Here is a 57,542-nt window from a genome sequence, read left to right as displayed (position 1 = left end):
GTGTCGCTGTCATCGAAGATGAAGCGTTGTGTGAAGTCGTTATCCGCGTGATCGGTCATAGGTCTGGGTATCTGAAGTAGTGAAAATGGTTACAGGAAACAAGAAATTTACCTTGCGCGACCACTCGGGTGCGCAATGTTCAGCCATGAAAGGCATTTTATGAACAATCCGGGCCTGATCCAAGCAGGTGGAACAAGCGCTGATGGGTTCCGGGTCGTTTCCCGCTCTGCACTGCTGGCAATGTGGTTATGGCCTACAGATCAGAGACTGTGTGTGATTTTCGACGAGCGGCGATATCGTCCATGCGATGCACTGCTGGCCAGGCACAGATATGGATGCGCACCGGGTCAATTGCAAGTCTGAGCCTGAAGGCGCGGTGAAACCTGGCGAGTGCGCGGCACTCGCCCGAGCAATATCTGTATTAGTCGTCGTTACTGCTGCCACGAAACTTGAACAAATCCCGCCGCTGTTTCTTGCTTGGCTTACCGTCGGTGCTCACGCCCAGGGCTCCGGCCTTTCTTTGCGCTGCGGCCTCTTCGCGCTTGGCGATGCTGGCCAGGGTTTCGGCATACAAGGTTTGCGCCTCCGGTGCGCCGCGACGAACGATCGACAGTGCCAGGACTACCACCGTGCGCTCCTCGAAACCGGTGCGAATCACGAACTCATCGCCGATTCGTGGCTCTTTACCCGGCTTGCAGCGCTCGCCCCGGCAATGCACCTTGCCGCTTTCAATCGCCGCTTTGGCCAGGGCGCGGGTTTTGTAGAATCGTGCAGCCCACAACCATTTATCGAGGCGGACTTTGTCGTCCTCTTCGTTTTTTTGTGCCATGGAATTTCCTCATTCTGAAATATTGGTGAACTGTACTACCGTTTCTGACGTACCAAGAATTTCACCGTCTCGGATTACAATGCTGACATTCCATAACCTCCTTGCGAGGCTGGAAATCCGGGCCGTAGATATCTGTCGCCTTTTAATCATTATTCTGCGTGAATACCGCGAATCCGGCCGCGTGCGGCCCGAGCGGTTTCTACCGGTTGAGCACTATTGAAGACATTTGACCATTTGACCGTTGTCGGTCTGCGCGAGTGGGTGGCGCTCCCGGATTTGGGAGTCGCCGGCCTTCGGGCAAAAATCGACACCGGTGCCAGCACCTCAAGCCTCCACGCCACCGAAATCGAGCTGTTCGAGCGCGATGGTGAGCAGTGGGTGCGTTTTACCGCCCACCTGGGTTCCGTCGTACAACTGCGCCACCGACGCTGCGAAGCACCGCTGGTGACGATGAAAACCATTAAAAGCTCAAACGGTCACGCGCAGGTGCGATACGTGATCAGCACTACCCTGGCCCTTGGTGATCGGGTCTGGCGGGTCGAGTTCACGCTCGCCTGCCGCAAGTCCATGCGTTATCGCCTGCTGCTCGGCTCCAAAGCCCTGATTCACGGCCAGTTGGTGGTCAATCCGGGCATCAAGTACGTACAAGACAAGCCGGTGTTCCCGGTATCTACCTCCTCCACAGGTGTTGCATGAAGATCGCTGTGCTGTCGCGGAATCCGCGTCTGTATTCCACCCGTCGTCTGGTCGAAGCCGGTACCGAGCGTGGCCATGAAATGGTGGTGGTCGACACTTTGCGCGCCTACATGAACATCGCCAGCCACAAGCCACAGATCCACTACCGCGGCAAACCGCTGGAGGGTTTCGATGCGGTGATTCCACGGATCGGTGCATCCGTGACCTTTTATGGCTGCGCAGTGCTGCGCCAGTTCGAAATGATGGGGGTATTTCCGCTCAACGAATCGGTGGCCATTGCCCGTTCGCGGGACAAGCTGCGTTCACTGCAATTGTTGTCCCGTCGCGGGATCGGCTTGCCGGTGACCGGGTTTGCCCACTCCCCCGATGACATTCCCGACCTGATCGAAATGGTCAACGGTGCGCCGTTGGTGATCAAGGTGCTGGAAGGCACCCAGGGCATCGGCGTGGTGCTGTGCGAAACCGCCACGGCCGCGGAATCGGTGATCGAGGCGTTCATGGGCCTCAAGCAGAACATCATGGTTCAGGAGTACATCAAGGAAGCCGGTGGTGCGGACATTCGCTGCTTCGTCGTCGGCGACAAGGTGATTGCAGCGATGAAGCGCCAGGCCAAACCCGGCGAATTTCGCTCCAACCTGCATCGCGGCGGCAGCGCGAGCCTGATCAAGATCACCCCGGAAGAGCGCATGACGGCGTTACGTGCGGCGAAGGTCATGGGGCTGGCGGTGGCAGGTGTCGACATCCTGCGCTCCAATCACGGGCCGTTGGTGATGGAAGTTAACTCGTCGCCGGGTCTGGAGGGAATTGAGACCACCACCGGGAAGAATGTGGCGGGGATCATCATTGAGCATCTGGAGAAGAATGGCGGGCCGAATATGACTCGGACCAAAGGGAAGGGTTAAACCTCAAGCCTTGTGGCGGCAGGGATGCCGCCATCGCGAGCAAGCTCGCTCCCACAGGGTTTTAGCCAAAATCACTGTGGGAGCGGGCTTGCCCGCGAAGGGGCCGTCAGCCCCACTGAAAAAATCAGGCCTTAAACGGCATCCCGCGGCAGCAGCAACCCCAACGGCAACCGCACCCGAGCTTCCAGCCCACCGCCCGAGCGGTTACGCAGCTCAACGTTGCCGCCATGCATCGAAGCAATCCGCTTCACGATCGCCAATCCCAACCCGGTGCCCTTGCCACCCCGGGCACGGTCACCGCGGGTGAACGGATTGAAAATCGCCTCCAGCTCCGAAGGATCGATTCCGGCACCACGGTCCATGACACTCAGCACTACATACGGTGCGCTGGTGTCCCCGGACACATACGCCGCCACCTCCACACCGCTGCCGGCATGATGCAGCGCGTTGCCGATCAGGTTGTTCAGCAGTCGCTTCATCGATACCCGACGCAGCGGAAACGGCTGGATAGGCTCCAGCCGGAGCCGCACTTTTTCTTCGGTCTGGTTATACGGTGCGGCAACTTCACGGACCAGGTCGCTCAGGTCGACCTCTTCCACCGACTCGTCGCGCCCGTCACGAATGAACGCCAGGAACTGATCGAGAATCGCATCCATGTCTTCGATGTCACGCACCATGTCGTCGGTCAGGTCCGTGTGATCGCCCATCAGCTCCAGGGACAGACGCAATCGCGTCAACGGCGTGCGCAAATCATGGGAAACCCCGGCCAGCATCAGTTCACGCTCGCGACCGGCCTGTTCGACGTCTTCAGCCATCTGGTTGAAGGCGCGGTACACCTCGGTCATCTCGCTCGGCGTATCGCTGATTGGCAAGCGCACACTGCGGCCCTGGCCAAGTTGCCGCGCGGCATACACCAGACGCTTCAAAGGTTGATTGAGCTGGCTGACGAAGATCCAGGCCGAAGCGGTGGACAGCAGGCCAATAGCGAGGAACCAGCCCAGCACGTTCCAGATTTTCTGGCCGCGCAACGGATGGGGATAAAGCGGTACTTTCAGCCAGCCATCACCCAGGCTTGGCGCCCGGACCCACAGCGCCGGTGGCGAATGCATGCGCAGCCGGACCTCAGTGTCGGCACCCAGCTCCGCCTGCATCTGCCGCTGGTAGATCTCGCTGTAAGGCCAGTGCTGTTCGCCTTCCGGCACGCCGGCACCCACCACCCGGATCAAGGTCGCGGCCTCGGCGATCTTGCCGCGGTTTTCTTCATCGGCAGCCCAATAGGCGCGCAGCGTCAGGGCGACACCGTGGCTGTACTGGCGGTCCACCAGCACGTCTTCGTTCATCAGCAGATAAACCAGGGTCAGCGCCTTGGAGAAGAGTACGACGATGAGCACCAGCCAAAGGGTGCGGGAGAAGAAGCTCTGGGGAAACCAAACGGGGGTTTTCATGGATAACCGTTAAACACTTGCAGGAGCGAGCGATGCTCGCATATTGCGGATCGCGAGTCTGCGGACAGGATCGATTGATCCGATGTCCGCGTGACCCGCTCCTACAAATCGCCAATCACTTGGTGGCGGTACCATCCGGTACAAACACGTAACCCACGCCCCAGACAGTCTGGATGTAACGCGGTTTGGACGGATCGGGCTCGATCATCCGGCGCAGACGGGAAATCTGCACATCGATGGAACGCTCCAGGGCATCCCACTCGCGGCCACGGGCCAGGTTCATCAATTTGTCGCGGGTCAGCGGTTGACGCGCGTTCATCACCAGGGCCTTGAGTACAGCGAACTCACCGGTGGTGAGCATGTGCACTTCTTCGCCGCGCTTGAGCTCGCGGGTAGCCAGGGACAATTCATAGTCACCGAAGGTCACGCTTTCGTCTTCGCTGCCTGGTGCGCCCGGCACTGGAGCCGACTGGCGACGCAGGACCGCTTTGACGCGAGCCATCAGCTCATCGGGGTTGAACGGCTTGGCCAGGTAATCGTCGGCACCCAGCTCCAGGCCCTTGATGCGGCTCAGCTCGTCGCCCTTGGCGGTCAGCATGATGATCGGAATCTGGTTGTTCGCGCCGCGCAGACGGCGGCAGGCGGTCAAGCCGTCTTCACCGGGCAGCATCAGGTCGAGTACGACCAGGTTGAACACTTCGCGGGCCAGCAGGCGATCCATTTGCTCAGTGTTCGGTACGGCGCGGGCGCGGTAGCCCTTGCTGACGAAAAAACGCTCCAGCAGGCTGCTGAGCCCAGGATCGTCGTCAACAATAAGAATTTTTTCGCCTTCAGCAGTTTGTGCAGTGCTGCTCATTGGATGCTCCTTTGATCTCGGCGCGCATTATGGCGTAGCTGCCGTTATACGCACCGTGTGCATTGTTAGCAGATTTTTCCTTTAGTGCCAGAAAACCGGCCATTTCACCTGCAACCCGCGATGTCCCCGAATGCCGGAACGCTGGTTATAATGCGCGGCCTTTTGTGTCAGGCAACATCAGACAGGTACTACAGACGGACACCATTTTTTTCATGGCGCCGGCAGTAATTGTTCGATTTCACGGGTCAACGGGATACCTTTTGATCCAGGTAGCGGCGCAGGCCAGGCCGCTCAACCAGACTCGCCCAGGCCCTATCTCTGCGCCTGCGAGCCTGCTTTCACAATTTGTCAGGTGGTTTTATGGACAGCATCAACAGCCGCATCGCCGAGGAACTCGGTGTACGCCCACAACAGGTCGAAGCGGCCGTCGCGCTACTCGATGAAGGCTCTACCGTTCCCTTCATCGCCCGTTACCGGAAAGAAGTGACCGGCAGCCTCGACGATACGCAATTGCGTCATCTGGAAGAGCGCCTGCGCTACCTGCGAGAACTCGACGAACGGCGTATCAGCATCCTCGCCAGCATCCAGGAGCAGGGCAAGCTGACCCCGCAACTTGAACGCGACATCAAGCTCGCCGACACCAAGACCCGTCTCGAAGACTTGTACCTGCCGTACAAGCAGAAGCGCCGCACCAAGGGCCAGATCGCCCTGGAAGCAGGCCTGGGCGAGCTGGCCGACGGCCTGTTCAACGACCCGTCCCTGAGCCCGGAAACCGAAGCCGCACGCTTCATCGACGCGGAAAAAGGCGTGGCCGATGTGAAGGCTGCCCTCGAAGGCGCCAAGTACATCCTGATGGAACGCTTCGCCGAAGACGCCGGCCTGCTGGACAAGCTGCGCAGCTACCTCAAGCAGGAAGCTACCCTCAGTGCCCGCGTGATTGCCGGTAAGGAAGAGGAAGGCGCCAAGTTCCGCGATTACTTCGAACACGACGAACCGCTCAAAAGCATGCCGTCGCACCGCGCGCTGGCGATTTTCCGTGGCCGTAACGAAGGCATCCTCAGCTCCGCGCTGAAAGTCGGCGACGAACTGCCGGGCACCATGCACCCGTGCGAAGGCATGATCGGCCAGCAATTCGGCATCCAGAACCAGAACCGCGCCGCCGACAAATGGCTGGGTGAAGTGGTGCGCTGGACCTGGAAGGTCAAGCTCTACACCCACCTGGAGACCGATCTGCTGGGTGAGCTGCGCGATGGCGCGGAAACCGAAGCGATCAACGTCTTCGCCCACAACCTGCACGACCTGCTGCTGTCGGCCCCGGCCGGCCCGCGCGCCACCCTGGGCCTCGACCCGGGCCTGCGCACCGGTTGCAAGGTGGCCGTGGTCGACTCCACCGGCAAGCTGCTGGATCACGCCACGGTTTACCCGCACGTGCCGCACAACAAGTGGGACCAGACCCTCGCCGTGCTCGCCGCCCTGTGCGCCAAGCACTCGGTGGACCTGATCGCCATCGGCAACGGTACCGCCAGTCGCGAAACCGACAAGCTGGCCGCTGAACTGATCAAAAAATACCCGGCCATGAAAATGACCAAGGTCATGGTTTCCGAGGCCGGCGCATCGGTTTACTCGGCGTCGGAACTGGCTTCCAAGGAATTCCCGGACCTGGACGTGTCGATCCGTGGCGCCGTGTCGATTGCCCGTCGCCTGCAAGACCCGTTGGCCGAGCTGGTGAAGATCGATCCGAAATCCATCGGTGTCGGCCAGTACCAGCACGACGTGTCGCAGCTGAAACTGGCCCGTGGCCTGGATGCGGTGGTCGAGGACTGCGTGAACGCCGTCGGCGTCGACGTGAACACGGCTTCCGTGGCACTGCTGGCGCGGATCTCCGGCCTCAACGCGACCCTGGCGCAGAACATCGTCAGCCACCGCGATGAGCACGGCGCATTCAAGACTCGCGCAGCCTTGAAGAAAGTCGCGCGCCTGGGTGAAAAAACCTTCGAACAGGCCGCCGGATTCCTGCGCGTCATGAACGGCGAAAACCCGTTGGACTCGTCGGCGGTTCACCCGGAAGCCTATCCGCTGGTTCAGCGCATCGCCGCCGAAACCGACCGTGACATTCGCTCGCTGATTGGCGATGCCGCGTTCCTCAAGCGTCTCGATCCGAAGAAGTACACCGATGAAACCTTCGGTTTGCCGACAGTCACCGACATTCTGCAAGAGCTGGAAAAGCCCGGTCGCGACCCGCGTCCAGAGTTCAAGACCGCCGAGTTCCAGGAAGGCGTCGAAGACCTCAAGGACCTGCAACTGGGCATGATCCTCGAAGGCGTGGTGACCAACGTGACCAACTTCGGTGCTTTCGTCGATATCGGTGTGCATCAGGACGGTTTGGTGCACATCTCCGCGCTTTCGGAGAAGTTCATCAAGGATCCACGAGAAGCGGTGAAGGCCGGTGACGTGGTGAAAGTGAAGGTCATGGAAGTCGACATCCCGCGCAAACGCGTGGGCCTGTCGATGCGCATGAGCGATACCCCGGGCGAGAAAATCGACGGTGCCCGCGGCGCACGTCCGGGTTCGGCGCCACGCCAATCCCAGAACACCGCACCGCGCAAGGAAACCACGGCAGCGACCCCGAGCAACAACGCCATGGCTTCGCTGTTCGCCAATGCCAAGCAGCTGAAGAAACGTTGATGGACATTCCCGCCGGGCTGACCGAAAGCGCGTTTTTCAAGCTACTGGGCTGCCGCTTGCACAGCCTGGAAACCGGGGTGGCGCAAGTCGCCCTGGCGCTGGAACCGGAGCTGCGCAATCGCGGCGGCAAGCTGCACGGCGGGGCCTTGTTCAGCCTGGTGGACATTGCCATGGGGCTGGCCTGTTCCAGCACCCACGGCTTTGACCAGCAGAGCGCGACCATCGAGTGCAAGATCAACTACATTCGCGCCGTCTCTGACGGCGAGGTGATGTGCACGGCACGGGTGATTCATCCAGGCCGCCGCACGTTGGTGGTCGAGGCTGATGTGACGCAGGGCGACAAACTGGTCGCAAAAGCACAAGGCACGTTCGCTGTCCTGTAGCTAGTCGTCATCAAATTGAGTTAATTTCGGCGCTGTGACCACAGTGTCGGAATTTCCTGTGGGAGCGGGCTTGTGGCGAGGGGGCTTGCCCCCGTTTGAGTGCGTAGCACTCACAATATCTTGGAACATCAGAGGTTTTGGGGCTGCTTCGCAGCCCAACGGGGGCAAGCCCCCTCGCCACAGGTCCACTCCCACATCGATTGCGGCGAGATCCAAAACCAGGCGAAAACGCCAGTTTTAACTTCACCCTTGTAGACCGTCTTGCCCACCCCCATATTGGGGCGACTGACGCGTGAAGGAATCCAACTTGAGCGAACTTCTCAACCGCCGCCTGGCCCTGCTCGGCGAGCGCGCTAACCACTCTCTGCTCGAACAGTGCCTTCACGGCATCGAACGTGAATGCCTGCGCGTGACCGATGAAGGTCGCCTGGCGCAAACGCCGCACCCGGAAGAATTGGGTTCCGCGCTGACCAATGAACAGATCACCACCGACTATTCCGAGTCGCTGCTGGAGTTCATCACCCCGGCCCTGCCCGATCCTGCCGATACGCTGGCGAGCCTGGACAGCATTCACCGCTTTGCCTACAGCAAGCTTGGCAACGAGTATCTGTGGAGCCCATCGATGCCCTGCCCGTTGCCGGCCGAGGAAGATATCCCGATCGCCTATTACGGCACGTCCAATATCGGGCAGCTCAAGTACGTCTACCGCAAGGGTCTGGCCCTGCGTTACGGCAAGACCATGCAATGCATTGCCGGCATCCACTACAACTTTTCCCTGCCGGAAAAACTCTGGCCTTTGCTCAAGCAGGCCGAAGGCTTTGTCGGCACCGACCGCGACTTCCAGTCGGCGTCCTATATCGCGCTGATCCGTAACTTCCGCCGCTACAGCTGGCTGCTGATGTACCTGTTCGGCGCCTCGCCGGCACTGGACGCCGGCTTCTTGCGCGGTCGTTCGCACCAGTTGGAACAACTGGACCCGCAGACCTTGTACCTGCCGTACGCCACCAGCCTGCGCATGAGCGACCTGGGTTACCAGAGCAACGCCCAGGCCGGCCTGACGCCGTGCTACAACGATCTGAACAGCTACACCGACAGCCTGCGCAAAGCGGTGGCCACGCCGTATGCGCCATACGTCGAAGTCGGCACCCACCAGGATGGCGAGTGGGTGCAGCTCAACACCAACATCCTGCAGATCGAAAACGAGTACTACTCCAACATCCGCCCCAAACGCGTGACCTACACCGGCGAGCGCCCTATCCAGGCACTGATGGCCCGTGGCATCCAGTACGTCGAAGTACGCTGCCTGGACATCAACCCGTTCCTGCCGATGGGCATCGACCTTACCGAGTCACGCTTCCTCGATGCGTTCCTGCTGTACTGCGCGCTCAATGACAGCCCGCTGCTCACCAGCACCAGTTGTGGCAACGCGACTTCGAACTTCCTCAGCGTGGTCAAGGAAGGTCGTCGTCCGGGCCTGCAACTGCAACGGGATGGCCAGCCGGTCGACCTGAAGGAATGGGCCGGCGAGCTGCTGGAAAAAATCGCCCCTCTGGCGGCGATGCTCGACCAGAGCCATGGCGGCGATGCCCACAGCAAGTCGCTGGACGCCCAGATGGCCAAGGTCCAGGACCCGTCCCTGACACCGTCGGCCCAGGTATTGGCGGCGATGGCCGAACACAAGGAAAGCTTTGCCCAGTTCTCCCTGCGCCAGAGCCAGGCCCATGCCGAGTTCTTCCGCAGCGAGCCGTTGCCGGCTGAGGAACAGGCGAAGTTTGAAGAGCGGGCGCGTTCTTCGCTGGCTCAGCAGGCTGAGCTGGAGCAGAACGAAGTCGGTGATTTCGATGTGTTTGTCGGAGCGTACCAAGCGAGCATTCTGGCGATCAGTAACTGAAGGTCCTGCGGACCTTATCGTCGGAGCGCCGCCCGGAGCAAGCTCGCTCCCACAAGGTTCAATGGTGTTTGCACGATTGTGCTCACACCGAAGATCCACTGTGGGAGCGAGCTTGCTCGCGATGACCGCGTAGCGGTCGCTCCTCAAGTTGTCCTCTCATAAGCTAATTCGAAAAAGTTATTTATTTTCGAATTCTTAGATCATTTAGTCTCTTTCTCACGCCGACACTCGGTCGCCTGACAAGGAGCTTTCTGATGAAACTGACTTTCCCTCTACGCTTGCTGGCGGCCGCGTCCTTGGCTACCGCGAGTTTTTTTGCCCAGGCGGCCGACTTCACCGTCGCCTATCAGACCACCGTTGACCCGGCGAAAGTCGCCCAGGCTGACGGCGCCTACGAAAAGGCCACCAAGGCCGATATCAGCTGGCGAAAATTCGACAACGGTGCCGATATCATCGCCGCCATCGCCTCTGGTGACGTGCAGATCGGCTACCTCGGTTCCAGCCCTCTGACCGCGGCCATCACCCGCAAAGTCCCGGTGCAAACCTTCCTCATCGCCACCCAGATCGGCGCCGCCGAAGCCTTGGTCGCCCGCGACGGTTCCGGGATCAAGACCCCGCAAGACCTGATCGGCAAGAAAATCGCCGTGCCGTTTGTATCCACCGGCCACTACAGCCTGCTCGCCGCGCTGAAGCACTGGAACATCGACCCGTCGAAAGTCACCATTCTCAACCTCGCACCACCCGCGATCATTGCCGCCTGGAAACGCGGTGACATCGACGCCACGTACGTTTGGGATCCGGCCCTCGGTGTCGCCAAGGAAAACGGCAAAGTGCTGATCACCTCCGGCGAGCTGGCCAAGTTCGGCGCACCGACTTTCGATGCCTGGATCGTGCGCAAGGATTTCGCCGAGAAGCACCCGGAGATCGTCACCGCGTTCGCCAAAGTGACTCTGGACGCCTACGCCGATTACCGCAAAGACCCGCACACCTGGCTCGCCAATCAGGGCAACGTCGACAAGCTGGTAAAACTGTCTGGTGCCAAGGCCAGTGACATTCCATTGCTGCTGCAAGGCAACGTCTACCCGCTGGCGGCTGACCAGGTGCTCACCCTCGGCGCACCGACCACCAAAGCCATCACCGACACCGCGGCGTTCCTCAAGGAACAAGGCAAGGTCGAGGCCGTGCTGCCGGACTACGCGCCGTACGTCAGCGCCAAGTTCATCACCAACTGATCGGGAGTCAACGCGATGGCCTTGCTACAGCTGGAGCGCATCAGCGCACAGTACCCCGGCAACCCGGAACCGGTGTTGGCGGATATCTCTCTGAGCCTGGGGCCCCGGCAATTGCTGGTCGCCCTCGGCCCGTCCGGCAGTGGCAAGACTTCGCTGTTGAACCTGATTGCCGGTTTCGTCGAACCCAGCGCCGGGCGCATCACCCTCGACGGCGTGCCCGTCAAAGGCCCGAGTGCCGAGCGCGGCGTGGTGTTTCAGGACGACGCGCTGCTGCCATGGCAAGACGTGCTGGCCAACGTCGGGTTCGGCCTGGAGCTGGCCGGTATCGCCCGGGAAAAACGCGAAGCTCGCGCCAGGGAAATGCTCGCCCTGGTCGATCTGTCCGGTTTTGAACAGCGCCGCATCTGGCAGCTTTCGGGCGGCCAGAAGCAGCGTGTCGGTCTGGCTCGCGCCCTCGCCGCCGACCCGCGCGTGTTGCTGATGGACGAACCTTTCGGCGCTCTCGACGCCTTTACCCGCGAGCAGATGCAGGAGCTGTTGCTGCAGGTCTGGCAACGCACCGCCAAGCCGGTGTTCCTGATCACCCACGACATCGAAGAAGCCGTGTTCCTCGCCACCGACCTGATTCTGTTGGCGCCCAACCCGGGGCAAATCGTCGAACGCCTGAGCCTCGATTTCGGTCAGCGTTATGCCGCCGGTGAGTCGGCCCGCTCGATCAAGTCCGACCCGCGTTTTATCGAAACCCGCGAACACGTACTCGCCAAAGTGTTCTCCCAACGCAGCGCCGCCCAGCGGCAGGAGCGCGCATGAGCAGTTACGAAATTCCCGTCGCGGCGATAACGCCAGGCTCAGCCGTAATTCCGGCAAGTCGCCGTTTGAGCACTCGCTGGATCAGTGTGCTGACGCTGGTCGTTCTCGTTGCCATTTGGTGGGCCGTGACGGCGACCGGCTTGATCGAGCCGCTGTTCCTGCCACCACCTTCCGCCGTGCTGCAAAAAGGCTGGCTACTGGCGACCTCGGGTTATATGGATTCAACCCTGTGGCAGCACCTGGGCGCGAGTCTGAGCCGCATCGGACTGGGCCTCGGGTTTGCGATTCTCACCGCCGTGCCGGTGGGAATCGCCATCGGCGCCAACCGTATCGCCCGCGGTGTGCTCGACCCGCTGATCGAGTTCTACCGGCCGATTCCACCACTGGCCTACCTGCCACTGATCGTGATCTGGTGCGGTATCGGTGAATTGTCGAAAGTGCTGCTGATCTACCTGGCAATCTTCGCCCCGATTGCCATTGCCACCGCCACCGGTGTGCGTACGGTCGACCCGGCCAAACTGCGTGCCGCGCAGTCGCTGGGTGCAACGCGCGTGCAATTGATTCGCCACGTCATTTTGCCGAGTGCCTTGCCGGATATCCTGACCGGTGTGCGTATCGGTCTCGGCGTAGGCTGGTCGACGCTGGTCGCCGCCGAATTGATCGCCGCCACCAGCGGACTGGGCTTCATGGTGCAATCGGCCGCACAGTTTTTGGTCACCGATGTGGTGGTACTGGGGATTCTGGTGATCGCACTGATCGCCTTCGCAATGGAGCTTGGCCTGCGTGCCCTGCAACGCAAACTGGTGCCGTGGCATGGTCAGGCCCACTGATTACTGAATAAACCTGTGGGAGCGGGCTTGCTCGCGAAAGCGGTGTATCACGTGACATAAATGTTGAATGACACGCCCTCTTCGCGAGCAAGCCCGCTCCCACAAAAAGCACGGCCCCCCGGATTTAAGAGAACCACCATGAGCCACCTGACCATCGTCCCCCTAAGCTCCGCCCTCGGTGCGCAAATCAGCGGCATCGACATCAGCCAGCCGCTGAACCTGGAGCAGCGCGATGCCATCGAACAGGCCCTGCTCAAGCATCAGGTGCTGTTCTTCCGTGACCAACCGATCACGCCACAGCAACAGGCGCGATTCGCCGCGAATTTCGGCGACCTGCACATTCACCCAATCTACCCCAATGTGCCGGAACAACCGGAAGTGCTGATCCTCGACACCGCCGTCACCGACGTGCGCGACAACGCGATCTGGCACACCGACATCACCTTCCTGCCGACCCCGGCCATGGGTGCGGTGCTCAGTGCCAAGCTGCTGCCGGAGTTTGGTGGCGACACGTTATGGGCCAGCGGGATTGCCGCCTATGAAGCCCTGTCGACGCCGCTGAAAACCTTGCTCGAAGGTCTGACCGCCACCCATGACTTCACTCGTTCATTTCCGCTGGAGCGCTATGGCAACACGCCCGAGGCGCTGGCCCAGTGGGAAGAAGCACGGCGCAAGAATCCGCCGCTGTCGCACCCGGTGATCCGCACGCACCCGGTAAGCGGGCGCCGCTCGCTGTTCGTCAACGAAGGTTTCACTTCGAAGATCAACGAGCTGTCGGAAACCGAGAGTGAGGCGATTCTGAAGTTCCTGTTCGCCCATTCAACGCGGCCGGAATTCACCATTCGCTGGCGCTGGCAGAAAGACGACATCGCATTCTGGGATAACCGCGTGACCCAGCATTACGCGGTGGATGACTACCGGCCGGCGCGGCGGGTGATGCAGCGGGCGACGGTGTTGGGGGATGTGCCGTTTTTTCGCTGAACCCCAGGTTCTTCATTGTTGGCTCTGGCCTCTTCGCGAGCAAGCCCGCTCCCACATTTGGAATGCGTTTCCCTGTGGGAGCGGGCTTGCTCGCGAAAGCAATCTGAAGGCCGCCGCCTGAAACTTATTCAGCAATAGAAGGCTTCTCCCAAAGATTGATCCCGCCCTCCTGGGCAAACCGGTCAATCTCCGCCAGTTCCTCTGCACTAAAGCTCAGGTTCTTCAACGCCCCGACGTTCTCGATGATCTGCTCCGGCCGGCTTGCGCCAATCAAGGCCGAAGTGACCCGAGGATCGCGCAGGGTCCAGGCCAGCGCCAGTTGCGCCAGGCTCTGGCCACGACGCTGGGCGATTTCGTTGAGTGCCCGCACCTGGGCGATGTTGGCCTCGGACAAGTGCGACGCCTGCAACGAACCACCCCCCGGACGATTGACCCGTGCATCCGTCGGCACGCCGTTGAGGTATTTGTCGGTCAGCAATCCCTGCGCCAGCGGCGTGAAGGCAATCACGCCAGTGCCGAGTTCGTCGGTGGTATCCAGCAAGTCTTTTTCCACCCAGCGATTGAGCAGGTTGTAGGCTGGTTGGTGAATCAGCAGCGGCACTTTCCACTCTTTGAGCAACGCCGCCATTTCGCGGGTTTTCACCCCGGAATAGGACGAAATGCCGATGTATAGCGCCTTGCCCTGCTGCACCGCAGTGGCCAGTGCGCTGGCGGTTTCGTCCAGCGGGGTGTCCGGATCGAAGCGGTGGGAATAAAAGATGTCGACGTAGTCCACGCCCAGGCGTTGCAGGCTCTGGTCGAGGCTGGCCAGCACGTACTTGCGCGAACCGCCGCCCTGACCGTAAGGGCCGGGCCACATGTCCCAACCGGCCTTGCTGGAAATGATCAGCTCGTCGCGGTACTGCTTGAAGTCTTCGCGCAGTAAACGGCCGAAGTTGATCTCGGCGCTGCCATACGGCGGGCCGTAGTTGTTGGCCAGGTCGAAATGGTTGATGCCCAGATCGAATGCCGTGCGCAACAACGCGCGCTGGGTATCGATCGGCGTGCTGTCGCCGAAGTTGTGCCACAGGCCCAACGACAGCGCCGGCAGCACCAGGCCGCTGCGGCCCACGCGGCGGTAAGGGATGGAGTCGTAGCGGTTTTCGGCAGCGGTGTAAGTCATCGAATCCTCTCTTGTCTGTCTTGAATCTGGTATCGACTGCTTTGCCAGTCGCCCAGCATACGCCCGGACAAACCCCGGATTCGACTAATGGCTGAAACGTTTCATTTGTTTCATCTTCACGTGGCCCCCGCAAACACCTCCCCCAACCAGTCCACAAACACCCGAACCCTGGGCGACATGTGTCGGTTGTGCGGGTACAACACCGATACCGGCATCGATGGCGGTGGTGTGTCGACGAGGACTTCCTGCACCAGGCCTTGGGAAATCTGCGTTTGCATTCGATAGTGCGGGCACTGGATCAGGCCCAGTCCGGCAATCGCCGAGGCGGCGTAGATTTCCGCGCCGAACACCGAGACCACACCGTCGATGGCCACTTCCTTGAGTTCACCGTCCACCATGAATTCAAACGGGAACAACTTGGCCGTCGTGCGCGAAACGTAGTTCACCGCACGGTGCAGGCTCAGGTCGGCAAGGCTTTTCGGTTCGCCGTACTTGCGCAGATAGGCGGGACTGGCGCAGGTGATTTGACGCAGGTTGGCGACACGTTTTCCGATCAGTGCGGAGTCGCTCAAAGTGCCGGCGCGCAGCACGCAGTCGACGCCTTCGGCGATCAGGTCGACAAAGCGGTCAGCCTCGCTGATGGACAGCTCGATGTCGGGATAACGCGCCATGAATTGTGGCAAAGCCGGGATCACGAAGTGCTTGGCCAATGTCCCGTGCAAGTCCACCCGCAACCGCCCTTCGGTGCCACACCGCGAAACGCCAATTCCGCTTCTTCCAGCTCTGCCAGCAGTTGCACGCAACGCAGGTAGTACGCCTCGCCATCCAGCGTCGGACGCACTTTACGCGTGCTGCGCTCCAACAAACGCGTCCCCAGCCAGGCCTCGAACTGATTCAAGGTGTGGGTCAGCGTCGCGCGTGGCAGGTTCAGGTCATCGGCAGCCTGCGTGAAGCTGCTGCGCTCGTAGATCCGCACAAAAACCTTCATCGCTTTGACTTGGTCCACAGCTCACTCCAGGCACTCGATTGTTGGCGATCATTGAACAGTCAAGGCAACTCTCGTGCATTTATCGCCCTGAGTAAACATGTGAAATTGGCTTCACACCCCATCAACAGGAACACCAACATGGCTCATCAGACTCCGAAAGTTGCCATCGTGACCGGCGCCTCCCGCGGCATTGGCGCGGTCATCGCCAAACAACTGGCCAGCGAAGGTTTCGCCGTTGCCATCAACTACGCCAGCAGCGCCACCGAAGCCTCGAAACGGGTGGTGGAGCTGCGTCAGGCCGGTTACCAGGCCCTGGCGATCAAGGCCGATGTAGCCAACGCCGACGACGTACGCCGGATGTTCGACGAGGTTGAAACCCAGTTCGGCAAGGTCGATGTGTTGGTGAACAACGCCGGCATCCTCAAAGTGCTGCCGCTGGCGCAACACAGCGACGAACTGTTCGAGCAGAACTTCAACATCCACGCTCGCGGTACCTTCAATACCCTGCGTGAAGCGGCAACCCGCCTGAACAGCGGTGGCCGGATCATCAACTTCTCCAGCAGCACCGTCGGCATGAACCTGCCGGGCTACGCGGTGTACATCGCCAGCAAAGCGGCAGTGGAATCCCTGACCCAGGTATTCGCCAAGGAAATGCGCGGGCGCAACATCACCGTCAACGCGGTGGCTCCCGGGCCCGTGGCCACCGACTTGTTCCTGCATGGCAAGAGCGAAGAACAGATCCAGACCTTCGCCAAAATGGCGCCGCTGGAGCGTTTGGGTCAGCCAGAAGATATTGCCCGTGTGGTGTCGCTTTTGGTCGGGCCGGATTCGGCGTGGGTCAACGGGCAGATTCTGCGGGTGAATGGTGGGTTGGTTTAACTATGCTCAAACCAATACCGAGGTGACCCCTTCGCGAGCAAGCCCGCTCCCACAAGAGATCTCCTTTGAACACAAATTTTGTGAGCAATCAGGATCAATGTGGGAGCGGGCTTGCTCGCGAAGGCGGTCGCCCCGTCAATACATATCCGGCAGGCAGAACCCACCATGCACACCACCATCATCATCACCTTCGGCCTGATTCTCCTGGCGCTGATGCTCTACATCGGCGAGAAAGTCGGCTTCACCCGCCAGACCCTGGCCTACAGTTTTATCCTGCTGTGGCTGGCGCTGACGCTAATCAATGGCGCAGTCGGCATAGTGCATGCCGGCCAGCCATTGAGCAGCGAACTGGTGGTCGGTAGCGCCGTGTTCGGTGTCCCGGTGGCGGCGCTGGTGTTGTTCATGGTGTTGACCACCGAAACGTGAAAGCCTTGATCAACGCACCAGATGCAGGAACTGCATGTGCCGTTCGTACTGGTCGAGGATGTCGTTGATGATCTGTTCCTTGGAGTAGCCCACCAGATCGTAATCCTGACTGCCCTCGCTCAAATGCACTTCGGCCCGGTAGTAACGACGATTGTTGAGTTGCTTGGAACCCATCCCGCCACGGGCAAACAATGGCGTGAAATAGCCGCGCATCTGCACCTGATAAACGAACGGATGCTGGTCGCCATGGCCGATTTCCAGGCTGACGCTGTCATTGGCCGGGTCCGGGTGTGTCGCTACGTGCAAACCCTTTTCGGTGAACACGGCAGACACTTCTTCAATCGCCGGACGCACCGTCGTATCGAGGAAACGGTAGACCTCATCCCGCGACGGGAAATGCACCGCCTGACTCAGGCGCTGGCGCCAACCGCCCCGCCGTGAACCGGACACCGGTGCCAAGGAATGCATCTGCGCAATCTGCTTCTGCGATTCCAGATAAAACGCCTTGTGCAGCCCCCACATCATCAACAGCAAGATCAGCGAGAACGGCAACGAGGTCAGGACCACCGCCGACTTCAACGCATCGATACTGCCGGAAAACAGCAGCGCGCTGGTCACCAATGCGGTCATCGCGCCCCAGAAAACCCGCAGCCATTTCGGCCCGTCTTCATCAGGATTGCCGCCCTTGGCGGACAGCGTCGACAGCACCACGGTGCCGGAGTCGGCGGAGGTGACGAAGAACACGAAGCTGATGAACACCGTGACCGCAATGACGGTTTTGCTCCACGGGTAGGTTTCCAGCAACAGGTAGAGCGTCATCGACGGATTGTCGATGGCCGACATGCCGAGAGCGCTCATGCCGTGGTTGAGCACTTGATCGATGGCGCTGTTGCCGAAGATCGACATCCACGCCAGGGTGAAGCCGAGCGGAATCAACAGCACGCCGAAGACGAACTCGCGGATGGTGCGACCACGGGAAATCCGAGCAATGAACAGACCCACGAACGGTGACCATGCTATCCACCAGGCCCAGTAGAACACTGTCCAGCCGCCCAGCCAGTCGCTGGGTTTGTCGTAGGCGTAGAGGTCGAAACTCTTCATCGGCAAGGCGCCGAGGTAATCGCCAAGGTTCTGGATCAGGGTGTTGAGCAGGTGCTGCGTGGGGCCGGCGAACAGCACGAACAGCAGCAGCGCACAGGCCAGCAGCATGTTGATGTCGGACATGACTCGCACACCCTTGTCGACGCCGGATACGGCAACGATGATCGCAGCGCCCATCATCAAGGTGATCAGGCCGACCTGAACCCATTGGGTATGGGCGATGCCGAACAGGTAGTCCAGGCCCGAGTTGAGGTGCAACACACCGAAGCCCATATCGGCACCGAGGCCGAACACCGTGGCGATGATGCCGAAACCATCCACCGCGTAGCCGATGGGGCCATTGATGCGCTTGCCGATCAGCGGATACAGCGCCGAGCGCAGGGCCAGTGGCAGGTTATGCCGGTAGGCAAAGTAGGCCAGCGCCATGCCGACAAAGGCGAACACGCCCCAGCCATGCAGGCCCCAGTGCAGAAACAGAATCTGCATCGCCTGGCGCGCAGCATCTGCCGTACCGGCCTCGCCCTGGGGCGGTTGCAGCATGTGGGTCAGCGGCTCGGACACACAGAAGAAAAACAGGGTGATGCTGATCCCGGCGGCGAACAGCATGCCGGCCCAGGACAAATAACTGAATTCGGGTTCGTCGTGGTCGGCACCGAGCTTGATCTTGCCGTAGCCGGACAAGGCGGTGACCACCACGAAGACCAGATACAGGGTCATCGCCAGCAGGTAATACCAGCCGACCGTATTGGCCGCCCAGTTTTGCGCCGCCAGCAACCAGGCACCGGCCTGCTCGGGCATGGCGATGACAACGACACCAAACAACAGAATGAAGCTTGCCGAGAACCAGAACACCGGCGGATTCATGCGGATCAGGCCGCTTGGAGGGATGGACGATGCACTCATGTTCGGTGCACCTCGAAGGGGTAAAACGTGGCTGTAGAAATCGGACTCAGCAAAGGCAAGCCTCCTGTTGTGAGCGGGCAGCGAACCGCCGGTTTAACTTGAATGAACGTTCAAGTTAAACATGGATAGGGGGCTAAGGACTAATCGCAGGGCTCGGCGGTACTGGTATTACGCTAGCTCAAGGGAGGGTTCGGCGCAGGATCAGATCAGGGCCACTGGCTCGATTCGGCTTGAAATCCAATCGCGAGCAAGCTCGCTCCCACAGTTGACCGCGTTCCCCTGTGGGAGCGAGCCTGCTCGCGATGAGGCCAGAAAAATCAGTGGAGATTTAGAGGCCTACTTCTGCGCCCCATCATCATGCTGCAGATTCGCCTGGGTCAGGTTGCTGCCCGCCGGCACGCTGCGGGTCAGCCAGACATTGCCGCCGATGGTCGAGCCCTGACCGATGGTGATCCGCCCGAGAATCGTCGCCCCGGCATAAATCACCACGTCATCCTCGACTATCGGGTGTCGTGGCTGGCCTTTCTGCAACTGACCGTCTTCGTCCGCCGGGAAGCGCTTGGCGCCCAAAGTCACCGCCTGATAGATCCGCACGCGCTCGCCGATGATCGCGGTTTCGCCAATCACCACACCCGTCCCGTGGTCGATGAAGAAACTGCGGCCGATCTGCGCTCCAGGGTGAATGTCGATGCCGGTGGCCGAGTGAGCGATTTCCGCGCTGATCCGCGCCAGCAGCGGCAACCCGGCGCGATACAAATGGTGGGCCAGACGATGGTGAATCACCGCCAGAATCCCCGGGTAGCACAACAGCACTTCATCGACACTGCGCGCCGCCGGGTCACCGTGATAGGCAGCCAACACGTCAGTGTCCAACAGGCTGCGCAACCCTGGCAACGCGAGGGCGAAGTCCTGAATGATCTGGATGGTTTTGGCTTCGACTTCAGTCTCGGCCTGGGCACTGTGGCGAGCGGCGTAGCGCAATTCGAGCCGCGCTTGGGCCAACAGCGCATTCAGCGCCACATCGAGGGTGTGGCCGACGTAGAAATCTTCGCTCTCTTCGCGCAGGTCAACCGGCCCCAGGCGCATCGGGAACAACGCACCGCACAGTGCTTCGAGAATCTCCGCCATGGCTGCGCGGGACGGCAATTCGCGACCGCCCTGCTCGCCGCTGGCCCGGCCGTTTTGTGCACGCCACTGTTCACGTGCCGTGCGCAGCTGGCTGACGATGGTCTGCAATTGCCAATGGCTGGAACGCTCACTCACGGTAAAAACTCCTCACGGGCGGCCGGACTGTCTGGCCGCACTGACGGCGATTACTTTACGGCAAGGGTCGCGAGGCAAATTAAGAACCAATAGTGCTGTGCTCAGTTCGATTGGCTATAAGCGATTGACGGTTGCCCCGGCTTTTGGGCGTGCCTATAGTCCTGAGATCTTCAACCGCCAGTACGGACTCATGATCAAACAACAGCTCGCCCGCTTTAACCGCCTCGACCTGCTCGGTCAGCCCACCGCCCTGGAAAAACTCGAACGCCTGTCGACCTGGCTGGGCCGCGACCTGTACGTCAAGCGCGATGACCTGACGCCGCTGGCGATGGGCGGCAACAAGCTGCGCAAACTCGAATACCTGGCCGCCGATGCCTTGGCCCAGGGTGCCGACACCTTGATCACGGCGGGGGCGCTGCAATCGAACCACGTGCGCCAGACAGCCGCCATTGCCGCAAAGTTGGGTCTGGGCTGCGTAGCCCTTCTGGAAAATCCTCTCGGCACTGACGACAGCAATTACACCGGCAACGGCAACCGCCTGCTGCTCGACCTGTTCGATGCCAAGGTCGAATTGGTGGAAAACCTCGATAACGCCGACGAGCAACTGCAAGCCCTGGCCAACCGACTGTGCAGCAACGGCAAGAAGCCGTACCTGGTGCCGATCGGTGGTTCCAATGCCTTGGGCGCCCTGGGTTACGTACGCGCCGGGCTGGAACTGGCCGAGCAGATCAAGGACACCGGCCTGAAGTTCGCCGCTGTGGTCCTGGCCTCGGGCAGCGCCGGTACCCACAGCGGCCTGGCACTGGCCTTGAGTGAAGCGCTGCCGGATCTGCCAGTGATTGGCGTGACGGTTTCGCGCAGCGATGAAGATCAGCGACCAAAGGTTCAAGGCCTGGCCGAACGCACCGCCGAGTTGCTGGGCGTCAGCCTGCCGGAGGCTTTCAAGGTCGAGCTGTGGGATGAGTATTTCGCCCCGCGTTATGGCGAGCCGAATGCCGGCACACTGGCGGCGGTGAAACTGCTGGCGAGCCAGGAAGGCTTGCTGCTGGACCCGGTCTACACTGGCAAGGCCATGGCGGGCTTGCTGGACGGTATCGGCCGTCAGCGTTTCAACGAGGGGCCGATTATCTTCCTGCACACCGGCGGGGCACCGGCGCTGTTTGCCTACAAGGATTTTCTGTAGGAGCGAGCTTGCTCGCGATGGACGACAGGGCACCGCGGGGTGTCAGGTTGCCAGCGTTATCGTTGACGTCCATCGCGTGCAAGCACGCTCCTACAGTAAAAACGCAAGCTATTCCAAAGTGGAATAACCAGAAGATTAATTATTATTTTCCAATCTAAAAACGCCATCATATAGTCATGCTACAGGCGAATTTCTCGAGAGACGCATACGCTGCTTTAAGGCAGGATAGCGCTGTCGCTTAATTCCCGATTTCGCCAAATTTTCACAAAAGCGTCTTCCATAAGAAAACACAGGGGCTTGTCATGAATTTTTCCGCACTACGTCGCAATCTGCTGGTGGGTTCGCTGGGCCTGGCACTGAGCGCCGGCCTGATTGGCCAGGCGGTTGCCGGTGAGCAACTGCAACAAATCAAGGACAAAGGCGTGATCAACGTCGGCCTGGAAGGCACCTACCCACCGTTCAGTTTCGTCGACGCCGACGGCAAACTGGCCGGCTTCGAAGTCGAGTTCTCCGAAGCCCTGGCCAAAGAGCTGGGCGTGAAGGTCAAGCTGCAACCGACCAAATGGGACGGCATCCTCGCGGCCCTGGAATCCAAGCGCCTGGACGCAGTGATCAACCAGGTGACCATCTCCGAAGAGCGCAAGAAGAAGTATGACTTCTCCGAGCCGTACACCGTTTCCGGTATTCAGGCGCTGGTGCTGACGAAGAAGGCCGCCGAGTTGAACATCAAGTCCGCCGCTGACCTGTCTGGCAAGAAAGTCGGCGTAGGCCTGGGCACCAACTACGAGCAGTGGGTGAAAGAAAATGTGCCCAAGGCTGACGTCCGCACCTACGAAGATGATCCAACCAAGTTCCAGGACCTGCGTGTCGGCCGCATCGACGCCATTCTGATCGACCGCCTGGCCGCGCTCGAATACGCCAAGAAAGCCAAGGACACCACCGCCGCCGGTGATGCGTTCTCCCGTCAGGAAGCCGGTATTGCCCTGCGCAAAGGCGAGCCTGAGCTGCTGGCAGCTGTGAACAAAGCCATCGACAAGCTGCGCGCCGACGGTACGCTGAAAAAGCTTTCGGAAAAATACTTCAGCGCTGACGTCACTCAATAATGGAAGAAGCTTTTCAACTCGCACTGGACTCCGCGCCCTTTCTGCTCAAGGGCGCGTATTACACGGTCATCCTCAGCCTGGGCGGGATGTTTTTCGGCCTGGTGATGGGGTTCGGTCTGGCGCTGATGCGCCTGTCGCGCTTCAAACTGGTGAGCTGGATCGCCCGCATCTACGTGTCGTTCTTTCGCGGCACGCCGTTGCTGGTGCAACTGTTCGTGATCTATTACGGCTTGCCGCAATTGGGTCTGGAACTGGATCCGCTGCCAGCGGCCCTGATCGGCTTCTCGCTGAACATGGCCGCCTACGCCTGTGAAATCCTGCGTGCCGCGATCAGCTCCATCGAGCGCGGCCAGTGGGAAGCGGCTGCCAGTATCGGCATGACCCGCGCGCAGACCCTGCGCCGGGCCATCCTGCCGCAGGCGATGCGCACCGCATTGCCGCCGCTGGGCAACAGCTTCATTTCGCTGGTAAAAGACACCGCGCTGGCCGCTACCATCCAGGTGCCGGAACTGTTCCGTCAGGCGCAGCTGATCACCGCCCGCACCTTCGAAATCTTCACCATGTATCTTGCCGCCGCACTGATCTACTGGGTCCTGGCCACGGTGCTGTCGCACCTGCAGAACCAGTTGGAAGCGCGGGTCAATCGGCACGACCAGGAGTCCTGACCCGATGATTGTCGTGGAAAAACTGACAAAGCAGTTCAAGGGTCAAGTCGTGCTCAACGGCATCGATCTTGAGGTCAAGGAAGGCGAGGTGGTCGCGATCATCGGCCCTAGCGGTTCGGGCAAGACCACCTTCCTGCGCTGCCTGAATTTTCTGGAAGAACCCACCAGCGGCCGGATCAAGGTCGGCGATATCGAGGTCGATACCAGCCGTCCCCTGAACCAACAGCAGAGCCTGGTGCGGCGTTTGCGCCAGCACGTAGGTTTCGTGTTCCAGAACTTCAACCTGTTCCCCCATCGCACCGCCCTGGAAAACGTCATCGAAGGCCCGATCGTGGTCAAGAAGACCCCACATGCCGACGCCGTTGCCCTGGGTAAGAAGCTCTTGGCCAAGGTCGGCCTGGCGGGCAAGGAGGACGCTTACCCGCGTCGCCTCTCCGGTGGCCAGCAACAGCGCGTGGCGATTGCCAGGGCGCTGGCGATGGAGCCCGAAGTGATCCTGTTCGATGAGCCGACATCGGCCCTCGACCCGGAGCTGGTGGGCGAGGTATTGGCGACCATCCGCGGCCTGGCCGAAGAGAAGCGCACCATGGTGATCGTTACCCACGAAATGGGCTTTGCCCGGGACGTGGCCAACCGGGTGGTGTTTTTCGACAAGGGTGTGATCGTCGAGCAAGGCGAAGCGAAGGCATTGTTTGCCAACCCGAAAGAGGAGCGGACAAAACAGTTTCTCAGCAAGTTTCTGAATAACGCCCACAACTAACAACCCTGCTCAACAATGGTCATCTTCCATGGACGGAAGTGACACCCCCGAAAAAAAACACCTCATCAATACCAAACTAAATCCATCTATTCTATATACATATTTTGTACGCGCGCGCGGTACATATATATGCATCGCAACAATTCCCCCCCTACCTCCACCATGTTCCTTTCGCAGCACCTGGCCAACAACGCCAGCCGATCCGCCCGGCTTCAGCCACTTTCAGCGGACAAATTCGACGCAGCGGCATGGTTTACTTACTTTGCGCCGTAGGAACTTTCTGAATAACATCACGCATCACCCACAACTAATAAATCTCATTGACACTTGCTCCCCCTGACTCTTATCTAGTCTCCGACCAACATCACTCTTCACGCCAAAACTCATTATTTCAATTAAAAGTAATGAATGGTTTTGCTGTTCGATATTTAGTTTTTGAATTCCCAGAAACGGACTTCGCTGCAAGACTTCAAGGAGACTTCATGAAAAGCACCTCGAACAAATCCGGGCTTGTGGCCCCGACCCTGGCGCAATCCAACAAGACCGGCATCAACGTCACTTGCGCGGCGCACCTGCTGATCGATGTGGCGCCCTACCCCGCCATGGACGAAGGCGACCTGATCGAACTGTTCTGGGACAGCTGCTACGTGGCCTCCCGCGTGCTGACGGCCAGCGATGTCGGCCAACCGGTGCAGCTGCGGGTGCCTGAAAGTTTTGTCGCCAACGGGACCTCGCGCATTCACTACCGGGTCATGCAGGTGGGTCGAGACCCGGTGATTTCGGCCAGCCGAAACGTGCAGATCAAACTCGACTGCCCAGGTGGCCAACCCTCCGCACTGTGCGGCGATGAAAACCAGTGCCTGGCACCGGTGAGCATTCCCGAGGCGATTCGCCGTCAGGGGGTCAATCCGAGCCAGGTCAAGCGCGGTGTTCCCTTGACCATCGAGCCGTATCTGAACATGGCCGTCGACGACGAAATCACCCTGCGCTGGGGCGATGTGCGCATGGATCTGCCACGGCTCAAGGCCGTCGATGTGGGTCAGCCGATTCAGGTCTGGATACCGCCGGCCATCATCCTCGAAGCCGGTGAAGACCTGCGGCTGGAAGTGACGTACTGCATTCTCGACCGGGTGGGAAACAACTCCCGCTGGGCGCCAGCCCGTACGCTGAAAATCGGTTGCGCCAATCCTTATCTGAAAGTCCCCCCGAAAAAAGTGCTCAAGGCCGCCGAACCCCGCAGGCAATGAACACCGCTTCTGTGGCGAGGGGGCTTGCCCCCGTTGGGGTGCGAAGCGCCCCCAAAACCCTGCAATTGAGTCCATTCAAATAAATCGTGGAGAAAGGTTTTGCGACTGCTGCGCAGTCGAACGGGACGGTGCGGCGATCCGACAAGCCCCCTCGCCACAGGGATTGCGCTCTCCCTCGAGAACACCCTTCTATCTATATTCCTAAAAGTTAGTTCATAAAATATTTATACACGTTTAGGGTATATACACCGGACCACCGGACATCCTTGTTTTCATGCGCTGCCACAAGCGGCGCTTCCATAAGATGTGAGGTAGGTATGGTCCGGAACACAATCACCCCAGTGCAGATCGCCAGGGCATTGCGTGCAGCCAAGGAGCGGCACTGATGTCCAGTCTGACAGATGCAATCGTCCAGAGTGACCTGGACATCGCCCCGTTATTGTTGCCCGCACAAATCTTGCGCAACGACGCTCAAGCCATCAAGGCGGCCCACGAACTGGCGCAAGTCGCCCGCCTGCAAGCAGCCAAACGAGACCAGCAGCGCAAGCTCCCATGGTCGGAAATCGAGCAGTTCACCCGCAGCGGCCTGGGCAGCATTTCCATCCCCCGCGAGTACGGTGGCCCGCAGGTTTCGTTCGTCACCCTGGCCGAGGTCTTCGCGATCATTTCCGCCGCCGACCCGGCGCTTGGGCAGATCCCGCAAAACCAGTTCGGCATTCTTAACCTGGTGCTCGGCAGCGCCACCGAAGCGCAGAAACAACAACTGTTCAAAAGCGTCCTGGAAGGCTGGCGCATCGGCAATGCCGGGCCGGAACGCGGCACCAAAAACACCCTGGAACTGAAGGCGCGCATCACCGCTGACGGCGTCGTCAATGGCCAGAAGTTCTATTCCACCGGCGCACTGTTCGCTCATTGGGTTGCGGTCAAAGCGTTGAACGACGATGGCAAGCAGGTGCTGGCGTTCATCCGTCGTGGCACACCGGGATTGCGCATTGTCGATGACTGGTCCGGTTTTGGTCAGCGCACCACCGCCAGCGGCACGATTTTGCTCAACAACGTGCAGGCCGATCCCGAACTGGTGGTGGATAACTGGCGGATCAACGACACGCCGAACATCCAGGGTGCCGTCTCGCAGCTGATTCAAGCGGCCATCGACGCCGGCATCGCCCGAGGCGCCATCGACGACGCCATCGACTTCGTGAAAACCCGCGCCCGGCCATGGATCGACGCCAAGGTCGAGCGGGCCAGTGATGACCTGTACGTGATCGCCGATATCGGCAGGTTGAAAATCGAACTGCACGCCGCCGAAGCACTGCTGCGCAAGGCCGGGCAAGTGCTCGATGACGTCAGCGCCGCACCACTCACCGCCGAGTCCGCCGCCCGCGCCTCGATTGCCGTGGCCGAAGCCAAAGTGCTGACCACCGAGATTTCGTTGCTGGCCAGCGAAAAGCTGCTCGAACTGGCCGGCAGCCGCGCGACCCTCGCCGAATTCAACCTCGACCGCCACTGGCGCAACGCCCGGGTGCACACCCTGCACGACCCGGTGCGCTGGAAGTATCACGCGGTCGGCGCCTATCGCCTCAACGGCACGCTGCCTAATCGCCATTCCTGGATCTGACGACCAGACATCTGGAGAAACACATGACAAGTTCTCACCACGTCGCGGTCATCGCCAGCGATGAACAAGCGCTGATCGTCGCCAGCGACCTTGCCGAAGACTTCAAACGCGACAGCGCCACACGCGACCGTTTACGCCGCTTGCCACACCCGGAACTGGAAGTGTTTTCCCGATCGGGCCTGTGGGGCATCAGCGTGCCAAAAGAGTATGGCGGCGCCGGTGTTTCCAACGTCACCCTGGCCAAGGTCATCGCCTTGATCGCCCGGGCCGACGGCTCTCTGGGGCAGATCCCGCAGAACCATTTCTATGCCCTCGAAGTACTGCGGGTGAACGGCAGCCACGAGCAGAAGCAACGCCTGTACGCCGAGGTTTTGGCCGGGCAACGCTTCGGCAATGCGTTGGCCGAACTCGGCACCAAAACCGCACACGATCGCGTCACCAGCCTGACTCGCGACGGTAGCGGCTATCGCATCAACGGTCGCAAGTTCTACGCCACGGGCGCGATCTACGCCCAGCGCATTCCCACCTCGGTGGTGGATGAAAACGGCGTGCAGCAACTGGCGTTCGTCCCGCGCAACAGCAAGGGCCTGAGCGTGATCGACGACTGGAGCGGCTTCGGCCAGCGCACCACCGGCAGCGGTTCGGTGGTGTTCGAAGATGTCTACGTCGCAGCCGAAGATGTGATCCCCTTTCAAAGCGCTTTCGAGCGCCCGACTCCGGTCGGCCCGCTGGCGCAGATTCTCCATGCCGCCATCGACACCGGCATCGCCCGCGCCGCGTATGAAGATGCGCTGCATTTCGTGCGCACGAAAACCCGGCCCTGGATCGACGCCACCCACGAAAACGCCACGGACGATCCGCTGACCCTCAAGAGCTTCGGCCACCTGAGCATTCGCCTGCACGCCGCCGAGGCGCTGCTGGAACGTGCCGGTGAACTCCTCGACAAGGCCCAGGCCGACACGAATGCCGAGACCGTCGCGGCCGCCTCGATTGCCGTCGCCGAAGCACGCGCCCTCAGCACCGAAATCTCCCTGGCCGCCGGCAGCACACTGTTCGAACTGGCCGGCAGCCAGGCGACCCTGATTGAGCACAGCTTGGATCGCCACTGGCGCAACGCCCGGGTGCATACCCTGCACGACCCGGTGCGCTGGAAGTACCACGCTGTCGGCAATTACTACCTCAACGATGAAAACCCGCCACTGCGGGGGACCATTTGATGACCGCCGCGAAAAAGAAGATCTTGCTCAACGCGTTCAACATGAACTGCATCGGGCACATCAATCACGGCTTGTGGACGCACCCGCGCGACACATCAACCCTCTACAACACCCTCGAGTACTGGACCGAACTGGCGCAGCTGCTGGAGCGCGGGCTGTTCGACGGCCTGTTCATCGCCGACATCGTCGGGGTCTACGACGTCTACCAGAGCTCGGTGGACGTGCCGTTGAAAGAGTCGATCCAGTTGCCGGTCAACGACCCGCTGCTGCTGGTCTCGGCCATGGCGGCGGTGACGAAAAACCTCGGTTTCGGCCTGACCGCCAACCTCACCTACGAAGCGCCGTATCTGTTCGCCCGCCGCCTGTCGACCCTGGATCACCTGAGCCGTGGGCGGGTCGGCTGGAACATCGTCACCGGCTATCTCGACAGCGCCGCCAAGGCCATGGGTCTGAGCGAACAGGTCGAGCATGACCGCCGCTATGACCAGGCCGATGAGTACCTGGAGGTGCTTTACAAACTCCTGGAAGGCAGTTGGGAAAACGGCGCGGTGCTCAACGATCCACGGCAACGGATCTACGCGCAGCCGGACAAAGTGCACAAGGTCGAGCACAAGGGCGAGTTCTATCAGGTCGAGGGTTATCACCTGTGTGAACCCTCACCCCAGCGCACGCCGGTGCTGTTCCAGGCCGGCAGCTCGGATCGCGGTTTGCTGTTCGCCGGGCGACATGCCGAGTGCGTGTTCATCAGTGGCCAGACCAAGGCATCGACCAAGGCGCAGGTGGACAAGGTGCGCGCCAGCGCCGTCGAAGCCGGGCGCAATCCCGAGGACATCAAGGTGTTCATGGGCCTGAACGTGATCGTTGGCGCCACCGAGGAGCTGGCCTGGGCCAAGCACGCCGAGTACCTGAGCTACGCCAGTGCCGAGGCCGGCGTGGCGCACTTCTCGGCGTCCACCGGGATCGATTTTTCTCAGTACGAAATCGACGAGCCGATCCAGTACGTGAAGAGCAACGCCATCCAGTCCGCCACCAAACACCTGCAAAACAACGACTGGACCCGACGCAAATTACTCGAACAACACGCCCTGGGCGGTCGCTACATCACCGTGGTCGGTTCACCGCAGCAAGTGGCGGATGAACTGGAATCGTGGATCGCCGAAACCGGGCTGGATGGCTTCAACCTGACCCGCATCGTCACGCCGGAAAGCTATGAGGACTTCATCGAACTGGTGATCCCCGAGTTGCAACGGCGGGGCTCTTACAAGACCGCGTACGACGACGGGACCTTGCGCGAAAAGCTGTTTCAGCGGGAGGCGTTTTTGCCTGAGCAACATACCGGTTCGGCTTACCGCCGCTAAAAGCTTCGCGAGCAAGCCCGCTCCCACATTTGGAATGCATTCCCCTGTGGGAGCGGGCTTGCTCGCGAAGAGGCCCGAACAGACACCACAAATTTAATGCACTGACTGGATAACTCATCATGAAAAAGAACTACCTCTCCCACCCAGTCAAAGCACTGGCCCTGGCCCTCGGCCTGTTCAGCTCGGTGACCTTCGCCGCCGACGCCCCGCTGAAAATCGGCACCACCGCCGCCTTCGCCATCCCCCTGGAAGCAGCGGTCGAAGAAGCCGGCAAACAAGGCCTGAAGGTCGAACTGGTGGAGTTCACCGACTGGATCGCGCCGAACGTCAGCCTCGCCGCCGGCGACATCGACGTGAACTACTTCCAGCACATCCCGTTCCTGGAAAACGCCAAGGCAGCATCAGGTTTCGATCTGGTGCCGTTCGCGCCGGGGATCATCAACAACGTCGGCCTCTACTCGAAGAAATACAAAAGCTTCGACGAACTGCCCCAAGGCGCCAGCGTGGCCATCGCCAACGATCCGATCAACAGCGGTCGTGGCTTGCAGCTGCTGGCCAAGGCCGGTCTGATCACCCTCAAGCCCGGCGTCGGCTACAAGGCCACCGAAGAAGACATCATCGCCAACCCGAAGCACATCAAGATCCTCCAGGTCGAAGCCGTGCAACTGGTACGTGCCTATGACGATGCCGATCTGGTGCAGGGCTACCCGGCCTACATTCGCTTGTCGAAAACCTTCGACGCGGGCTCCGCGCTGCTGTTCGACGGCCTCGATCACAAGGAGTACGTGATTCAGTTCGTGATCCAGCCCAAGAGCAAAACCGACCCGCGCCTGATCAAGTTCGTCGACATCTACCAGCACTCACCGGCTGTGCGCGCCGCACTGGATAAAGCCCACGGCAAGCTCTATCAAGCCGGCTGGGAAAGCTGAGCATGACCGCCGCCATCCAACGGCGACTGGAGATTCCAGAGCCGCAAAGCGCAGAGCGCACTGAGCTGCATCCCGAACTCAACCATGCCCACGTACGCTTCATCGGCCTGGGTAAAACCTACAACGGCCAGCAAGGACCGGTGGCCGCGTTGCACGGCATCGACCTGGCGATCCAGCGCGGCGAAGTGTTCGGCATCATCGGCCGCAGCGGCGCCGGCAAGTCGTCGCTGATCCGCACCATCAATCGCCTGGAACAGCCAAGCAGCGGTCGGGTGCTGATCGATCAAGTGGACATCGGCGAGTTCGACGAAGACCGACTGGTGGCGCTGCGGCGGCGCATCGGCATGATCTTCCAGCACTTCAACCTGATGTCGGCCAAGACCGTTTGGCAGAACGTCGAACTGCCGTTGAAAGTCGCTGGCGTGCCCAAGGAACAACGCGAGCGCAAAGTCCGTGAACTGCTGGAACTGGTGGGTTTGCAGGCCAAACACAAGGCTTACCCGGCGCAGTTGTCCGGCGGGCAGAAACAGCGCGTGGGCATTGCCCGGGCGCTGGTGCATGACCCGCAAATCCTGCTGTGTGACGAAGCCACCTCGGCACTGGACCCGGAGACTACGCAGTCGATTCTCGGCCTGCTGCGCGAGATCAATCAACGCCTGGGCCTGACCATTGTGCTGATCACCCACGAGATGGCGGTGATCCGTGAAATCTGTGACCGGGTGGTGGTGCTGGAGCACGGGAGAATCGTCGAGCAAGGCCCGGTCTGGGAAGTGTTCGGCAATCCACAGCATGAGGTCAGCAAGACATTGCTGGCGCCGTTGCAACACGCTTTGCCGCAAGAACTGCAAAGCCGTCTGTTGGCGCAATCGAATGCCTGCGACGCCGCTGTGGTCCTGCGCTTGCAGTTCACCGGCAGCCAACGCGACGAACCGGATCTGGCGGCACTGTTCAGCGCCCTCGGAGGCCGCGTGCGCTTGTTGCAAGGCGGCGTGGAACGGATTCAGGGCCATGCGCTTGGGCAACTGCTGCTGGCGGTGACCGGCTCGTCCCTCGATGCCGAGGAGTTGTGTCAGCGCGCCTCTCATTGGGCGCAACAGGTGGAGGTACTGGGTTATGTGGTTTGATCGCTTGCTGCAGGGCTTTATCGACACCTTCCTGATGGTCGGCGTGTCGTCGTTGATCGCGCTGTTGGCGGGCATTCCGCTGGCAGTGATCCTGGTCACCAGTTCCAAGGGCGGCATCTACGAAGCGCCAGCGCTGAACCGCGCTTTGGGCGCATTCGTGAACTTGTTCCGCTCGGTGCCTTTCCTGATCCTGATGGTCGCTTTGATTCCGTTCACCCGGCTCATCGTCGGCACCACTTACGGCGTGTGGGCCGCCGTGGTGCCGCTGACCATCGCCGCTACGCCTTTCTTTGCGCGCATTGCCGAAGTCAGCTTGCGCGAGGTCGACCACGGCTTGGTCGAAGCGGCGCAAGCCATGGGCTGCCGGCGCTGGCACATCGTCTGGCATGTGTTGTTGCCGGAAGCGCTGCCGGGGATTGTTGGAGGGTTCACCATCACCCTGGTGACGATGATCAACTCCTCGGCCATGGCCGGGGCGATTGGCGCCGGTGGACTGGGGGACATTGCCTATCGGTATGGGTATCAGCGGTTTGATAGCCAGATCATGTTGACGGTGATTGTGTTGCTGGTGGCGTTGGTGGCGGTGATTCAGCTCGGTGGGGATCGGTTGGCGCGGGGCCTCAACAAGCGGTAGCTCTGTAGGAGCGAGCCTGCTCGCGATGGAGGTCAACGATAACGCGGGAAGCCAGATTCCCCGTGGCGCCCTCAGGTTTTTCGCGAGCAAGCTCGCTCCTACACGAGTGGCGATCCTGGCGATATTTCGTACAAAGAAATCAGCGTTTCCGAAGGTCCGTTCCCTTTCCTTTGCAGGACATTTCCTAGATCATTTCGCTCGCTTGCGCCTGCCAAAACCGGTGGCTAGTCTCGGTCCGTCACTGCTCATCAGTGATCGGGTTTAGTAGCCCGGAACAATAGGCGCATAGCGATTCCATGCTCATGTCCGGCAAATTTTGCCGCATGCAGAATATGGTGGCTGTGCGTGGGGCACCTTCGGGTGCACCGGTTTTCCTATTGACCGGCCTACTAACCTGCGTACAGCCGCCACCCAATCGTTTAGTAGGCGATAAGTGATGGCTCCCATGCAGCAATAGGAGCAACACTCATGGAAAAATCCGTACCCGATCCGCCTCCCGAAAATCCCGACAACGAAACCATCACCGAAGACCCGCTCAGAGATCGCTCCGTGCTTTATCGGGCCATCGATTTCTACCTCACCGGCAAGCAACCCGCACCGCCCGATGAAATGCGCTTCTACAACGTCAGCAAAGACGTGAGTTTTGAAGACACCCAGTTGTATGTGGCCGATCTGCTGCGCTGTGCTTCGGTCACGGCGTATCAGTGTGGCGATCAACTCAAGGGCGCCGACCGTGCGATGGTGTACTCGATCTGGCATTTGCTGGAGATTGCCAAGGCGATGGTGGATCACTCCATTGAATGTCTGGGGATGAAAAAAAGTTGAGTCAGGCTCTAGTCATCCGTTATCAGTGATGCAGCTTTCGCGAGCAAGCCCGCTCCCACATCTGATCTCTGGCGAACACAAACCATTTGTTCGACTCGGTTAAATGTGGGAGCGGGCTTGCTCGCGAATGGCTGCGAAGCAGCCCCCAACCTGATGGCGTATATTGGCCAAATCTCTATTGCCCGCGCAGCCCGACAATGAAACAGACGCCCGACGACCTCGAACAGATCACCGCCACCACCCTGGGCCATTACAACGCAGTGGCCGAAGACTTCCGTGAAGGCACCCGCGATCACGACGTCAGCCAGAACATCGATGCCCTGCTGCGGCACATTCAGGGCGATGCGCCTTTCGACATTCTCGATTTCGGCTGCGGGCCGGGTCGGGATTTGCAAACCTTCACCCGCATGGGCCACAGGGCTGTCGGCCTCGACGGTTCGGAAAAACTCGCGCAGATGGCCCGTGAGGACAGTGGTTGCGAGGTCTGGCAGCAGGATTTCCTGAAGCTCGATCTGCCGGCCGAACGCTTCGACGGGATCTTTGCCAACGCGGTGCTGTTTCATGTTCCGCGTCAGGAGTTGCCACGGGTGTTGAAGCAGTTGTGGGGAGCGTTGAAACCGGGTGGCGTGTTGTTCAGTTCCAATCCTCGTGGGGACAATCAGGAAGGCTGGAACGGGCCGCGTTATGGGTCGTATCACGACCTGGCGGCCTGGCAGCATTTGTTGATCGAGGCGGGGTTTGTGGAGCTGGAGCATTACTACCGGCCGACAGGGCTACCGCGGGAGCAGCAGCCTTGGTTGGCGAGTGTCTGGCGCAAGGTGTAAAGCCCGCAGATTTGCGGTGGTTGTGCTGACGTCTTCGCGGGCAAGCCCGCTCCCACAGGGGAATGCATTCCAAATGTGGGAGCGGGCTTGCTCGCGAATAGAGCGCGAAGCGCTCGCCTTTACTGCACCTCTTTCTTCGGCTCGCGAATCTTGTACCAGGCCACATACAGCGCCGGCAAAAACAGCAGCGTCAGCAAGGTGGCGATAACGATCCCGCCGATCATCGCGTAGGCCATCGGCCCCCAGAACACTTCCCGGGCAATCGGGATCATCCCCATGCTCGCCGCCGCCGCGGTCAGCAGGATCGGCCGGCGCCGATGTTCGGTGGCCTGCACGACTGCATCCCACGGTGCATAGCCCTTCAGCTCGTATTCCTCGATCTGGGTCACCAGGATCACCGAGTTGCGAATGATGATACCGATCAGCGCCAGGATCCCGAGGATCGCCACGAAGCCCATCGGCGTACCGGTAGGCACCAGCGCGATCACCACGCCGATCAGCCCCAGCGGCGCAACGCTGGCCACCAGGAACAGCTTCTGCACGCTGTGCAGCTGGATCATCAGGAAGGTCGCCATCAAGAACAGCATCAGCGGCACAACCTTGGCAATCGGTCCCTGGGCCTTACCGCTTTCCTCCACCGTACCACCGGTGGCGACCTTGTAGCCCGCCGGCAATTTGGCAGCGAAATCGTCGATGGACGGCTTGAGGATTTTCACCAGGTCCGTCGGCTGGATCTCGTCGCGTATCGCTGCCTTGATGGTGATGGTCGGCAGGCGATCGCGACGCCACACCAGCGGCTGCTCCAGTTCGTAGCGCACCGTGGCGAACGCCAGCAGCGGAATCGACGTGCCGCTCGGCGTGACGATTTGCAGGTTCTGCAGGGTTTCCGGCGTACCGCGTTCGGAATCCACCGCGCGACCGACCACGTTGATCAGGTAAATGTCGTCATCGACCTGGGTCACCGACTGGCCGCTGACGATGCCGTTCATCAGGTTGGCCACATCCTCCGAAGACAACCCCAACTGCCGCGCTTTGTCCTGAGCGATGTCGATCCGCAGCACTTTGCCCGGTTCGTTCCAGTCGTAGATGATCTCGCCAATGTGCGGGTTCTTGTCCAGCTCAGTGGCCAGGTCGATGGCATGTCGGCGCACCTGGTCGACGTCCTTGCCGCTGACCCGGTACTGGATCGGACGCCCTACCGGCGGGCCCATTTCCAGTGCCTGGACATAACTGCCGATGCCAACGAAGTCGTTGCGCAAGCGCTCGCGAAGCTTCTGCATCATGGCCTCACGGGTATGGCCTTTGCTGACGATCACCAACTGCGCGTAGAACGGGTTTTGCAGTTGTTGGTCCAGTGGCAGATAGAAACGAATGGCACCCTGGCCGACGTAGGTGCTCCAGCGCACGATGTCCGGATCGTCCTTGAGCGTGGCTTCAAGGCGATCGACGGCCCGGCGGGTTTCGTCGATCGAGGCGTTTTGCGGCAGGTTCAGGTCCACCAGGATTTCCGGCCGATCCGAAGACGGGAAGAACTGGTTCTGCACGTAGCGCATGCTGAACACCGCCAGTACAAAGCACAGTACGGTGATGCCAATGGCCCACCAGCGATTGCGCATGCACCACAGCAGCCCGCCGTTGAACGCCTTGCCGATACGCCCGGGTTCGCCTTCATGGGGTTTCACGTTGGTACTGAGAATGTGCACGCCGATCACCGGCGCAAACAATACCGCCACCACCCACGACACCAACATCGCGCAGGCAATCACCGCAAACAGGGTGTAGGTGTATTCACCGGCCGAGCTGGCGTTCAAGCCGATCGGCACGAAGCCCGCCACCGTCACCAGCGTACCGGTGAGCATCGGGAACGCCGTGGAGGTGTAGGCGAAGGTCGCCGCCTGCTCCTTGGTCTCACCCAACTCCAGACGCGTAACCATCATTTCCACGGTGATCATCGCATCGTCCACCAGCAGACCGAGGGCGATGATCAGTGCACCGAGGGAAATCCGCTGCATGGTGATGCCGCTGTATTCCATGAATACGAACACCATCGCCAGCACCAACGGGATCGAGCACGCCACCACCAGCCCGGCACGCACGCCAAGGCTGACGAAGCTGACCAGCAGTACGATCACCACGGCCTCGAACAACGCGCTGGTAAAGCCGCCAACGGCCTCCTCCACCACCACGGCCTGGTCGGAGACGTTGTCAATGCCGACACCGACCGGCAGGTCGGCGGTCAACTCGTCGATACGGGTGTGCAGAGCCTTGCCGAACGCCTGGACGTTGCCACCCTTCTGCATGGCAATCGCCAGGCCGATGGCCGGTTTGCCGTTGAAGCGGAATTCCGGCGAGGCCGGATCGACGTAGCCGCGGCTGATTTCGGCAATGTCGGCCAGACGATAGAAGCGGTCATTGAGCTTGAGGTTGACCTCGGCCAGGTCTTTCTCCGAAGCGAACTGCCCCGAAGTGCGCACCGAAATCCGCTCCGGCCCGGCCTCGATGACACCCGCCGGGGTCACGGAGTTCTGGGTTTGCAGGCTCTGCACCACCTGACGCTGATCGATGCCCAGCGCAGCGAGTTTGCGCGTGGAGAAGTTCAGGTACAGCACTTCGTCCTGCTGGCCGACCATTTCGATCTTGCCCAGCCCCGGCACGCCGCGAATTTCCATGCGGGCCTGTTCCACGTAGTCGCGCAACTGACGCATGGTCAGGCCGTCGGCGGTGAAGGCGTAGATCGACCCGAAGACGTCACCGAACTCGTCGTTGAACGACGGCCCCTGTATGCCTTGCGGGAACTGGTATTTGATGTCGTTGATCTTCTTGCGCACCTGGTACCAGATTTCCGGGATGTCCTTGGCACTGGTGGTGTCGCGCAGGTTCACGTACACCGTCGATTCGCCGGGGCGCGTGTAGCTTTTCACATAGTCGAGGGAGTCGAGCTCCTCGAGCTTCTTCTCGATCCGGTCAGTGATCTGTTCGAGGGTTTCCTCCTGGGTCGCCCCCGGCCATTTGCTCTGGATCACCATGGTCTTGATGGTGAACGAAGGGTCTTCTTCGCGCCCCAGGTTGAAATACGAGAACACACCCATCAACAACGCGACGAACATCAGATACCAGATGAACGACTGATGCTTGAGGGCCCATTCCGAGAGGTTGAAAGGCCCTTTCATTGACTGTCCTCGTCGATTTTCACTGGTTGCCCCGGCTTGAGGCTGTTCACACCGGCACTGACCACCCGCTCGCCGTTCTTCACGCCGCCAGCCAGCACCACGGTGCTGTCGGTACGGCTGATCACGGTGATGTCACGGGGGGAGACGGTTTTACTCTGTGCATCAATCACCCAGATGCGTGGCTTGCCATCGACCTCCTGCAGCGCGGTGACAGGCAACTCGATACGCGGCTTGATCGCCGAGCTCAGGGTGACGCTGATGGCTGTGCCGAGGCGAAAGCCATCTGGTGTTTCAGCCAGGCTCAGGCGGGCGCGACGGGTGCGTGTGGCGCTTTGAGCCTGAGGTTCGATTTCACGGATGATGGCGGTGGTGTTGATGCTCGGATCCAGCTGCGCAGCGACCAGAAACACCACATCGCTGGGCAGTTGATCGACCAGGGTATCGGGCAGGTCGATCACCGCTTCCTTGATGTCCGGTTGCGCCAGAGTCACCACTTGCTGACCGGCCGTTACCACTTGCCCGGCCTCGGCGCTCCACTGGGTGACCACGGCTTTATGATCGGCGCGCAGCTCGGTGTAGCCCAGTTGGTCCTTGCTCTGGTTGACGGCCGCCCGGGCCTGATCGAGGGAGGCCTGGGTGGTTTTGAGGTCCGTGTTGGCCTCGTCGAGTTGCGCTTGCGCGCCGACCCCACGATCAAACAAGGCTTGCTGGCGCAGGGCACTGGCCTTGGCATTGATCAGTTGCGCCTGAATTTTCGACAGGTCACCCTGGGCCGAACGCAATTGGTTCTGCTGGTCGGAAGGGTCGAGGGTGGCGAGCAGCGTACCCTTCTCCACCGCGGCGCCGACATCGACGTTACGGCTGGCGATTCGCCCGCCCACGCGGAAGCCGGTATTGCTTTCATAACGCGCCTGGATGCTGCCGGCGAAGCGGCCCAGGTCCTCTTCGCTCAAGGTCTGGACCTTGATCGACAACACCGGCCGTACCGGCGCCGGCGGCGGTTCGTTTTTGGAACAGGCGCTCAGCACCAGCCCGATGGACAACGCCCATAAAGGCTTCATGGCTTGGCTCCCCACGTCAGATCCTTGTAAGTGTTTTCGGCAATTTCGACTTCCATGTCCGGGTGCAAGAGTTGTCCGCCGGCGATGATGACTTTGTCCCCGTCCTTCAACCCGCCGCTGATGATGACCTTGCCGGTCAGGTAGCGGCCGACCGTGACTGAATGCAATTGGGCCTTGCCCTTGTCGTCGACAATCCAGACAGCGGGGGCACTGATGTTTTTGGTCAGCGCCGACCACGGCAACTCGATGACCGACTTGCCCGATCCGCTGGCCGTGGCACTCACCACCGACCCCAACTGCATGCCGTCGGGCAGTTTGTCGAGGCCGACCTTGACCTGCACGGTTCCGGATTGCGCCGACACCGCCGGGGTGATTTCGCGTACGGTGCCAGTGGTTTTGATCGCAGGGTTATCGACCAGGCTGAGGACAATGGTGTGATCTCTCGGCTTCTCGGCCAGCAGCGATTCGTAGACGTTGAACACCGCATCCCGGTCGCCGTCACGGGCCAGGCTGAAGATCGGCATCGTCGCCTGCACCACCTGGCCGACTTCCGCCTGGCGCTCGGTAATGATCCCCGGTGCATCGGCGATCAGCGCCGTATAGCTCAACTGATCCTTGGCATTGGCCAACTGCGCCTTGGCAGCGCTCAGGGCGCTCTGGCTGCTGTGCAAGGTTGCCTGGGCCGAGTCGTATTCGCTCTGGCTGGTGTAACCCTTGGGCAGCAATTTTTGCTGACGCACGAACGCCGCCGCACTTTGCGTCACCCGCGCCTGCTCGGCGACGACTTGCGCCTGGGCCGAATCGACATTGGTCTGCAAATCCTTGGGGTCGAGCCGGGCCAGCACTTGCTTGGCGGTCACTCGATCACCGACGTCGACCGAGCGCTGGATGATCTTGCCACCCACGCGGAAAGACAGCTCCGTCTGTACCCGGGCCTGGATATCACCGGTGAGGGTAACCGGGACCGCGTAATCGGCCGGCTTGACGACTTGCACGAACACCCGTGGCAGGTATTCCTGCACGGGTTTTTTCTCGTCGCAAGCCGTCAGCAGGGTGACGACACTTAAGGCCATGACTACTTTAAATCCGGGAACCACCATGCAAACTCCTTGGCCTTTTCCATGTACAACTCGACAGAGAGCTTAGAACAGGATTGGAACCTTGCACGAGCGTCTTATGAAGAAAAAGCTCACACTCTTTCAGCCCTGAAACACTTGCCATAGACGCCTGTGCATGCCTGACAATGAGCCCCGGTCGATCCCCCATCAGGAACCCAAATGCTCAAGACCCTCGCGGTGGCCAATTACCGCTCGATCAACAAACTGGTGATCCCGCTGGGACGGCTGAATCTGATCACCGGCCCCAACGGCAGCGGCAAGTCCAACCTGTACCGCGCGCTGCGCCTGCTGGCGGAAACCGCCCACGGCGGGGTGGTCAATGCCCTGGCCCGTGAAGGTGGCCTGGATTCGACCTTCCCGGCCGGCCCGGAAACCATCTCCCGGCGCATGCGCACTGGCGAAGTCGCCATCGAGCCCACCGTGCGCCAGGGCGTCAAACGCCTGCGCCTGGGGTTTGCGGGAGAGGATTTCGGCTACTCGATCAGCCTCGGCCTGCCCGATTCCAACGGCCATTTCATGCTTCCCGGACGCAGCACGCCGATACCGTCTTACTTCAGCCTCGACCCGCAGATCAAACGCGAATGCCTGTGGGCCGGAGCGTTCTATCGCCCGGCCAGTCTGCTGGTCGATCGTGACGGCCCGATGATCCGTGCCCGCGCCGATCGAAAGTGGGATGTATTGGCGCAGCACACGCCGACTTTCGACAGCCTGTTCGATCAGGTCGGCAGCCTGCGCAGTTCGCCGGAAGTGCTGGAGATGCGCGAGTTCATCCGCCGCTGGCGCTTCTACGATCACTTTCGCAGCGATGCCGACGCCCCGGCGCGGCAACCGCAACTGGGCACCCGCACGCCGGTGCTGCACCACGACGGACGCGATCTGGCGGCGGCCTTGCAGACGATCATCGAAATTGGCGACCCCGAGGCCTTGCGGGCGGCGATCAGCGACGCCTTCCCCGGCGCACGACTGAACATCGAACCTCTGCCGGGTGGGCGCTTCGCCATCGAGTTCTTTCAGGAAGGTTTGTTGCGGCCGCTGTCGGCCGCCGAGTTGTCGGACGGAACGTTGCGTTACCTGCTGCTGGTCGCAGCGCTGCTGACGCCACGCCCGCCGACGCTGATGGTGCTGAACGAACCGGAAACCAGCCTGCACCCGGATCTGCTGCCGGCGCTGGCGCGCTTGATCATCCGCGCGTCCGAGCAGTGCCAGGTATGGGTGGTGTCCCACGCCCGACGTTTGATTTCGGCGTTGCAGGAGGACCCGGAGTGCAATTGCATCGTGCTGGAGAAGAATCTCGGACAGACCGGGATTGTCGGGCAGCGGATGCTGGATGAGCCGGCGTGGTATTGGCCGGATTGAGATCTAGAGGTGGACCACTCAGGTCCTTCGAATTCTTTTGTTCGGTTTGAGCGGCGACCACTGACGCCTGGCCACCAGGATTGGCCAGTTAGTTCCTACTTCAAGCATTTCATCATAGGATCGCTTGCCAGCCAGCTTCAGGGGGCCTGATCTGAATGCGCCTGGTGATAGTGGCGGGGCCGAGGGCGAACCCGGGGCAAAAAAGGAAGGCGACTCAGGTGGTGCCGATGGCAGGAACCGGTCAGGCGGTGCCTCACCCGTTGTAACGACTCGCCCCTTGTTCTCCACAAAACGCTTCAAGGCAGGGACAGTCTTGGGATCACGCGCAGCCCAGTAAACAGTCGCTCTCGATACCAACGTAAGTCCCGCTAATCCTAATGCAATAAACCCGAGAGTTTTAGCTGCCTCAGAGTCCCCGGTAATACCCGCAACAGCACTGGCAACACCCGTCAGCGCTGAAGCCATCGTCGCCATTCCCGCCACAGTCGAGCCTGCTGCACCGAGGGTGTATTTGTAGGCTAACCGACCTGCTGCACCCCATTGCAAAGCATCCTTGGCCAACTTGAAGGGAATAGCGGGCGACATGGTAATTCGAGCATTGGCCACGCTGAACAGGCTCGTGATCAACCTGGCAAACTGCCCCGTCGGGTCACTGAAATTCACCGGGTCCCCCAGGCAATACGCATACGCATTCAGTCCGCCCCGCCCAAACGGGCTCAAGCTGTCCGGTCTGTTGAAGCGCATCAGCACCGGGTTGAACGCCCGATGCCCGTTACCCAGCAGATAATGGCCGGTGGCCGGATCGACCACTTCGCCGGTGAATCCGAGCAAACCACCGGGACCACTCTCGACCCGCCGATGACCGTAGGGCGCGTAGACCTGACGCACATCTCCGTCGGGGCCGGTCATCTGCAATACCGAGCGTTGCTGATCAGTGACCAGTAACAGGCTGTTGCGCTCGCCACCGTCCAACGATTGCACTGCCAGCCGTTGCCTGTCGTGTTGAAGCACGCTGTACGCATCCTGTCCTTTCAGTTGCGTCACCAGATGTTCGCCGCGGTAGAACCGGGTCAATTTTTCCAGCTCCAGCGGCTCCAGTTCGACCAGCCGATCCAGAGCATCATAGCGGTAGCGATTGAGGGGGCGAGTCATTGGGCTCATGAGGTTCAACTCCCGGCGAAGGAAGCAGTTTGCACCCGCTTGAATGCGCCGACACCTAGCAGAACTGTTAGTGCCGGGAGAAAGCCGTCGCCCGAATTTGCCCAGACAAGAGAGAACAGCTACTTTCCATTGCGCCGTAGGAAGGATCTTTTTTTCGAAACACCGCTCCAGGGACGAACCACTTTTGGCCAGAATCCCGGCCAAAATCTCACAAGGACGAGAACATGGCAGACGTACAACCGCCGCAACGGCTGGATCCGCAGGACATTCTGAAACTCTTGATGGCGTTGCGCAGGGCCTTGAAGGCCGGGCCGGCCTGAGCAATCCAGAGTCAACCGGCTCCCTGTGGCGAGGGGGCTTGCCCCCGTTGGGCTGCGAAGCGGCCCCAAACAGATCTCCCGCGCTCCCCTGGGCGAATGCTGCGCATTCGAACGGGGCGATGCGGCGCCCCGACAAGCCCCCCTCGCCACAAGAGCTCCCTCGCCACAGTTAAATCGAGCACCCATAAAAAAACGCCGACGCTAAATCAGCCGTCGGCGTTTGAAACCTTGAAGGGGTTTGCTTCGCGAATCAGAACGCAGGCAGTACCGCGCCGCTGTACTTCTTCTCGATGAAGGCTTTCACTTCCGGGCTGGTCAGGGCCTTGGCCAGTTTCTGGATGGCAACGCTGTCCTTGTTGTCCGGACGGGCCACCAGGAAGTTCACATAAGGCGAATCGGCACCTTCGATCACCAGGGCGTCTTTAGCCGGGTTCAGACCCGCTTCCAGCGCGTAGTTGGTATTGATCATGTCCAGGTCGACCTGATCCAGCACGCGCGGCAACATCGCGGACTCGAGCTCCTTGAACTTGAAGTTGTGCGGGTTCTTGGCGATGTCTTTCGGCGTGGCCAGGGCGTTTTTCGGGTCTTTCAACTCGATCAGGCCAGCCTTCTGCAGCAGGATCAGGGCACGGCCGCTGTTGCTGCCTTCGTTCGGGATGGCGATGGTCGCGCCGTCTTTCAGTTCAGCCAGGGTTTTGACTTTTTTCGAGTAGCCGCCGAAGGGTTCAACGTGAACACCGATCACGGTTTCCAGGTGAGTGCCTTTGCCTTCGTTGAAGCTCTTCAGGTACGGCAGGGTCTGGAAGTAGTTGGCGTCCAGACGCTTCTGATCGACCTGCACGTTCGGCTGAACATAGTCGGTGAAGACTTTGATTTCCAGGTCCACGCCTTCTTTGGCGAGGGTTGGCTTGATCAGCTCGAGAATCTCGGCGTGTGGAACCGGGGTCGCGGCAACCACCAGTTTCTCGCCAGCCTGGGCCAGGCCCGCGGTCAGGGCAGCCGCCAGTGCGGTGAACAACAGAACCTTTTTCATGCAGTGTCCTTATCGAGAATCACAGTCGCTTGTGGCGACGGCTTGAACATGAGAGTGCCAGTGAAGTGCTATCGCTGGCGTGAAGCGGACAATACCGGGATTTTTTATTCCCGAACAATAACGTTTATTCAGCTTCATATTCCATTTTGTTCATACAGCTGTAGGAGCGAGCTTGCTCGCGATGGTCGCCAGGACAACGCGGGCATTCAGAAAACCCGCGTCATCGTTGAAGACCATCGCGAGCAGGCTCGCTCCTACAGGAGGCCGGTGCCTTTAAGTATTTGTTTCAAGGCGTCTTTTTCGGCGTCGGTACCGTTGCCAAGAATCTGCTTGAGCTGCTTTTCGATCTGTCCCAGACCTTCATCAGGCAAATTCAAATGCTCCGGCAAGATCTCGTCGCCGGTACTCACCAACAGCGCAAAGTGGATGACGTTTTCCAGTTCCCGGGTATTGCCCGGCCATCTGTGGCGTTCCAGCACGCGTTGCGCGGCCTCGCTGATCAGCGGCACCGGCAGCTCCAGGCGTTGGCTGTAGATGCCGAGGAAGTACTCCGCCAGCGAGAGGATATCCCCCACCCGCTCGCGTAGTGCCGGCAGCTCGAGTTGGCCTTCGCTGAGGTAGTGATAAAGGCGTTCATGGAATTTTCCGGCGGCAACCGCCTGGGCCAGATCGATGCTGGTGGCCGCCACCAGACGCACATCCACCGGGCTCGGCTGATGGGCTCCGACGCGGGTGACTTCGTGGTTCTCCAGGGCAGCGAGCAATTTGATCTGGATCGGCAACGGCAGGTCGCCGATTTCGTCCAGATACAGCGTGCCGCCATTGGCCGAACCGAACCACCCGGCGCGGCTGCTCGCCGAGCCGCTGTAGCTGCCCGCCGCATAGCCGAACAATTCGGCGTCGGCGTAGGTCGGGCTGATGGCGCCGCAGTTGACCGACACGAACAACCCGCCGCGATCACTGGCACGGTGGATATGGCGGGCCAGCAACTCCTTGCCGGTGCCGGTTTCGCCACGGATAAGCACTGACACTGAACGCGTGGCCAGTTGCTCAAGGTCTTCACGTAATTGTCGTGAACGCGGATCGACAAACACCAGCGCCTTGGCGCGGATGCTCAGGGGACTTTTTTCCGCATCGGGAAAGGTCAGCAGCGGCTGGCCGAAGGTTTCAAAGCTCATGGCAGACTCCCGCCCAAAACCGCCGGGAGACGGGGGCGTTAAATAAAGAAAGTGTTCAAGCGCGGCGCAGGGCGTGGTGTTCCATGCGGTTTTGCAGTCGATAGAGGTAGGCAAAACCTTGCTCCCAACGCTGGTGACCGGACTTCACGTTGATGTGCCCTGCCCCCGCCAGAATCCCCGCCTCGGCGCCCCAGTTACGCGCCAGCTCCAGGGCCCGCGGTGCACTGACGGCGCTGTCGTTGTCGGAGCTGACAACCTGGCTGGGGAACGGCAGCAGATCCGTCGGTATCGGTGCGAAATTGCGCAACGCCGGCGCGCAAGCCGGGCGTTCGACATCTGCCGGTGCGACGAGCAAGGCGCCGCGCACTTGACGCAAAAACTGCACGGGGGCACTCGCGGCCCAATGGGCGACGGTGATGCAACCCAGGCTGTGGGCAATGAGAATCACCGGCGTGCTGTCGGCGGCAATCGCCTCGGCCAGCGCCGCGACCCAGTCTTCACGGCGCGGCGTCAACCAGTCAGCCTGTTCCACCCGTGCGCTATTCGGCAGGCTGTTCTGCCAGTGGCTTTGCCAATGATCTTCTGGCGATCCTTGCCAGCCCGGCACAATCAGGTAGCGAATTGATTCGTTGCGCATGGGGGAGCTCTCCTGCGTGTCTGTTCCCGGTCGAGTATAGGGAGAGGATTTATATTCGTTAAGGAATAAGAAGCTATTTGTTAAGACCAGTATCGAATATACAATTCAATCTAATGTGGGAGCGGGCTTGCTCGCGAAGGGGCCATCAGATCCAACATCCTTGTCGCCTGACACTCTGCATTCGCGAGCAAGCCCGCTCCCACAGGGGGTTTGTGGTGTTACTGAAATCGAGGCATAAAAAAAGGGCCGCACCCTGCCAAGGAGACGGCCCCGGAAAACGAAAATCCGTTAACGCGCAGTAATCACCGACAGCCTGGTAATCCCTGCCCGTTCAATCGACGCCATGGCCCGTGCCACTTCGCCGTAATTCACCCCATCGTCCGCCTGCAACTGCACGCGCACCTCGGGGTCCTTGGCCTTCGCCGACTTGAGGTTGAACTCCAGCAAGTCCGGCTGTATCTCGTCCTTGTTGATAAACAGTTTGCCGGCACCGTCGATGCTCACCACCAACGGGTCTTTCTGCTCCACCGGCGCCACCGCTTCGGTCTTGGGCAGGTTGATCGGAATCGCGTTGGTCAGCAGCGGTGCGGTGACGATGAACACCACCAGCAACACCAGCATCACATCCACCAGCGGCGTAACGTTGATCTCACTGAGCACCTCATCGGTGTCTTGCGTGGAGAAGGCCATATCAGGACGCCTCCTTCACTTTCTGCACGCTGCCCTGGGCCGCCACTTTGTGCGCCGTCGGGTGGATCAGCACACGGAACGAACTCTTCTGCGCCAGGCTGTAGAAGTCGTGGGCGAAGTCATCCAGGTCCGCCGCCGTCAGTTTTAAACGACGCAAAAAATAGTTGTAAACCAGCACCGCCGGCACCGCGACGGCGATCCCTACGCCGGTGGCGACCAGTGCCGCGCCAATCGGCCCGGCGACCGTTTCAAGGCTTGCCGAGCCCGCCGCGCTGATGCCTTTCAACGCTTCCATGATTCCCCACACCGTGCCGAACAAACCAATGAACGGCGAGGTGCTGCCAATGCTCGCGAGTACCGCCAACCCGGTTTCCAGCGACCGGCGCTCGCGCACGATCTGCTGTCGCAAGGCACGCTCCAGACGATCCTGATGATTGATCGCCTGGCTCAAGTCCGCCGCCTGCGGCGCCTCGCCCACCTGGATGGCCGCATAACCGGCCTGTGCAACCCGGGCTGCCGCTCCGGGCCTGGTTTCGCTCAGTTCGGCCGCCGAGTCGAGACTCGAAGCGGCCCAGAACTGTTGATGAAACTTTCGATCCTGTGCCTTGAGGCGACCGAACTGCACGCCCTTGAGCAATGCCAGACCCCAGGTCGCGACGGAAAAAACCACCAGCAGCCAGATCACCGCGCTTTCGATGGATTCAAGTGGAGATGCCAGTAACGTCATGATGTATTCCTCGTGTAAACGTTTCGCGCGAATTTGGTTTCGGTTTAATGAATCTTGAAATCGATGGGCACGCTGACCCAACCGTCCTGGGCGACATCACCCTGCTTGGCCGGCACGAAACTCCAGCGCTTCACCGCGTTCAGCGCTGCTTCGTCCAACGCCTCGCGGCCGCTGCTTTTCTGGATCTGGACCTCGCCGGGCTTGCCGCTGGCCAGCACATGCACGCGCAACAACACCGTGCCTTCCCAGCCACGACGCTGGGCCAGCGAGGGGTATTCCGGTGCCGGGTTTTTCAAGTAGCCCGCGTTCGCTGAAGCAGGTGTCACGGGAGCTGGGGCCGGGGGAGCAGGTGGCGCAGGAGCCGCTACGGGCGCTGCCGGTTTCGGCGGCGCGGGTGGTTGCTCAACGGCCTTGGGCGCCGGTTTCGGTATCGGCTTGGCAACCGGTTTGGGCTTGGGAACCGGCTTCGGTGGCGGCGGCTTCACAGCCAGTTCCTCTTCCACGGGCGCAGGCGGCTCAACCACTGGCTGAACAGGTTGCGGTGGCGGCGGCTCGACCACCGGTGGCGCCGGACGCGAGAACTCGATGGTCATCGGCGGAATCTGCGGTGGCACGATGGGCAGCACGGTGGTCGGTTGCTGATTGACCCAATAGATCACCGCGCCATGCACCAGCAACGCCAGCAAGCCCAGCACGATCGTTTCCCGTCGGCGAAGGACGCCTTTTGGCGCGCGCTGCAAACGCAACTGACCCAAGGGCACCCGGTGCGGTCGGCCGAGGTCGACCAGCTCACCACCGGGTGCCTGGCGCCACAGCACTTCATGTGCACCGGCGGCGGTCTGGACATTGCCCATTGTTTAACTCCCTGCGGTCTCTTTGCGGATTACCGGAACGTCGTGCTGAACATCCCCCGACGACGTCCTGGTAGAGCAATCATTGGCTTGAACGCTTAGTTCTGAAATTTATGTTTAGATCTTTAGCGAATATATAAAACCATCAACCCACCGCCAGAGCCCGCCGTTCAAGGGCTCCGGCGTAGTGGAAAAAAACCGATGCCTTGCCCGCATTGAAAGTATTCATCCAAGGCATGGTTTTTCTCCGTCAGAAGTCGTATCGACCGGTCACGCCCAGCGTCCGCGGTGTGCCGAGCAGGCCTTCATAACCGCCATTGGCGGCCGTCCACAGCGTCGTGTAGTAGGTTTTGTCGAAGGCGTTTTTCAGCCACAGCGAAACGTCCCACTGCCCCTGGTTGAAGTCGCCGCGAAGGCCGGTGGACAGGTTGACCACCGCATAACTCGGAATCTGCCCGAAGTCGGAATCTTCCACCGTGCCCACCGCTTTGGAGCGGAACGCATAGCTGGCGGTGACGTACTCTTCGAAGCCGTTGCTCAGGTTCCATTTGTATTCGCCATTGGCGTTGCCGATCCATTTCGAAGCACCGACCACTTGATGGCCGCTGAGGTCGCAGGACGCTGGAGCGCCCGGCGCCAGGCTGACTTCCGGCGGGCACGGCGCGTCCTTGTAGGAGAGGTAGCTGACGTCGTTGTACGAGCCGTTGATGTTCAGCGTCAGGCCACGCAGCGGGATCAGGGTGCTTTCGAACTCCACGCCACGGGAGCGCACGGAGCCGGCGTTCGTCAGGTATTGCACGCGATTGATGGCGTCGTAGGCGTTGGTCTGATAGCCGTTGACCTGGGTCCAGAACAGGTTGGCATTGAGTTGCAGGCGACGGTCCCACAGGGTGCTCTTGAAACCGAGCTCGGCGTTATTGGCGCGCTCGGTGCCGATCAGCAGCGAGTCGGCGCCGGCAACCGCTGCCGTGCCTACCGCCAGATTGACCCCGCCGGACTTTTCGCCATGGGACAAGGTGGCGTATGTGAGCAGGTCGTCGGTGATGCGGTAGCTGAGGTTCAATAGACCCGAGGGGCTGGAGCTGTACTGATTCAGATCGCCGGAATCGAAAGCGCCGGCACGACCGCGCCGTGCTGCGGCGGCCGCACCGGTTACCGTAACGCCACCGACCGGTGCCTCGCGCGTGACATTGGCGTTTTTCTCTTCATAGGTGCCACGTAGCCCGGCGGTGAAATCCAGGCGTTCGGTCAAGTGCCAGGTGCCTTGGGCGAACAGCGCAAAGCTGTTGGTTTCGATATGACCGTTGCCGACGCTGTCGATGTTGTTCAGCGCACCGTTAGGTGTACCGCTCCAGATGTCCGCTTGCGGTCCGTAGAAGGTGAAGGATTTGTTGTCCAGGTCGGAACCGAAGTAGTAGGCGCCGAGCACGTAATCGAAGAGTCCACCGGTAGGCGACGCCAGGCGAAACTCCTGAGAGTACTGCTTATCCTCCACCGAAACGCCAGCGTTGTGGAAGGCGGATACGTTCAGACCATCATCGTTGCGCGGGGTGAAATTCCACCAGCGATAGGAGCTGATAGAGGTCAGGGTGAAGTCGCTTGGCAGCGTCCAGTTGGCCTCGACCGAAGTACCACCCTGATGCACGGTGACGTGCTGTTCGTTGTTCAGGTTGACCTTGCGGTGCGTGCCGTCGACCAGTGTCGCGCCCGCCGCGTTGGCCCGGGTCTGATACAGGTTGGTGCCATTGATGGTTGGGCCGGTGTTGTACAACACACGGGTGCCGGCGCTGGAATCTTCCTCGTTGTAGTCGCCGATCCAGCGCAAGTTGAACGACTCGTTAGGCTTGAACAGCAACTGCCCACGGAAGCCTTCGCGGGAGCCACCGTTCAAATCGTGGCCGTCGAATTCATTCTTGATGTCACCGTCGCTGCGGGTGCGATACGCGGAAAAACGTCCCGCCAGCTCGTCGTTCAGCGGGCCGGAAATCGTGCCCTTGGTCTGGAAGTAGCCATCCTCGCCCACCGAAGATTCGATGCTGCGTTCAGGGGTAAAGGTCGGCGCGCGGGTGCTGATGTTGATCACGCCGGCGGTGGTGTTCTTGCCGAACAAGGTGCCTTGCGGACCACGCAGCACTTCGAGTTGCTCGATGTCCATCAGGTCGAATACAGCCATGCCGGGGCGGCCGAGGTAAACGTTGTCGATGTACAGGCCGACACTGCCTTCCAGGCCATCGCTGGCCGGGTTGTTGCCCAGGCCACGGATCGACACGCTGGACTGGCGCGCATGCATGTAGGCGACGTTGACGCTCGGCACCAGTTGCTGCAGATCCTGGATGCGATAGACCCGCTGGGTTTCCAGGGTCTGGCCACTGACCACGCTCATCGGCGTCGGCACATCCTGAGAACTTTCTTCGCGGCGGCGAGTGGTGACCGTCACGGTTTCCAATTGCGCGCTGTCGGCCGTGGCGGCCTTGACCGGAATGGATTCCGGGGTGGCGCTGTCGGCTGCATAGCCTTGGGTCCAACTGGCGCTGCCTGCCAGCAACAAGGCCAGTGGCAGGCGTTTGAGCCGTTGGGGTGAAGAGGTTGAAGCGAGGTGCAACGGACTCATAAGGCGGGGTTCCCGATCAAAGTAAATGCTGTGTTGCTTGCCAGGCCGCCATCGCGAGCAAGCTCGCTCCCACACTGATCCTGTGAACTGCGAAGATCCCCTGTGGTAGCGAGCTTGCTCGCGATAGCGTCAGTTCAGACGCCGTCGATATCCGGCCCTTTCACCGTCTGGCTGACCTGCCCGTTCACCCCCACCGGCACTTCCCCCTTGAGCGTCACCCGGCGCACGATGCGATCCTGGGTCCCGTAGTCATCCACCGCGTAATGCTGGGTGGAGCGGTTGTCCCAGATCGCCACATCACCGGCCTTCCAGCGCCAGCGCACGATGTTTTCCTGGCGGATCACATGGCTCTGCAACAGACCGAACAGGTGCGCCGAATCGGCCTGGGAATAACCCTTGATGCGTTTGACGAAATGCCCCAGCAACAGGCTCTTCTCACCGCTGACCGGGTGCACGCGGACCACCGGGTGCTCAGTCTCGTACACGGTCGAGGTGAAGATCTTGCGATAGCGCTCCAGCTTCTCGGCCGAGACGTCAGGCCTGGTGCCGGCGTAGTCATATTCGTTGCTGTGCACGGCGACCAGCTTGTCGGCCAGCTCACGCAGCTCCACCGACAACCCGTCATAGGCAGTGGCGGTGTTGGCCCACAGGGTGTCGCCGCCGAAAGCCGGGGCCACCACCGAGCGCAGGATCGAGGCTTTTGGGTAGGCTTCGACGAAGGTCACGTCGGTGTGCCAGGAGCTCGCACGCTGGCCCTCGGCACCGTCCAGCTCCAGCAGAAAACGCGTACCTTCGCGCACCGGCACAGTCGGGTGCGCCACCGGTTCGCCGAGCAGGTGAGCGAACGCCTCCTGGCGTTGGTCGTCGAGCTGGGTCTGGTCGCGGAAGAAGATCACTTTGTATTGCAGCAGTGCCTGTTGAATGGCTTCAACAGTGGCGGCATCCAGCTCGCCCGAAAGCTGTACGCCACGGATTTCGGCACCGATGCGACCGGCCACCGGATGGATTTCAAGCGCGTGAACAGCGGGTTGTACTGCGAAAGCGGCATTGCTCATGGGTAGACCCTCATCAGACTGCTTACGGTTGAACCGGCCGCGAAACACTGCTCTATCTATATTCTATTTAGATCTATTAGATATCTGCATGCTTCGTTGACGGAATAAGAGGTTGCATTTAAAACCTCAGTCAACCCTCGTCGCAAATGCCTTCGAGCTATTTTTAGGATGCCGGAAAAGCATATGGATCTTCGCCAGTTGCGTTACTTCATCGCCCTCGACGAACACCGCAGTTTCGTGCGCGCGGCCGAGGCCATGGGCATTACCCAGCCGGCCTTCAGCCGTAGCATTCAGGGGCTCGAACACGAGTTCGGCTGCGTCCTGGTGGACCGTGGCAACAAGGATTTGCGCCCCACCCCTGAAGGCCTGGTGGTGCTGCAACATGCCCGCAGCCTGGTGCAGGGTGCTGCGCTGCTCAGCTGCGAAGTGACGCAGATGACCAAGCTCGATGCCGGTGAACTGCGCTTCGGTTGCGGCCCGGCACCGGCGGTGAAACTGGTACCGGATGCGGTGGCTCAGTTCATCAACGCGCACCCGAAAGTGCGCACCTGTTTCGAGGTGGATAACTGGGAGAAACTCAGCCGCGCCCTGAGCCGTGAAGAGATCGAATTCTTCATCGCCGACATCCGCCATTTCGAGTCCGATCCGAACTTCCAGACCCAGGCTCTGACGCCCAAGCGCGGCGTGTTTTTCTGCCGGCCAGGGCATCCGCTGCTGGCCAAGGAGAGCCTGTCGACCAACGACATGTTCGATTACCCGCTGGCGACTACGAAGATCCCGCCGGGCATTCGCAAACTGCTGGCGAACCTCAGTGGCCGGGTGGATTTTTCACCGACCATCGAGACCGAACATTTTCCGGCGCTGGTGAAAGTGGTGCTGCAATCCAATGCCATCGGCGTGGGAACGCAGGAGGCGTTTATCGAGGACGTTGCCCAGGGGTCGCTGGCGCTGCTGCACTGGCGCAACCTGCCGCAGAACATTGAGAGCATGAATGCGCGGTGCGGGATTGTCAGCCGCACGGGGTTCCGGTTGTCACCGGCGGCGCGGGCGATGATCGAGACGTTGGTGGCGGTGGACAGGCAGCAGATCAGCGTTGCTGTTTAGGGCCCCTTCGCGAGCAAGCCCGCTCCCACATTGGATTTGTGTACGACGCAAGTCCAATGTGGGAGCGGGCTTGCTCGCGAAAGCGTCCGCATTGACGACAAAAATTCAGAGCTTCGCAGCAGCCAACTCCGGCACCACCCAATCACTGACCTTGAACGACTTGCGAATCAGCTTCTGCTGCGAAGCCAGGTCCACGGCATCCTGCAATTTGCCGAGGAACACCGGGTCAAGCGTCGAGGGGAACACCTCGCTCAGTTTCTGATCCTTCAGGTCCTGTGTGAGGATCACCGCCGGATAACTCGCCAGCCCCGACACCAACTGAATGTAGGCGTCCTTGTTGCTGTCCTGGGTCAGCCACTCCACGGCCTGCTGTTGGGCCTTGAGCAGTTTCGCCACCGCCTCCGGATGCGCATCGACAAACTTTCCAGTCCCTATCAGCACCGCCTGCACGCTGCCCGCACCGCCCAGATCCTTGGTGTTTAGCGGTAACTCGGCCAGCCCCTTGGCTTGCAACGCCGTCAGCCCGGAACCGCCCCACGAGGCATCGATCTGCTTCGCCGCCAGCGCCGCGACCGCCGCGTTGAAGTCGAGGTTGATGACTTTCACATCCTTCTCGCTCAACCCCTGGCTAGCCAGCGCCGCATCGAAGGACAGCTGGCTGGCGGTGCCACGGAAGATGGCCACGCGTTTGCCCTTGAGGTCCTGCAGGGTCTTGATCCCTGAACCCGGCACCACGCCGAGGTAATGCTTCACCCCGCGCGCCGAGGCGCTGAGCAGTCGCGTATCCAGACCATTGGACTTGCCGATGATGGCCGCCAGATCGCCGAGGTAGGCCAGGTCCACTTGACCGTTGGCGAACGCCTCGTTGATCACCGGGCCTGCGCCCTTGAAGAAACTCCACTGAATCTTGATGCCTTGATCGGCGAAAGCCTTTTCGAAGATCTGTTGATCACGCAGCACATCCACGACCCCGCCACCACTGTGCTGGGTACCGGCACTCAGGTCCGGCACGGCGATGCGGATTTCCTTGAGTTCACCAGCGTTGGCCGTGAAAGCCAGCAGGCCCGCCAGGGCCGGTGCGGCGAACAGACTGATGACACGTTTGAAGGGAAGGTTCATGGGTGCGGCTCCTTGAGGCAACGGGCGTTGAGGAGCCGAAAGTAGGCCCAAGTAGAACCAACACTTAAATACTATAAATTCACATTTTTAGACTATTTTGATCTATATCAACGCCTGCGGACCTCTCCGTGGCGTATGCCTTGGCAGCATCAAAAATATTCTTCGAATGCATTGGATGCAGTGGCTTATGGAGGCCTTAAATGGTTTCGCTTATCTCTCAATAGCATTGATTTTAATTTTTATAGATCAATTTTGCATACGCCTTGGACCCTGTGGGAGCGGGCTTGCTCGCGAAAAGGGAGTGTCAGTCACTTCATGGCTGCCTGATACGCCGCTTTCGCGAGCAAGCCCGCTCCCACAAAAAAGCAGGCCTGTATTGCAACTCGACAACGGAGGTCATCCATGGCCCGTGTTTCTCTGCTCAGCTTGCCATTGCCCGCGCCGTCGCTTGAAAGCAAGCAGCGCTGGCCGAGCCTGAACCATCGGCTGTTGCCATGGTTGTTGCCGACTCTCCTGTTCAGCCTCTGGTGGCTCGCCAGCCGCAATCACTGGATGAGCGAGCAGATCCTGCCGGCGCCGACCCTGGTCTGGAGCAGCGCACTGGAATTGTCCCAAGGCGAGTTGTGGAACCATTTGTGGATCAGCCTGCAACGCTTGTTCTGGGGGCTGCTGGCCGGGATCAGCGCAGGTGCGGTTTTGGGTGCCGCACTGGGCTTCAGTCGTCGACTGGAGCGCCTGGTATTTCCAACCTTTGCCGGGTTGGCGCAAGTTCCGACCCTGGCCTGGATTCCATTGTTCATGGTGTTTTTCGGCATTGGCGAAGTGCTGAAACTGGTGGTGTTGATCAAGGCCATCGTGGTGCCGGTGACCCTGCATACACTGGTCGGTGTGCGCGATGCACAACCAAGACTGCGCGAAGCCGCCGCCGTGTTGCGCCTGCCCAGGCACCTGTTGATCCGACGCCTGGTGCTGCCTGCCGCACTGCCGGCATTCATGGCCGGTGTGCGCCTCGCACTGGCCGCCGGCTGGACTTCACTGCTCGCTGTTGAACTGCTCGCTTCCAGTGAAGGCATCGGCTACCTGATGGTCTGGGCCCGGCAGCTGTTCATGCTCGACATCGTGTTCGTGTGCATTGTGGTGATCGGCTTGATCGGTGTGGCGATGGATCGCGGCATCGGTTTGCTGGACAGGAAACTGGTGCACTGGCCGCACCCGGCCACGGCCGAAATCCGTCGCGGGCCGCGTTATCAAGGTTGGCAGCGATTGCAACCGTGGCTGCTGCCACTGGCGCTTCTGGCGTTGTGGCAACTGACCTCGGATCAGCAATGGATTGACGCGAACATTCTGGTCAGCCCGCTGGCCGTCCTGCAGACCACTCGGGATGGTTTGCTCGACGGCACATTGCTTGGTGGCATGGCCCTGAGCCTGGGCCGAACCCTTGGCGGGTTGCTGCTCGGCGGCGGGCTCGGGTTTGCCTTGGGGTTGCTGCTGGGATTGTCGCGCACCAGTGAACGCGTGCTCGGCCCAACCCTCGCCGCCATCCGTCAGATCGCCATATTCGCCTGGGTGCCACTGCTCACCGCGTGGTTCGGCCTGGGGGAATTGGCCAAGTGGGTGTTCGTTGCCCTCGCCGCCTTTTTCCCGTTGTTTATCGCCACCCAACGCAGCGTCGCCCACCTCTCGCCGCAACTGAACGAGGCAGCGCAGGTGTTGCGCCTGAGTCTGCGTCAGCGCCTGGTTCGACTGGTACTACCGGGCGCGGCGCCAGGGATTTTTGCAGGGCTTCGGCTGAGCCTTATCTACGCCTGGCTCGGCACCATTGGCGCTGAATACTTCATGCCGTCCAACGGCGGCATCGGCAGCCAGATGATCGGCGCCCAGCAACTGCTGCGCATGGATCTGATCATGGCCGGCATGCTGCTGGTGGGCCTGACCGGCGCCCTGCTCAACCTCATTGGCCAACGCCTGGAAATCCGCGCCACTCGCTGGAGACACGCATGAACGCACCGATTGTCAGCTTCAATCACGTGGGCAAAACCTTCGACGTCGACGGCTTCACACTTGAGGCCATTCGCGAATTCAACCTGGACATCGCCGAGGGCGAGTTCGTCGCCATTGTCGGCTCCAGCGGTTGCGGCAAATCCACTTTGCTGCGGCTGCTGGTGGGCCTCGATACGCAGTTTCGCGGGCAAATCAGCGTGGACGGAAAAGCCGTCACCGGCATCGGCGGCGAGCGCGGCATCGTCTTTCAGGAACACCGCTTGTTCCCGTGGCTGAGCGTGGCCGACAACATCGGCCTGGGCCTGGTCAACGAGCCATTGAGCGCTGCGCAAAAGCACAAGCGCATCCACGATTTCATCGAACTGGTGGGCCTGGGCGACTTCGCCCGCGCCTATCCGCACCAGCTCTCCGGCGGCATGGCCCAGCGCGTGGCCATTGCTCGCGGACTGGTGGCCAGCCCACGGATTCTGCTGCTGGACGAACCCTTCGGCGCCCTCGATGCACTGACCCGCCAGCAGATGCAGGACGAACTGTTGGCGATCCGCGCCCGGGCAAAAATCACCACCGTGCTGGTCACCCACGATGTCGAGGAAGCGATCTTCCTCGCCGACCGTGTCGTGGTGATGGAGCCGCGTCCGGGGCGGATCAAACAAGTGGTCGACATTGCCCTGCCCCATCCGCGCCAGCGCAGCAGTTTCGACTTCCACCAGTTACGCGAGGAACTGCTTCACGAACTCACCAGCGACGATCACTACCAGTCCCCCGTGCCGGTGCAGGTCCGCGATCTGCCGTTGTCCTTCATTGCCTACTGAAAAAGGAAATTCTTGATGCCGCAACGTCCCAACTTTCTAGTGATCCTGGCCGATGACCTGGGCTTTTCCGACATCGGCGCCTTCGGTGGCGAAATCAACACGCCGAATCTCGATGCACTGGCCAGCAATGGCCTGCGCCTGACCGATTTTCACACCGCGCCGACCTGCTCGCCGACCCGCTCGATGCTGCTCACCGGTACCGACCACCACATCGCCGGCATCGGCACCATGGCCGAAGCACTGACCCCGGACCTGATCGGCAAACCGGGTTACGAAGGACACCTGAACGACCGCGTGGTCGCCCTGCCCGAGCTGCTGCGCGAGGCCGGTTACCAGACCTTGATGAGCGGCAAATGGCACCTGGGCCTGACCGCAGAGCTGGCGCCGCACGCCCGGGGTTTCGAGCGTTCGTTTTCGCTGTTGCCCGGCGCGGCCAACCATTACGGCTTCGAGCCGACCTACGATGAAACGACGCCACGGCTGCTGAAATCCACCCCGGCGCTGTACATCGAAGACGACCAATTCATCGATGAACTGCCGAAGGATTTTTATTCCTCCGATGCCTTTGGCGACAAGCTGCTGCATTACCTCAAGGAGCGCGACCAGACCCGGCCTTTCTTCGCCTACCTGCCGTTTTCCGCGCCCCACTGGCCGCTGCAGGCGCCGGCCGAGGTGGTGGAAAAATACCGCGGGCGCTATGACGCCGGCCCTGAAGTATTGCGACTAGAGCGTCTGGAAAAACTCAAAAAGCTGGGGCTGATCGAGGCCGATGTCGAGCCGCATCCTTTGATCCAGTTGACTGCACAGTGGGATGCCCTGAGCGACGAGCAACGGCAGATCTCCGCGCGGGCCATGGAGGTTTATGCGGCGATGGTCGAGCGCATGGACTGGAACATCGGGCGGGTTGTCGATTACTTGCGCCAGCAAGGGCAACTGGACAACACCTTCATCCTGTTCATGTCCGATAACGGTGCCGAAGGGGCGTTGCTGGAGGCCTTTCCGAAATTCGGCCCGCAGTTGCTGACCTATCTCAACCAGCATTATGACAACAGCCTGGACAACATCGGTCGCGCCAACTCCTACGTCTGGTACGGGCCGAACTGGGCACAAGTGGCGACCGCGCCGTCGCGGCTGTTCAAAGCCTTCACGACCGAAGGCGGGATCCGTGTTCCGGCGCTGGTGCACTACCCGCAATTGCCGCTCAAGGGCCAGATCAGCCATGGGTTTGGCACGGTAATGGACATCACGCCGACCATTCTTGATCTGGCCGGCGTGCGTCATCCAGGCAAGCAGTGGCACGGCAAACCCGTGGCGGAAGTTCGAGGCAAGTCGTGGCTTGGGTTCTTGTCTGGCGAGACGGCGCAAGTGCATGACGAGCACACCGTCACCGGTTGGGAATTGTTCGGACGTCGGGCGATTCGGCAAGGGCAATGGAAGGCGGTTTACATCCCGGGACCGGTGGGGCCGGCGACCTGGCAGCTGTATGACCTGGGCAATGATCCGGGGGAGATTCATGACCTGGCGTCGAGCCAACCGCAGAAGCTCAGTGCCTTGATCGAACATTGGCAGCGGTATGTGGATGAGACAGGGGTGATCTTGAGTGAGTCGCCGTTTCAGCCGGATTGATATTGCCTGATGCACCGCATTCGCGAGCAAGCCCGCTCCCACAGAGGATCTCGGTTGTTCACAAATAATGTGTTCTCTGAAGATCAAATGTGGGAGCGGGCTTGCTCGCGAAGAGGCCCTTGCAGACAACCATCAAGCCTGAGCAGTACGCACCTTTTCCCCG

At 60.6% G+C, this 57,542-nt stretch carries 50 protein-coding genes and 1 pseudogene (2 of these 51 cut by a window edge); 29 read left to right on the top strand and 22 right to left on the bottom strand.

Annotated elements, in window-relative coordinates; genetic code table 11:
• Window positions 1–59 carry the 5' end (the start) of an Hsp33 family molecular chaperone HslO gene (hslO, locus tag KGB29_RS28300; protein WP_154910732.1) on the bottom strand. The gene continues 844 nt to the left of window position 1, outside the view, so only the first 59 of its 903 coding nucleotides appear in the window; its start codon is at window positions 57–59; its stop codon lies beyond the left edge, outside the window.
• A gap of 362 nt (window positions 60–421) precedes the next feature.
• Entirely contained in the window at window positions 422–829 is a 408-nt protein-coding gene (locus KGB29_RS28295; protein ID WP_090452521.1) for an RNA-binding S4 domain-containing protein, read from the bottom strand.
• 234 nt (window positions 830–1,063) lie between these two features.
• Between KGB29_RS28295 and KGB29_RS28290 the strand changes: the two genes are divergently transcribed.
• Both KGB29_RS28290 and rimK read left to right on the top strand, forming a co-directional pair.
• Entirely contained in the window at window positions 1,064–1,525 is a 462-nt protein-coding gene (locus tag KGB29_RS28290) for an ATP-dependent zinc protease (RefSeq protein ID WP_174245532.1), read from the top strand.
• Window positions 1,522–2,427, top strand: a complete 906-nt coding sequence (gene rimK, locus KGB29_RS28285; RefSeq protein WP_007972871.1) for a 30S ribosomal protein S6--L-glutamate ligase — start codon at window positions 1,522–1,524, stop codon at window positions 2,425–2,427. The genes KGB29_RS28290 and rimK overlap by 4 nt, the downstream gene beginning before the upstream one ends.
• Window positions 2,428–2,558: 131 nt before the next feature.
• On the opposite strand, the gene KGB29_RS28280 is transcribed toward rimK, so the two are convergent.
• Together KGB29_RS28280 and ompR are read right to left on the bottom strand one after the other, a co-directional pair.
• On the bottom strand, window positions 2,559–3,872 hold the full coding sequence (locus KGB29_RS28280; RefSeq protein ID WP_090452519.1) for an ATP-binding protein: 1,314 nt from the start codon (window positions 3,870–3,872) through the stop codon (window positions 2,559–2,561).
• A gap of 115 nt (window positions 3,873–3,987) precedes the next feature.
• Entirely contained in the window at window positions 3,988–4,728 is a 741-nt protein-coding gene (gene ompR / locus KGB29_RS28275; RefSeq protein ID WP_007983158.1) for a two-component system response regulator OmpR, read from the bottom strand.
• Window positions 4,729–5,088: 360 nt separating this feature from the next.
• Between ompR and KGB29_RS28270 the strand changes: the two genes are divergently transcribed.
• The 7 genes from KGB29_RS28270 to tauD all read left to right on the top strand — a co-directional run bounded on the left by KGB29_RS28270 (window position 5,089) and on the right by tauD (window position 13,540).
• Window positions 5,089–7,413: a Tex family protein gene (locus KGB29_RS28270; protein WP_154861251.1), complete on the top strand. Its 2,325-nt coding sequence runs from the start codon at window positions 5,089–5,091 to the stop codon at window positions 7,411–7,413.
• A complete protein-coding gene (locus KGB29_RS28265; protein ID WP_150812039.1) occupies window positions 7,413–7,796 on the top strand; it encodes a PaaI family thioesterase in 384 nt (127 codons plus the stop codon). Before KGB29_RS28270 ends, KGB29_RS28265 begins: the two co-directional genes overlap by 1 nt.
• Window positions 7,797–8,103: 307 nt before the next feature.
• Window positions 8,104–9,687, top strand: a complete 1,584-nt coding sequence (gene gshA / locus KGB29_RS28260) for a glutamate--cysteine ligase (protein WP_154910733.1) — start codon at window positions 8,104–8,106, stop codon at window positions 9,685–9,687.
• 254 nt (window positions 9,688–9,941) lie between these two features.
• Window positions 9,942–10,919, top strand: a complete 978-nt coding sequence (tauA, locus tag KGB29_RS28255) for a taurine ABC transporter substrate-binding protein (protein WP_154910734.1) — start codon at window positions 9,942–9,944, stop codon at window positions 10,917–10,919.
• A 15-nt stretch (window positions 10,920–10,934) separates the two neighbouring features.
• Window positions 10,935–11,729, top strand: coding sequence for a taurine ABC transporter ATP-binding subunit (gene tauB / locus KGB29_RS28250; protein ID WP_154861255.1), 795 nt, complete (start codon window positions 10,935–10,937; stop codon window positions 11,727–11,729).
• Window positions 11,726–12,559, top strand: a complete 834-nt coding sequence (tauC, locus tag KGB29_RS28245; protein ID WP_154910735.1) for a taurine ABC transporter permease TauC — start codon at window positions 11,726–11,728, stop codon at window positions 12,557–12,559. Before tauB ends, tauC begins: the two co-directional genes overlap by 4 nt.
• A gap of 138 nt (window positions 12,560–12,697) precedes the next feature.
• Window positions 12,698–13,540 (top strand): taurine dioxygenase, encoded by an 843-nt coding sequence (tauD, locus tag KGB29_RS28240; RefSeq protein WP_154910736.1) that lies wholly within the window; start codon window positions 12,698–12,700, stop codon window positions 13,538–13,540.
• Window positions 13,541–13,664: 124 nt separating this feature from the next.
• Here tauD and mgrA read toward each other — a convergent pair whose 3' ends face one another.
• A complete protein-coding gene (mgrA, locus tag KGB29_RS28235) occupies window positions 13,665–14,702 on the bottom strand; it encodes an L-glyceraldehyde 3-phosphate reductase (protein WP_150812044.1) in 1,038 nt (345 codons plus the stop codon).
• A 116-nt stretch (window positions 14,703–14,818) separates the two neighbouring features.
• A pseudogene (locus tag KGB29_RS28230) lies at window positions 14,819–15,708 on the bottom strand (LysR family transcriptional regulator).
• A 120-nt stretch (window positions 15,709–15,828) separates the two neighbouring features.
• On the opposite strand from KGB29_RS28230, the gene KGB29_RS28225 reads away from it, so the two are divergent.
• Complete coding sequence (locus tag KGB29_RS28225) at window positions 15,829–16,569, top strand: SDR family oxidoreductase (RefSeq protein ID WP_150812046.1); 741 nt, start codon at window positions 15,829–15,831, stop codon at window positions 16,567–16,569.
• Between the two features lie 165 nt (window positions 16,570–16,734).
• A complete protein-coding gene (locus tag KGB29_RS28220; RefSeq protein ID WP_102670676.1) occupies window positions 16,735–16,995 on the top strand; it encodes a hypothetical protein in 261 nt (86 codons plus the stop codon).
• Window positions 16,996–17,004: 9 nt separating this feature from the next.
• Here the strand turns inward: KGB29_RS28220 and betT are convergent, their stop codons facing one another.
• Together betT and epsC are read right to left on the bottom strand one after the other, a co-directional pair.
• The gene (gene betT, locus KGB29_RS28215; RefSeq protein ID WP_223616512.1) at window positions 17,005–18,960 is read right to left on the bottom strand and encodes a choline transporter BetT; all 1,956 of its coding nucleotides are present in this window, start codon (window positions 18,958–18,960) and stop codon (window positions 17,005–17,007) included.
• 375 nt (window positions 18,961–19,335) lie between these two features.
• Window positions 19,336–20,262 carry a serine O-acetyltransferase EpsC gene (gene epsC, locus KGB29_RS28210; protein ID WP_090452493.1) on the bottom strand — a complete coding sequence of 309 codons (927 nt, stop codon included), beginning with the start codon at window positions 20,260–20,262 and terminating at the stop codon, window positions 19,336–19,338.
• 190 nt (window positions 20,263–20,452) lie between these two features.
• Here epsC and KGB29_RS28205 point away from each other — a divergent pair, with 190 nt between their 5' ends.
• The 13 genes from KGB29_RS28205 (at window position 20,453) to KGB29_RS28145 (ending at window position 33,749) form a co-directional block, all read left to right on the top strand.
• A complete protein-coding gene (locus KGB29_RS28205; RefSeq protein WP_057712479.1) occupies window positions 20,453–21,445 on the top strand; it encodes a D-cysteine desulfhydrase in 993 nt (330 codons plus the stop codon).
• Window positions 21,446–21,747: 302 nt separating this feature from the next.
• Window positions 21,748–22,548: a cystine ABC transporter substrate-binding protein gene (gene tcyJ / locus KGB29_RS28200; protein ID WP_090452489.1), complete on the top strand. Its 801-nt coding sequence runs from the start codon at window positions 21,748–21,750 to the stop codon at window positions 22,546–22,548.
• Window positions 22,548–23,213: a cystine ABC transporter permease gene (tcyL, locus tag KGB29_RS28195; RefSeq protein WP_007983131.1), complete on the top strand. Its 666-nt coding sequence runs from the start codon at window positions 22,548–22,550 to the stop codon at window positions 23,211–23,213. Before tcyJ ends, tcyL begins: the two co-directional genes overlap by 1 nt.
• Before the next feature lie 4 nt (window positions 23,214–23,217).
• A complete protein-coding gene (gene tcyN / locus KGB29_RS28190) occupies window positions 23,218–23,973 on the top strand; it encodes an L-cystine ABC transporter ATP-binding protein TcyN (protein WP_108216113.1) in 756 nt (251 codons plus the stop codon).
• 482 nt (window positions 23,974–24,455) lie between these two features.
• Window positions 24,456–25,220: a hypothetical protein gene (locus KGB29_RS28185; RefSeq protein ID WP_154910737.1), complete on the top strand. Its 765-nt coding sequence runs from the start codon at window positions 24,456–24,458 to the stop codon at window positions 25,218–25,220.
• Between the two features lie 385 nt (window positions 25,221–25,605).
• A complete protein-coding gene (locus tag KGB29_RS28180; RefSeq protein ID WP_154910738.1) occupies window positions 25,606–26,838 on the top strand; it encodes an SfnB family sulfur acquisition oxidoreductase in 1,233 nt (410 codons plus the stop codon).
• A 23-nt stretch (window positions 26,839–26,861) separates the two neighbouring features.
• The gene (locus KGB29_RS28175; RefSeq protein ID WP_154910739.1) at window positions 26,862–28,055 is read left to right on the top strand and encodes an SfnB family sulfur acquisition oxidoreductase; all 1,194 of its coding nucleotides are present in this window, start codon (window positions 26,862–26,864) and stop codon (window positions 28,053–28,055) included.
• Window positions 28,055–29,413 carry an LLM class flavin-dependent oxidoreductase gene (locus tag KGB29_RS28170; RefSeq protein ID WP_154910740.1) on the top strand — a complete coding sequence of 453 codons (1,359 nt, stop codon included), beginning with the start codon at window positions 28,055–28,057 and terminating at the stop codon, window positions 29,411–29,413. Before KGB29_RS28175 ends, KGB29_RS28170 begins: the two co-directional genes overlap by 1 nt.
• A gap of 119 nt (window positions 29,414–29,532) precedes the next feature.
• On the top strand, window positions 29,533–30,342 hold the full coding sequence (locus tag KGB29_RS28165; RefSeq protein ID WP_057712486.1) for a MetQ/NlpA family ABC transporter substrate-binding protein: 810 nt from the start codon (window positions 29,533–29,535) through the stop codon (window positions 30,340–30,342).
• A 2-nt stretch (window positions 30,343–30,344) separates the two neighbouring features.
• Window positions 30,345–31,466: a methionine ABC transporter ATP-binding protein gene (locus KGB29_RS28160; protein WP_154910741.1), complete on the top strand. Its 1,122-nt coding sequence runs from the start codon at window positions 30,345–30,347 to the stop codon at window positions 31,464–31,466.
• The gene (locus KGB29_RS28155) at window positions 31,456–32,100 is read left to right on the top strand and encodes a methionine ABC transporter permease (RefSeq protein WP_057712488.1); all 645 of its coding nucleotides are present in this window, start codon (window positions 31,456–31,458) and stop codon (window positions 32,098–32,100) included. The genes KGB29_RS28160 and KGB29_RS28155 overlap by 11 nt, the downstream gene beginning before the upstream one ends.
• 468 nt (window positions 32,101–32,568) lie before the next feature.
• Window positions 32,569–32,925 (top strand): DUF6124 family protein, encoded by a 357-nt coding sequence (locus KGB29_RS28150; RefSeq protein ID WP_154910743.1) that lies wholly within the window; start codon window positions 32,569–32,571, stop codon window positions 32,923–32,925.
• A gap of 197 nt (window positions 32,926–33,122) precedes the next feature.
• Window positions 33,123–33,749, top strand: a complete 627-nt coding sequence (locus tag KGB29_RS28145; protein ID WP_150812055.1) for a class I SAM-dependent methyltransferase — start codon at window positions 33,123–33,125, stop codon at window positions 33,747–33,749.
• A gap of 119 nt (window positions 33,750–33,868) precedes the next feature.
• Here KGB29_RS28145 and KGB29_RS28140 read toward each other — a convergent pair whose 3' ends face one another.
• Genes KGB29_RS28140 through KGB29_RS28130 form a run of 3 tightly spaced genes read right to left on the bottom strand, consistent with a single transcriptional unit; the run spans window position 33,869 to window position 39,080 of the window.
• Window positions 33,869–36,919, bottom strand: a complete 3,051-nt coding sequence (locus tag KGB29_RS28140) for an efflux RND transporter permease subunit (protein WP_154910744.1) — start codon at window positions 36,917–36,919, stop codon at window positions 33,869–33,871.
• Window positions 36,916–37,980, bottom strand: a complete 1,065-nt coding sequence (locus KGB29_RS28135; RefSeq protein WP_154910745.1) for an efflux RND transporter periplasmic adaptor subunit — start codon at window positions 37,978–37,980, stop codon at window positions 36,916–36,918. The genes KGB29_RS28140 and KGB29_RS28135 overlap by 4 nt, the downstream gene beginning before the upstream one ends.
• Window positions 37,977–39,080 carry an efflux RND transporter periplasmic adaptor subunit gene (locus KGB29_RS28130; RefSeq protein ID WP_057712492.1) on the bottom strand — a complete coding sequence of 368 codons (1,104 nt, stop codon included), beginning with the start codon at window positions 39,078–39,080 and terminating at the stop codon, window positions 37,977–37,979. Before KGB29_RS28130 ends, KGB29_RS28135 begins: the two co-directional genes overlap by 4 nt.
• A gap of 177 nt (window positions 39,081–39,257) precedes the next feature.
• Between KGB29_RS28130 and KGB29_RS28125 the strand changes: the two genes are divergently transcribed.
• Window positions 39,258–40,454 (top strand): AAA family ATPase, encoded by a 1,197-nt coding sequence (locus tag KGB29_RS28125; protein ID WP_154910746.1) that lies wholly within the window; start codon window positions 39,258–39,260, stop codon window positions 40,452–40,454.
• A gap of 18 nt (window positions 40,455–40,472) precedes the next feature.
• On the opposite strand, the gene KGB29_RS28120 is transcribed toward KGB29_RS28125, so the two are convergent.
• The 9 genes from KGB29_RS28120 to KGB29_RS28080 all read right to left on the bottom strand — a co-directional run bounded on the left by KGB29_RS28120 (window position 40,473) and on the right by KGB29_RS28080 (window position 50,717).
• The gene (locus tag KGB29_RS28120) at window positions 40,473–41,615 is read right to left on the bottom strand and encodes an RHS repeat-associated core domain-containing protein (RefSeq protein WP_154910747.1); all 1,143 of its coding nucleotides are present in this window, start codon (window positions 41,613–41,615) and stop codon (window positions 40,473–40,475) included.
• A 570-nt stretch (window positions 41,616–42,185) separates the two neighbouring features.
• Window positions 42,186–42,968, bottom strand: a complete 783-nt coding sequence (locus tag KGB29_RS28115) for a MetQ/NlpA family ABC transporter substrate-binding protein (RefSeq protein ID WP_007972924.1) — start codon at window positions 42,966–42,968, stop codon at window positions 42,186–42,188.
• Between the two features lie 254 nt (window positions 42,969–43,222).
• Entirely contained in the window at window positions 43,223–44,146 is a 924-nt protein-coding gene (locus KGB29_RS28110) for a sigma 54-interacting transcriptional regulator (protein ID WP_154910748.1), read from the bottom strand.
• 55 nt (window positions 44,147–44,201) lie between these two features.
• Complete coding sequence (locus KGB29_RS28105; protein WP_008045411.1) at window positions 44,202–44,783, bottom strand: alpha/beta hydrolase; 582 nt, start codon at window positions 44,781–44,783, stop codon at window positions 44,202–44,204.
• Window positions 44,784–45,071: 288 nt separating this feature from the next.
• Window positions 45,072–45,473: an ExbD/TolR family protein gene (locus KGB29_RS28100; RefSeq protein WP_008045412.1), complete on the bottom strand. Its 402-nt coding sequence runs from the start codon at window positions 45,471–45,473 to the stop codon at window positions 45,072–45,074.
• 1 nt (window position 45,474) lies between these two features.
• Window positions 45,475–46,200: a MotA/TolQ/ExbB proton channel family protein gene (locus KGB29_RS28095; RefSeq protein WP_057712499.1), complete on the bottom strand. Its 726-nt coding sequence runs from the start codon at window positions 46,198–46,200 to the stop codon at window positions 45,475–45,477.
• A gap of 44 nt (window positions 46,201–46,244) precedes the next feature.
• On the bottom strand, window positions 46,245–47,054 hold the full coding sequence (locus tag KGB29_RS28090) for an energy transducer TonB (protein ID WP_154910749.1): 810 nt from the start codon (window positions 47,052–47,054) through the stop codon (window positions 46,245–46,247).
• 247 nt (window positions 47,055–47,301) lie between these two features.
• Complete coding sequence (locus tag KGB29_RS28085) at window positions 47,302–49,662, bottom strand: TonB-dependent receptor (RefSeq protein ID WP_154910750.1); 2,361 nt, start codon at window positions 49,660–49,662, stop codon at window positions 47,302–47,304.
• 134 nt (window positions 49,663–49,796) lie between these two features.
• On the bottom strand, window positions 49,797–50,717 hold the full coding sequence (locus tag KGB29_RS28080) for a TauD/TfdA dioxygenase family protein (RefSeq protein WP_090452452.1): 921 nt from the start codon (window positions 50,715–50,717) through the stop codon (window positions 49,797–49,799).
• Between the two features lie 183 nt (window positions 50,718–50,900).
• On the opposite strand from KGB29_RS28080, the gene KGB29_RS28075 reads away from it, so the two are divergent.
• Entirely contained in the window at window positions 50,901–51,821 is a 921-nt protein-coding gene (locus KGB29_RS28075; protein ID WP_154910751.1) for a LysR family transcriptional regulator, read from the top strand.
• 105 nt (window positions 51,822–51,926) lie between these two features.
• On the opposite strand, the gene KGB29_RS28070 is transcribed toward KGB29_RS28075, so the two are convergent.
• Entirely contained in the window at window positions 51,927–52,940 is a 1,014-nt protein-coding gene (locus KGB29_RS28070; RefSeq protein ID WP_102670652.1) for an ABC transporter substrate-binding protein, read from the bottom strand.
• 402 nt (window positions 52,941–53,342) lie between these two features.
• Between KGB29_RS28070 and KGB29_RS28065 the strand changes: the two genes are divergently transcribed.
• The 3 genes from KGB29_RS28065 to KGB29_RS28055 are packed head-to-tail and all read left to right on the top strand — an operon-like array spanning window position 53,343 to window position 57,379.
• Window positions 53,343–54,941 carry an ABC transporter permease gene (locus tag KGB29_RS28065; protein ID WP_154910752.1) on the top strand — a complete coding sequence of 533 codons (1,599 nt, stop codon included), beginning with the start codon at window positions 53,343–53,345 and terminating at the stop codon, window positions 54,939–54,941.
• Complete coding sequence (locus KGB29_RS28060) at window positions 54,938–55,753, top strand: ABC transporter ATP-binding protein (RefSeq protein WP_154910753.1); 816 nt, start codon at window positions 54,938–54,940, stop codon at window positions 55,751–55,753. Before KGB29_RS28065 ends, KGB29_RS28060 begins: the two co-directional genes overlap by 4 nt.
• A gap of 15 nt (window positions 55,754–55,768) precedes the next feature.
• Window positions 55,769–57,379, top strand: a complete 1,611-nt coding sequence (locus KGB29_RS28055; protein ID WP_154910754.1) for an arylsulfatase — start codon at window positions 55,769–55,771, stop codon at window positions 57,377–57,379.
• A gap of 132 nt (window positions 57,380–57,511) precedes the next feature.
• Here the strand turns inward: KGB29_RS28055 and KGB29_RS28050 are convergent, their stop codons facing one another.
• A protein-coding gene (locus KGB29_RS28050; protein WP_154910755.1) for a fatty acid desaturase crosses the window boundary here: on the bottom strand, window positions 57,512–57,542 show its 3' end. Its footprint extends 1,043 nt past the window's final position; the window shows 31 of its 1,074 coding nt (coding positions 1,044–1,074); its start codon lies beyond the right edge, outside the window; it ends in the stop codon at window positions 57,512–57,514.

Origin of the sequence: Pseudomonas sp. BF-B-30 (assembly GCF_019956305.1) — a bacterium.
Classification (GTDB): Bacteria; Pseudomonadota; Gammaproteobacteria; order Pseudomonadales; family Pseudomonadaceae; genus Aquipseudomonas; species Aquipseudomonas jessenii.
Note: the sequence above shows the minus strand (reverse complement) of the source record. Positions and strands in the feature narration are given on the sequence as shown.

Excerpts from the sequence above, each read along its gene's own strand:
- tcyN (WP_108216113.1), top strand. The coding sequence starts at position 23,218 with ATGATTGTCGTGGAAAAACTGACAAAGCAGTTCAAGGGTCAAGTCGTG.
- tauD (WP_154910736.1), top strand. The coding sequence starts at position 12,698 with ATGAGCCACCTGACCATCGTCCCCCTAAGCTCCGCCCTCGGTGCGCAA.
- KGB29_RS28090 (WP_154910749.1), bottom strand. The coding sequence starts at position 47,054 with ATGGGCAATGTCCAGACCGCCGCCGGTGCACATGAAGTGCTGTGGCGC.
- KGB29_RS28225 (WP_150812046.1), top strand. The coding sequence starts at position 15,829 with ATGGCTCATCAGACTCCGAAAGTTGCCATCGTGACCGGCGCCTCCCGC.
- KGB29_RS28185 (WP_154910737.1), top strand. The coding sequence starts at position 24,456 with ATGAAAAGCACCTCGAACAAATCCGGGCTTGTGGCCCCGACCCTGGCG.
- KGB29_RS28155 (WP_057712488.1), top strand. The coding sequence starts at position 31,456 with ATGTGGTTTGATCGCTTGCTGCAGGGCTTTATCGACACCTTCCTGATG.
- KGB29_RS28105 (WP_008045411.1), bottom strand. The coding sequence starts at position 44,783 with ATGCGCAACGAATCAATTCGCTACCTGATTGTGCCGGGCTGGCAAGGA.
- KGB29_RS28065 (WP_154910752.1), top strand. The coding sequence starts at position 53,343 with ATGGCCCGTGTTTCTCTGCTCAGCTTGCCATTGCCCGCGCCGTCGCTT.
- KGB29_RS28085 (WP_154910750.1), bottom strand. The coding sequence starts at position 49,662 with ATGAGTCCGTTGCACCTCGCTTCAACCTCTTCACCCCAACGGCTCAAA.
- tcyL (WP_007983131.1), top strand. The coding sequence starts at position 22,548 with ATGGAAGAAGCTTTTCAACTCGCACTGGACTCCGCGCCCTTTCTGCTC.
- KGB29_RS28055 (WP_154910754.1), top strand. The coding sequence starts at position 55,769 with ATGCCGCAACGTCCCAACTTTCTAGTGATCCTGGCCGATGACCTGGGC.
- tauC (WP_154910735.1), top strand. The coding sequence starts at position 11,726 with ATGAGCAGTTACGAAATTCCCGTCGCGGCGATAACGCCAGGCTCAGCC.
- KGB29_RS28170 (WP_154910740.1), top strand. The coding sequence starts at position 28,055 with ATGACCGCCGCGAAAAAGAAGATCTTGCTCAACGCGTTCAACATGAAC.
- KGB29_RS28080 (WP_090452452.1), bottom strand. The coding sequence starts at position 50,717 with ATGAGCAATGCCGCTTTCGCAGTACAACCCGCTGTTCACGCGCTTGAA.
- KGB29_RS28120 (WP_154910747.1), bottom strand. The coding sequence starts at position 41,615 with ATGAGCCCAATGACTCGCCCCCTCAATCGCTACCGCTATGATGCTCTG.
- KGB29_RS28125 (WP_154910746.1), top strand. The coding sequence starts at position 39,258 with ATGCTCAAGACCCTCGCGGTGGCCAATTACCGCTCGATCAACAAACTG.
- KGB29_RS28220 (WP_102670676.1), top strand. The coding sequence starts at position 16,735 with ATGCACACCACCATCATCATCACCTTCGGCCTGATTCTCCTGGCGCTG.
- betT (WP_223616512.1), bottom strand. The coding sequence starts at position 18,960 with ATGAATCCGCCGGTGTTCTGGTTCTCGGCAAGCTTCATTCTGTTGTTT.
- KGB29_RS28165 (WP_057712486.1), top strand. The coding sequence starts at position 29,533 with ATGAAAAAGAACTACCTCTCCCACCCAGTCAAAGCACTGGCCCTGGCC.
- rimK (WP_007972871.1), top strand. The coding sequence starts at position 1,522 with ATGAAGATCGCTGTGCTGTCGCGGAATCCGCGTCTGTATTCCACCCGT.
- KGB29_RS28180 (WP_154910738.1), top strand. The coding sequence starts at position 25,606 with ATGTCCAGTCTGACAGATGCAATCGTCCAGAGTGACCTGGACATCGCC.
- KGB29_RS28075 (WP_154910751.1), top strand. The coding sequence starts at position 50,901 with ATGGATCTTCGCCAGTTGCGTTACTTCATCGCCCTCGACGAACACCGC.
- KGB29_RS28115 (WP_007972924.1), bottom strand. The coding sequence starts at position 42,968 with ATGAAAAAGGTTCTGTTGTTCACCGCACTGGCGGCTGCCCTGACCGCG.
- KGB29_RS28160 (WP_154910741.1), top strand. The coding sequence starts at position 30,345 with ATGACCGCCGCCATCCAACGGCGACTGGAGATTCCAGAGCCGCAAAGC.
- KGB29_RS28150 (WP_154910743.1), top strand. The coding sequence starts at position 32,569 with ATGGAAAAATCCGTACCCGATCCGCCTCCCGAAAATCCCGACAACGAA.
- KGB29_RS28280 (WP_090452519.1), bottom strand. The coding sequence starts at position 3,872 with ATGAAAACCCCCGTTTGGTTTCCCCAGAGCTTCTTCTCCCGCACCCTT.
- KGB29_RS28175 (WP_154910739.1), top strand. The coding sequence starts at position 26,862 with ATGACAAGTTCTCACCACGTCGCGGTCATCGCCAGCGATGAACAAGCG.
- KGB29_RS28110 (WP_154910748.1), bottom strand. The coding sequence starts at position 44,146 with ATGAGCTTTGAAACCTTCGGCCAGCCGCTGCTGACCTTTCCCGATGCG.
- KGB29_RS28140 (WP_154910744.1), bottom strand. The coding sequence starts at position 36,919 with ATGAAAGGGCCTTTCAACCTCTCGGAATGGGCCCTCAAGCATCAGTCG.
- tauB (WP_154861255.1), top strand. The coding sequence starts at position 10,935 with ATGGCCTTGCTACAGCTGGAGCGCATCAGCGCACAGTACCCCGGCAAC.
- KGB29_RS28205 (WP_057712479.1), top strand. The coding sequence starts at position 20,453 with ATGATCAAACAACAGCTCGCCCGCTTTAACCGCCTCGACCTGCTCGGT.
- KGB29_RS28060 (WP_154910753.1), top strand. The coding sequence starts at position 54,938 with ATGAACGCACCGATTGTCAGCTTCAATCACGTGGGCAAAACCTTCGAC.
- mgrA (WP_150812044.1), bottom strand. The coding sequence starts at position 14,702 with ATGACTTACACCGCTGCCGAAAACCGCTACGACTCCATCCCTTACCGC.
- tcyJ (WP_090452489.1), top strand. The coding sequence starts at position 21,748 with ATGAATTTTTCCGCACTACGTCGCAATCTGCTGGTGGGTTCGCTGGGC.
- KGB29_RS28265 (WP_150812039.1), top strand. The coding sequence starts at position 7,413 with ATGGACATTCCCGCCGGGCTGACCGAAAGCGCGTTTTTCAAGCTACTG.
- ompR (WP_007983158.1), bottom strand. The coding sequence starts at position 4,728 with ATGAGCAGCACTGCACAAACTGCTGAAGGCGAAAAAATTCTTATTGTT.
- tauA (WP_154910734.1), top strand. The coding sequence starts at position 9,942 with ATGAAACTGACTTTCCCTCTACGCTTGCTGGCGGCCGCGTCCTTGGCT.
- KGB29_RS28095 (WP_057712499.1), bottom strand. The coding sequence starts at position 46,200 with ATGACGTTACTGGCATCTCCACTTGAATCCATCGAAAGCGCGGTGATC.
- KGB29_RS28130 (WP_057712492.1), bottom strand. The coding sequence starts at position 39,080 with ATGGTGGTTCCCGGATTTAAAGTAGTCATGGCCTTAAGTGTCGTCACC.
- KGB29_RS28295 (WP_090452521.1), bottom strand. The coding sequence starts at position 829 with ATGGCACAAAAAAACGAAGAGGACGACAAAGTCCGCCTCGATAAATGG.
- KGB29_RS28270 (WP_154861251.1), top strand. The coding sequence starts at position 5,089 with ATGGACAGCATCAACAGCCGCATCGCCGAGGAACTCGGTGTACGCCCA.
- KGB29_RS28070 (WP_102670652.1), bottom strand. The coding sequence starts at position 52,940 with ATGAACCTTCCCTTCAAACGTGTCATCAGTCTGTTCGCCGCACCGGCC.
- KGB29_RS28135 (WP_154910745.1), bottom strand. The coding sequence starts at position 37,980 with ATGAAGCCTTTATGGGCGTTGTCCATCGGGCTGGTGCTGAGCGCCTGT.
- KGB29_RS28145 (WP_150812055.1), top strand. The coding sequence starts at position 33,123 with ATGAAACAGACGCCCGACGACCTCGAACAGATCACCGCCACCACCCTG.
- KGB29_RS28100 (WP_008045412.1), bottom strand. The coding sequence starts at position 45,473 with ATGGCCTTCTCCACGCAAGACACCGATGAGGTGCTCAGTGAGATCAAC.